The 56,406-nt window shown below is 69.8% G+C and carries 55 protein-coding genes (1 of these 55 only partly in view); 45 read left to right on the top strand and 10 right to left on the bottom strand.

Features of this window, described 5'->3' with window-relative positions:
* From AS96_RS06600 to miaA, 9 genes are all read left to right on the top strand, one after another.
* Positions 1-2,192 carry the 3' portion of an FtsK/SpoIIIE family DNA translocase gene (locus AS96_RS06600; protein WP_036287243.1) on the top strand. It extends 502 nt beyond the left edge of the window, so 2,192 of the gene's 2,694 nt are visible here — the last part of the coding sequence; its start codon lies off the left edge, out of view; it ends in the stop codon at positions 2,190-2,192.
* Positions 2,193-2,241: 49 nt separating this feature from the next.
* On the top strand, positions 2,242-2,832 hold the full coding sequence (pgsA, locus tag AS96_RS06595) for a CDP-diacylglycerol--glycerol-3-phosphate 3-phosphatidyltransferase (RefSeq protein ID WP_036287240.1): 591 nt from the start codon (positions 2,242-2,244) through the stop codon (positions 2,830-2,832).
* Positions 2,829-3,401, top strand: coding sequence for a CinA family protein (locus AS96_RS06590; RefSeq protein WP_036287237.1), 573 nt, complete (start codon positions 2,829-2,831; stop codon positions 3,399-3,401). The genes pgsA and AS96_RS06590 overlap by 4 nt, the downstream gene beginning before the upstream one ends.
* 168 nt (positions 3,402-3,569) lie before the next feature.
* Positions 3,570-3,890 (top strand): helix-turn-helix domain-containing protein, encoded by a 321-nt coding sequence (locus AS96_RS06585; protein WP_005048854.1) that lies wholly within the window; start codon positions 3,570-3,572, stop codon positions 3,888-3,890.
* Between the two features lies 1 nt (position 3,891).
* Positions 3,892-4,116 (top strand): DUF3046 domain-containing protein, encoded by a 225-nt coding sequence (locus AS96_RS06580; protein ID WP_036287224.1) that lies wholly within the window; start codon positions 3,892-3,894, stop codon positions 4,114-4,116.
* A 266-nt stretch (positions 4,117-4,382) separates the two neighbouring features.
* Positions 4,383-5,438, top strand: coding sequence for a recombinase RecA (recA, locus tag AS96_RS06575; protein WP_036287221.1), 1,056 nt, complete (start codon positions 4,383-4,385; stop codon positions 5,436-5,438).
* Positions 5,439-5,626: 188 nt separating this feature from the next.
* Positions 5,627-6,199 (top strand): regulatory protein RecX, encoded by a 573-nt coding sequence (locus AS96_RS06570; RefSeq protein ID WP_231477143.1) that lies wholly within the window; start codon positions 5,627-5,629, stop codon positions 6,197-6,199.
* 65 nt (positions 6,200-6,264) lie between these two features.
* Entirely contained in the window at positions 6,265-7,821 is a 1,557-nt protein-coding gene (gene miaB, locus AS96_RS06565; RefSeq protein WP_036287216.1) for a tRNA (N6-isopentenyl adenosine(37)-C2)-methylthiotransferase MiaB, read from the top strand.
* The gene (gene miaA, locus AS96_RS06560) at positions 7,818-8,732 is read left to right on the top strand and encodes a tRNA (adenosine(37)-N6)-dimethylallyltransferase MiaA (RefSeq protein WP_036287214.1); all 915 of its coding nucleotides are present in this window, start codon (positions 7,818-7,820) and stop codon (positions 8,730-8,732) included. Before miaB ends, miaA begins: the two co-directional genes overlap by 4 nt.
* 46 nt (positions 8,733-8,778) lie before the next feature.
* On the opposite strand, the gene AS96_RS06555 is transcribed toward miaA, so the two are convergent.
* Positions 8,779-9,234 (bottom strand): ASCH domain-containing protein, encoded by a 456-nt coding sequence (locus AS96_RS06555; RefSeq protein WP_051498778.1) that lies wholly within the window; start codon positions 9,232-9,234, stop codon positions 8,779-8,781.
* A gap of 129 nt (positions 9,235-9,363) precedes the next feature.
* On the opposite strand from AS96_RS06555, the gene dapF reads away from it, so the two are divergent.
* Complete coding sequence (gene dapF / locus AS96_RS06550) at positions 9,364-10,227, top strand: diaminopimelate epimerase (protein WP_036287208.1); 864 nt, start codon at positions 9,364-9,366, stop codon at positions 10,225-10,227.
* A 22-nt stretch (positions 10,228-10,249) separates the two neighbouring features.
* On the opposite strand, the gene AS96_RS06545 is transcribed toward dapF, so the two are convergent.
* Positions 10,250-10,891 carry a class I SAM-dependent methyltransferase gene (locus tag AS96_RS06545; RefSeq protein WP_036287205.1) on the bottom strand — a complete coding sequence of 214 codons (642 nt, stop codon included), beginning with the start codon at positions 10,889-10,891 and terminating at the stop codon, positions 10,250-10,252.
* A gap of 69 nt (positions 10,892-10,960) precedes the next feature.
* Between AS96_RS06545 and hflX the strand changes: the two genes are divergently transcribed.
* Complete coding sequence (gene hflX, locus AS96_RS06540) at positions 10,961-12,484, top strand: GTPase HflX (RefSeq protein WP_005048878.1); 1,524 nt, start codon at positions 10,961-10,963, stop codon at positions 12,482-12,484.
* Between the two features lie 7 nt (positions 12,485-12,491).
* Here the strand turns inward: hflX and AS96_RS06535 are convergent, their stop codons facing one another.
* Positions 12,492-14,408: an alpha/beta hydrolase family protein gene (locus tag AS96_RS06535; RefSeq protein ID WP_036287202.1), complete on the bottom strand. Its 1,917-nt coding sequence runs from the start codon at positions 14,406-14,408 to the stop codon at positions 12,492-12,494.
* A 149-nt stretch (positions 14,409-14,557) separates the two neighbouring features.
* Here AS96_RS06535 and AS96_RS06530 point away from each other — a divergent pair, with 149 nt between their 5' ends.
* Positions 14,558-15,532 (top strand): methylenetetrahydrofolate reductase, encoded by a 975-nt coding sequence (locus AS96_RS06530; protein ID WP_231477142.1) that lies wholly within the window; start codon positions 14,558-14,560, stop codon positions 15,530-15,532.
* On the opposite strand, the gene AS96_RS06525 is transcribed toward AS96_RS06530, so the two are convergent.
* Positions 15,457-16,551 (bottom strand): hypothetical protein, encoded by a 1,095-nt coding sequence (locus AS96_RS06525; RefSeq protein ID WP_231477141.1) that lies wholly within the window; start codon positions 16,549-16,551, stop codon positions 15,457-15,459. The genes AS96_RS06530 and AS96_RS06525 overlap by 76 nt on opposite strands.
* 2 nt (positions 16,552-16,553) lie before the next feature.
* Positions 16,554-17,219 carry a transcriptional repressor LexA gene (gene lexA / locus AS96_RS06520; RefSeq protein ID WP_005048887.1) on the bottom strand — a complete coding sequence of 222 codons (666 nt, stop codon included), beginning with the start codon at positions 17,217-17,219 and terminating at the stop codon, positions 16,554-16,556.
* A 310-nt stretch (positions 17,220-17,529) separates the two neighbouring features.
* Between lexA and AS96_RS06515 the strand changes: the two genes are divergently transcribed.
* The 6 genes from AS96_RS06515 (at position 17,530) to AS96_RS06490 (ending at position 22,004) form a co-directional block, all read left to right on the top strand.
* Positions 17,530-17,910 (top strand): LysM peptidoglycan-binding domain-containing protein, encoded by a 381-nt coding sequence (locus tag AS96_RS06515; protein ID WP_016463242.1) that lies wholly within the window; start codon positions 17,530-17,532, stop codon positions 17,908-17,910.
* Between the two features lie 34 nt (positions 17,911-17,944).
* Positions 17,945-19,051 carry a histidinol-phosphate transaminase gene (locus AS96_RS06510; RefSeq protein WP_036287195.1) on the top strand — a complete coding sequence of 369 codons (1,107 nt, stop codon included), beginning with the start codon at positions 17,945-17,947 and terminating at the stop codon, positions 19,049-19,051.
* A 58-nt stretch (positions 19,052-19,109) separates the two neighbouring features.
* On the top strand, positions 19,110-19,721 hold the full coding sequence (gene hisB, locus AS96_RS06505) for an imidazoleglycerol-phosphate dehydratase HisB (protein ID WP_036287193.1): 612 nt from the start codon (positions 19,110-19,112) through the stop codon (positions 19,719-19,721).
* Positions 19,718-20,416 (top strand): imidazole glycerol phosphate synthase subunit HisH, encoded by a 699-nt coding sequence (hisH, locus tag AS96_RS06500; RefSeq protein ID WP_005048896.1) that lies wholly within the window; start codon positions 19,718-19,720, stop codon positions 20,414-20,416. The genes hisB and hisH overlap by 4 nt, the downstream gene beginning before the upstream one ends.
* A 63-nt stretch (positions 20,417-20,479) precedes the next feature.
* Positions 20,480-21,226 (top strand): bifunctional 1-(5-phosphoribosyl)-5-((5-phosphoribosylamino)methylideneamino)imidazole-4-carboxamide isomerase/phosphoribosylanthranilate isomerase PriA, encoded by a 747-nt coding sequence (priA, locus tag AS96_RS06495; protein WP_005048898.1) that lies wholly within the window; start codon positions 20,480-20,482, stop codon positions 21,224-21,226.
* Positions 21,210-22,004, top strand: a complete 795-nt coding sequence (locus AS96_RS06490) for an SseB family protein (protein WP_036287190.1) — start codon at positions 21,210-21,212, stop codon at positions 22,002-22,004. The genes priA and AS96_RS06490 overlap by 17 nt, the downstream gene beginning before the upstream one ends.
* 15 nt (positions 22,005-22,019) lie before the next feature.
* On the opposite strand, the gene AS96_RS06485 is transcribed toward AS96_RS06490, so the two are convergent.
* Positions 22,020-22,418 (bottom strand): DUF1844 domain-containing protein, encoded by a 399-nt coding sequence (locus AS96_RS06485; protein WP_005048902.1) that lies wholly within the window; start codon positions 22,416-22,418, stop codon positions 22,020-22,022.
* Between the two features lie 234 nt (positions 22,419-22,652).
* Here AS96_RS06485 and infC point away from each other — a divergent pair, with 234 nt between their 5' ends.
* The 10 genes from infC (at position 22,653) to pheT (ending at position 32,036) form a co-directional block, all read left to right on the top strand.
* Positions 22,653-23,321, top strand: coding sequence for a translation initiation factor IF-3 (gene infC / locus AS96_RS06480; protein WP_081767986.1), 669 nt, complete (start codon positions 22,653-22,655; stop codon positions 23,319-23,321).
* Positions 23,322-23,396: 75 nt separating this feature from the next.
* Positions 23,397-23,591, top strand: a complete 195-nt coding sequence (rpmI, locus tag AS96_RS06475; RefSeq protein ID WP_005048908.1) for a 50S ribosomal protein L35 — start codon at positions 23,397-23,399, stop codon at positions 23,589-23,591.
* 30 nt (positions 23,592-23,621) lie between these two features.
* Positions 23,622-24,002 (top strand): 50S ribosomal protein L20, encoded by a 381-nt coding sequence (rplT, locus tag AS96_RS06470; RefSeq protein WP_005048911.1) that lies wholly within the window; start codon positions 23,622-23,624, stop codon positions 24,000-24,002.
* A 75-nt stretch (positions 24,003-24,077) separates the two neighbouring features.
* On the top strand, positions 24,078-24,878 hold the full coding sequence (locus AS96_RS06465) for a TrmH family RNA methyltransferase (protein WP_036287187.1): 801 nt from the start codon (positions 24,078-24,080) through the stop codon (positions 24,876-24,878).
* A gap of 88 nt (positions 24,879-24,966) precedes the next feature.
* A complete protein-coding gene (locus tag AS96_RS06460) occupies positions 24,967-25,755 on the top strand; it encodes an amino acid ABC transporter ATP-binding protein (protein WP_005048918.1) in 789 nt (262 codons plus the stop codon).
* A gap of 64 nt (positions 25,756-25,819) precedes the next feature.
* On the top strand, positions 25,820-26,734 hold the full coding sequence (locus AS96_RS06455) for a glutamate ABC transporter substrate-binding protein (protein ID WP_036287184.1): 915 nt from the start codon (positions 25,820-25,822) through the stop codon (positions 26,732-26,734).
* Between the two features lie 84 nt (positions 26,735-26,818).
* Positions 26,819-27,466 carry an amino acid ABC transporter permease gene (locus AS96_RS06450; protein WP_016463240.1) on the top strand — a complete coding sequence of 216 codons (648 nt, stop codon included), beginning with the start codon at positions 26,819-26,821 and terminating at the stop codon, positions 27,464-27,466.
* Entirely contained in the window at positions 27,463-28,413 is a 951-nt protein-coding gene (locus AS96_RS06445; RefSeq protein ID WP_231477140.1) for an amino acid ABC transporter permease, read from the top strand. The genes AS96_RS06450 and AS96_RS06445 overlap by 4 nt, the downstream gene beginning before the upstream one ends.
* Positions 28,414-28,470: 57 nt before the next feature.
* Positions 28,471-29,511, top strand: coding sequence for a phenylalanine--tRNA ligase subunit alpha (pheS, locus tag AS96_RS06440; RefSeq protein WP_005048929.1), 1,041 nt, complete (start codon positions 28,471-28,473; stop codon positions 29,509-29,511).
* Positions 29,511-32,036 (top strand): phenylalanine--tRNA ligase subunit beta, encoded by a 2,526-nt coding sequence (pheT, locus tag AS96_RS06435; RefSeq protein WP_036287177.1) that lies wholly within the window; start codon positions 29,511-29,513, stop codon positions 32,034-32,036. Before pheS ends, pheT begins: the two co-directional genes overlap by 1 nt.
* Positions 32,037-32,054: 18 nt before the next feature.
* Here pheT and AS96_RS06430 read toward each other — a convergent pair whose 3' ends face one another.
* Complete coding sequence (locus AS96_RS06430) at positions 32,055-33,185, bottom strand: AAA family ATPase (protein ID WP_036287174.1); 1,131 nt, start codon at positions 33,183-33,185, stop codon at positions 32,055-32,057.
* 59 nt (positions 33,186-33,244) lie between these two features.
* Here AS96_RS06430 and AS96_RS06425 point away from each other — a divergent pair, with 59 nt between their 5' ends.
* The 9 genes from AS96_RS06425 (at position 33,245) to AS96_RS06385 (ending at position 43,065) form a co-directional block, all read left to right on the top strand.
* Positions 33,245-34,015, top strand: coding sequence for an ABC transporter ATP-binding protein (locus AS96_RS06425; protein WP_036287171.1), 771 nt, complete (start codon positions 33,245-33,247; stop codon positions 34,013-34,015).
* Entirely contained in the window at positions 33,997-35,577 is a 1,581-nt protein-coding gene (locus AS96_RS06420) for a hypothetical protein (RefSeq protein WP_036287167.1), read from the top strand. Before AS96_RS06425 ends, AS96_RS06420 begins: the two co-directional genes overlap by 19 nt.
* Positions 35,574-36,437, top strand: a complete 864-nt coding sequence (locus AS96_RS06415) for a reductase (protein ID WP_036287166.1) — start codon at positions 35,574-35,576, stop codon at positions 36,435-36,437. The genes AS96_RS06420 and AS96_RS06415 overlap by 4 nt, the downstream gene beginning before the upstream one ends.
* Positions 36,438-36,657: 220 nt before the next feature.
* The gene (gene argC, locus AS96_RS06410; RefSeq protein WP_036287165.1) at positions 36,658-37,707 is read left to right on the top strand and encodes an N-acetyl-gamma-glutamyl-phosphate reductase; all 1,050 of its coding nucleotides are present in this window, start codon (positions 36,658-36,660) and stop codon (positions 37,705-37,707) included.
* Positions 37,704-38,861: a bifunctional glutamate N-acetyltransferase/amino-acid acetyltransferase ArgJ gene (gene argJ, locus AS96_RS06405; protein ID WP_036287164.1), complete on the top strand. Its 1,158-nt coding sequence runs from the start codon at positions 37,704-37,706 to the stop codon at positions 38,859-38,861. Before argC ends, argJ begins: the two co-directional genes overlap by 4 nt.
* Positions 38,858-39,760, top strand: coding sequence for an acetylglutamate kinase (gene argB, locus AS96_RS06400; RefSeq protein WP_036287163.1), 903 nt, complete (start codon positions 38,858-38,860; stop codon positions 39,758-39,760). The genes argJ and argB overlap by 4 nt, the downstream gene beginning before the upstream one ends.
* Complete coding sequence (locus tag AS96_RS06395; protein WP_269319600.1) at positions 39,757-41,031, top strand: acetylornithine transaminase; 1,275 nt, start codon at positions 39,757-39,759, stop codon at positions 41,029-41,031. Before argB ends, AS96_RS06395 begins: the two co-directional genes overlap by 4 nt.
* Positions 41,028-41,951, top strand: a complete 924-nt coding sequence (gene argF, locus AS96_RS06390; RefSeq protein WP_036287141.1) for an ornithine carbamoyltransferase — start codon at positions 41,028-41,030, stop codon at positions 41,949-41,951. The genes AS96_RS06395 and argF overlap by 4 nt, the downstream gene beginning before the upstream one ends.
* A gap of 25 nt (positions 41,952-41,976) precedes the next feature.
* Positions 41,977-43,065 carry a DUF418 domain-containing protein gene (locus AS96_RS06385; RefSeq protein WP_036287138.1) on the top strand — a complete coding sequence of 363 codons (1,089 nt, stop codon included), beginning with the start codon at positions 41,977-41,979 and terminating at the stop codon, positions 43,063-43,065.
* A gap of 5 nt (positions 43,066-43,070) precedes the next feature.
* Here AS96_RS06385 and AS96_RS06380 read toward each other — a convergent pair whose 3' ends face one another.
* Positions 43,071-44,135, bottom strand: a complete 1,065-nt coding sequence (locus AS96_RS06380; RefSeq protein ID WP_231477139.1) for a hypothetical protein — start codon at positions 44,133-44,135, stop codon at positions 43,071-43,073.
* Between the two features lie 233 nt (positions 44,136-44,368).
* Between AS96_RS06380 and argH the strand changes: the two genes are divergently transcribed.
* Both argH and AS96_RS06365 read left to right on the top strand, forming a co-directional pair.
* On the top strand, positions 44,369-45,805 hold the full coding sequence (gene argH, locus AS96_RS06370) for an argininosuccinate lyase (protein ID WP_036287129.1): 1,437 nt from the start codon (positions 44,369-44,371) through the stop codon (positions 45,803-45,805).
* A gap of 47 nt (positions 45,806-45,852) precedes the next feature.
* Positions 45,853-46,500, top strand: coding sequence for a SatD family protein (locus tag AS96_RS06365; RefSeq protein WP_036287278.1), 648 nt, complete (start codon positions 45,853-45,855; stop codon positions 46,498-46,500).
* Positions 46,501-46,514: 14 nt separating this feature from the next.
* On the opposite strand, the gene AS96_RS06360 is transcribed toward AS96_RS06365, so the two are convergent.
* Positions 46,515-47,108 carry a hypothetical protein gene (locus tag AS96_RS06360; RefSeq protein WP_036287126.1) on the bottom strand — a complete coding sequence of 198 codons (594 nt, stop codon included), beginning with the start codon at positions 47,106-47,108 and terminating at the stop codon, positions 46,515-46,517.
* Positions 47,109-47,211: 103 nt separating this feature from the next.
* On the opposite strand from AS96_RS06360, the gene tyrS reads away from it, so the two are divergent.
* From tyrS to AS96_RS06330, 6 genes are all read left to right on the top strand, one after another.
* Positions 47,212-48,543 carry a tyrosine--tRNA ligase gene (tyrS, locus tag AS96_RS06355; protein WP_036287124.1) on the top strand — a complete coding sequence of 444 codons (1,332 nt, stop codon included), beginning with the start codon at positions 47,212-47,214 and terminating at the stop codon, positions 48,541-48,543.
* A gap of 28 nt (positions 48,544-48,571) precedes the next feature.
* Entirely contained in the window at positions 48,572-49,342 is a 771-nt protein-coding gene (locus AS96_RS06350) for a DUF4184 family protein (protein ID WP_036287121.1), read from the top strand.
* A gap of 24 nt (positions 49,343-49,366) precedes the next feature.
* The gene (locus tag AS96_RS06345) at positions 49,367-50,434 is read left to right on the top strand and encodes a LacI family DNA-binding transcriptional regulator (RefSeq protein ID WP_051498777.1); all 1,068 of its coding nucleotides are present in this window, start codon (positions 49,367-49,369) and stop codon (positions 50,432-50,434) included.
* A 141-nt stretch (positions 50,435-50,575) separates the two neighbouring features.
* A complete protein-coding gene (gene mmsA / locus AS96_RS06340) occupies positions 50,576-52,123 on the top strand; it encodes a multiple monosaccharide ABC transporter ATP-binding protein (protein WP_005048976.1) in 1,548 nt (515 codons plus the stop codon).
* A complete protein-coding gene (gene mmsB / locus AS96_RS06335) occupies positions 52,120-53,463 on the top strand; it encodes a multiple monosaccharide ABC transporter permease (protein ID WP_005048979.1) in 1,344 nt (447 codons plus the stop codon). Before mmsA ends, mmsB begins: the two co-directional genes overlap by 4 nt.
* 47 nt (positions 53,464-53,510) lie before the next feature.
* A complete protein-coding gene (locus tag AS96_RS06330; RefSeq protein ID WP_005048981.1) occupies positions 53,511-54,632 on the top strand; it encodes a substrate-binding domain-containing protein in 1,122 nt (373 codons plus the stop codon).
* 55 nt (positions 54,633-54,687) lie between these two features.
* On the opposite strand, the gene AS96_RS06325 is transcribed toward AS96_RS06330, so the two are convergent.
* Entirely contained in the window at positions 54,688-55,956 is a 1,269-nt protein-coding gene (locus tag AS96_RS06325) for a CoA transferase (protein ID WP_036287117.1), read from the bottom strand.
* Positions 55,957-56,406 lie beyond the last annotated feature (450 nt).

The following is a 56,406-nucleotide window of genomic DNA, read 5'->3' as shown; positions in this document are numbered from 1 at the left end:
GCATGCCGGCGCTCAGCGCCGCGGGCGGTCTGTTCGGGTGGACCATCGGCGAGCCGCTGTCGCTGCTCACGCCGATCGGTGCCTACATCCTCCTGGGTGCGCTGACACTGCTGAGCATTCTCATCCTCACCAAGACCCCGCCCAACCGCATCGGCCGCCGTCTCGGAGACCTGTACGCGTGGATGTTCGGCGCCGAGCGCCCCGACGCGCCCGCGGCCGACGCACCCACGGTCGCCTTCGGCGAGACGGACGATGCCGTGGAGAAGGACCTGCCGTGGTGGCGCCGCAACAAGTCCGGCCGTGAGGAGGATGTCGACGGCCACCTCGGCTCGGACGACCTGACGGCGCTGTTGGACACCAGCGGCGACGGCGGCTTCGAGCAGGCCGTCGCGATGCCGGCCGCTGTTCCGCCGGTCCCGCCGCTTCCGGAGGCGCCGACCGAGATCATCGATCCGGCCGTGATCGCCCACGCCAAGAAGGCCGCGCGTCGCGCCGACACCGGCATCCGCGAGGACAGCGGCGAGATCATCCTCGACGACGGGATCCTCCCGGGTATCTCCGCCCTGGGGGACGACCACGACGGTCAGCCGCCGCAGGCGCCGTATCGCCTTCCGTCGGTGGCCGCACTGGCGCAGGGCGACCCGCCGAAGGCGCGATCGGAGGCGAACGACCGCGTGGTCGCGGCCATCAGAGGCGTCTTCGAGCAGTTCGGTGTCGATGCGCGCGTCACGGGCTTCTCGCGCGGGCCGACGGTGACCCAGTACGAGATCTCACTCGGCCCCGGCGTCAAGGTCGAGCGCATCACCGCGCTCACCAACAACATCGCGTACGCCGTCGCGTCGAACGAGGTGCGCATCCTTGCGCCCATCCCCGGCAAGAGCGCCATCGGTGTCGAGATTCCCAACACCGACCGTGAGATCGTCACCCTGGGCGACGTGCTGCGCTCGCAGGCGGCGACCAGTCAGACGCATCCGATGACGATCGGCGTCGGCAAGGACGTCGGCGGCGGCTACGTCGTCGCGAACCTGGCCAAGATGCCCCACCTGCTCGTGGCCGGTTCCACCGGCTCGGGCAAGTCGAGTTTCGTGAACTCGATGATCACGAGCCTGCTGATGCGCGCCAAGCCCTCCGAGGTGCGCATGGTGCTCATCGACCCCAAGCGCGTCGAGCTCACGAGCTATGCCGGCGTCCCGCACCTGATCACGCCCATCATCACGAACCCGAAGAAGGCCGCGGAGGCGCTGCAGTGGGTCGTGAAGGAGATGGACATGCGGTACGACGACCTCGCGTCGTTCGGCTTCCGTCACATCGACGACTTCAACCGCGCGGTCGTCGCGGGGGAGATCAACCTTCCCGTCGGCAGTGAGCGGGTGCTCAAGCCCTACCCCTATCTGCTCGTGGTGGTGGACGAGCTCGCCGACCTGATGATGGTCGCCCCGCGCGATGTCGAGGACTCGATCGTGCGGATCACCCAGCTCGCCCGCGCGAGCGGCATCCACCTCGTCCTCGCCACGCAGCGGCCCTCCGTCGACGTGGTCACGGGTCTGATCAAGGCGAACGTGCCCTCGCGCCTGGCGTTCGCCGTCACGAGCGTCACCGATTCGCGCGTCATCCTCGACCAGCCCGGTGCCGACCGACTCATCGGCCAGGGCGACGGCCTGTTCCTGCCGATGGGGGCGTCGAAGGCGATCCGCGTGCAGGGCGCGTGGGTGGCGGAGAGCGAGATCGAGAAGGTCGTCACGCACGTCAAGAACCAGGCTCGGCCGGAGTACCGCGCCGATGTCGCCGCGGTCGCCGAGAAGAAGGAGATCGACGCCGACATCGGCGACGACCTCGAGTTGCTGCTGGCGGCGGCCGAGCAGATCATCTCGACGCAATTCGGCTCGACCTCGATGCTGCAGCGCAAGCTCCGCGTCGGCTTCGCGAAGGCCGGTCGTCTCATGGATCTGCTGGAGTCGCGAGAGATCGTCGGCCCCTCGGAGGGGTCGAAGGCTCGCGACGTGCTCGTCACGCCGGATCAGCTGCCCGAGGTGCTCGCCCGCCTGCGCGGCGACGACCCCCCGGCTACCCACGCGGCGCCGGCGAGCGACCCGTACGGGCCGGATGCGGTCGGTGCCCAGTTCGACGGGCTTCCGGTGGTCGATGGCGACGACGGGTCCGAAGACGCGTGGAGCCTCACCGGCCGCGACTGAGCTCGCCTCGGGGCCCGTGCGGACCACCGGCCCCGAGTAGGCTCGCCTCGTGGCGATTCCCCGGCAGCTCCCCAACGCGATCACGATCGTCCGCATCCTGTGCGCGCCGGTCTTCCTCTGGATGCTCCTGGCCGATCAGGGCGGCGACGGCCCGCTGCGGTGGTGGGCAGGTGTGCTGTTCATCGTCGCGATCGCGACGGACGGCATCGACGGCTACCTGGCGCGCACGTACGAGATCGTCACCGACCTCGGCAAGCTCCTCGACCCGATCGCAGACAAGGCTCTGACCGGCTGTGCCTTCGTCGGGCTCTCCCTCCTGGGCGAGCTCCCCTGGGCCGTCACGATCGTTGTTCTCGTCCGCGAGGTCGGCATCACAGTGCATCGCCTCATCGTCGCGAGCAGTCACGTGGTCGCGGCGGCGTGGATGGGCAAGCTGAAGACCGTCGCGCAGGCGGTCGCGCTCTCCCTCGCGCTGCTGCCGCTGTGGAACGTGGTCGGTGAGTGGGTCCACGTCGTGAACACCGCGGCGATGTGGATCGCGGTGGTCCTCACGGTGGCGAGCGGCGTCGACTACGTGGTCACCGAAATCCGTGGAGCCCGAGCCGCCCGCGGCGGCACCGTGACGGGCACGCGTCGATGAGCGCCTCGTCCCGGCGTGGGGGCGCGCACGACGAACATCCGGATGCCGAGGGAGACGACCTCGAGAGCACCCTGGTCTCCGCGGGTCGTCGCAGTAGCGAGCCGGAGCGCCTCGTCGCCCGACTCGCCGACCTCGGCTGGAGCATCGCGGCGGCCGAGTCGTTGACCGGGGGACTGCTTGCCGCCTCCATCGTCTCCGTATCGGGGGCCTCGCGCGTCTTCCGCGGCGGGATCGTCGCCTACGCGACGGACGTGAAGGCGAGCCTGCTGGGCGTCGAACAGCATCTGCTCGACGCGCACGGGCCGGTGCATCCCCGGGTCGCCAGCCAGATGGCGGAGGGCGTGCGCCGCGCGCTCGGACGTGACGGCGTGCCCGCCGACGTGGGCGTGGCGACGACCGGCATCGCGGGCCCGCTGTCACCGGACGGCCAGCCCGTCGGCACGGTGCATATCGCCGTCGCCACTCCGCTGGGCTCACGGGTCGAGTCCGTGCTGATCGACGGCGACCGCGCCGCCATCCGCACCGAGACGGCGGCGCGCGCCGTCCGGCTGGTGCTGGACACGCTCTGAGCCCTCAGATGACGCGGGGAATACCGCTCGTGTCGACGCCGTTACATGACAGCGATTCCCATTCATTACCCAGCACGAGAGGGCTATCGTGACCAGCACGTGGGGTACTGTTGTCCACCCGGGCACCGATACCCGGTGGGAATCTCGAGTAGAGGAGGGGGCCCGAACATGATCCTGGTTCGTCAGGAGATCGGCGAAGTGCTTCGCGACTTCCGCCTGCAGAAGGGTCGTACCCTCCGCCAGGTCGCCGGACGCGCGAGTGTCGCCCTCGGATATCTCAGCGAGGTCGAGCGCGGTCAGAAGGAGGCCTCGAGCGAGATCCTCGCGGCGGTCGCCGAGGCGCTGGACGTTCCGATCTCGACCATCATGCGCGAGGTCGGTGACCGGCTGTCGGTGCTGGAGGGCCTGCAGGTCTTCCCCGACGTGGTTCCCGACGATCTCGCCGGGCTCGAGGACGGCCTCGTCCAGCCCGAGTTGTCGCTGCGCTGACGTGCGGCGCAGCGAGTTCACGCGAGCCGTCGCGGACGAGTTCGGCGCGCGCGCATCGAGCTTGGTCGCCGACCTCGCTCTGCCCGGTGTGGGTCACCGGACCGCCGCCGAAGCCCTCGCCGACGGCGTCGAGCCGCGCGAGATCTGGCTTGCTCTGTGCGACGAGACGGACGTCCCCGCTTCGCGGCGCCACGGCGTCGGACTGATGGAGCCGCGCCGACGCTGATCCGCGACGGACGCGCGGCGTGTCGCGTGATCGAAACTCTGTTCGATGGGCGTAGGCTCCTGCACATGAGGTGACTCGGGACGTTTGTCCACATTCGAGGCCTGTCGCCCACCGATGTCGGAGACCGTCTCTAGCGTGGACACCGTCATCACGACACCTCCGCCTTGTCGCAGCATCCTTCCCGCCGGGAGGGGGCGTGACAGCCTACAGGCGACGGAATCCCGAGGCCGGCAGCGCCGTCCACGGCAGAGCACAAGGAGCACGTCATGCCCTCACCCGCTGACCGCGAGAAGGCCCTCGAGTCGGCCCTCGCCCAGATCGACCGGCAGTTCGGAAAGGGCTCGGTCATGCGACTGGGCAGCGACGACCGTGCCCCCGTCGAAGTCATCCCCACCGGTTCGATCGCCCTCGATGTCGCTCTCGGCGTGGGAGGTCTTCCCCGCGGGCGCATCATCGAGATCTACGGTCCCGAATCCTCGGGTAAGACGACGCTCACGCTCCACGCGATCGCCAACGTGCAGCGCGCCGGCGGCATCGCCGCCTTCATCGACGCCGAACACGCGCTCGACCCCGACTATGCGCAGAAGCTCGGTGTCGACATCGATCAGCTGCTCGTGTCGCAGCCCGACACGGGGGAGCAGGCGCTGGAGATCGCCGACATGCTGGTTCGTTCGGGAGCGATCGATCTGGTCGTCATCGACTCCGTCGCTGCGCTCGTCCCCAAGGCCGAGATCGAAGGCGAGATGGGCGACTCCCACGTCGGCCTGCAGGCTCGCCTCATGTCTCAGGCGCTGCGCAAGCTGACCGGTGGTCTCAATCAGACCAACACGACCATGATCTTCATCAACCAGCTGCGCGAGAAGATCGGCGTGTTCTTCGGCTCACCCGAGACCACCGCCGGCGGAAAGGCGTTGAAGTTCTACGCCTCGGTGCGTCTCGACATCCGTCGCATCGAGACGCTGAAGGACGGCACCGACGCGGTCGGCAACCGGACGCGCGTCAAGGTCGTCAAGAACAAGATGGCGCCGCCGTTCAAGCAGGCCGAGTTCGACATCCTCTACGGCACCGGCATCTCGCGCGAAGGCTCGCTCATCGACTTCGGCGTCGAGCACGCCCTCGTGAAGAAGTCCGGCGCCTGGTACACCTACGACGGTGAGCAGCTCGGTCAGGGCAAGGAGAACGCCCGCAACTTCCTGCTGAAGAACCCCGACATCGCGGCGGAGATCGAAACCAAGATCAAGCAGAAGCTGGGAATCGGTGAGCCGCGCGGTGGGGCCGAGGTCGCGCCTGCCGATGATCTGGCCGCGCGCCGGCCGGCCTGATGACGACGTCGCGACACGGGGACGAGTCCGAGCGGCTCGCCCCCGTGATCCCGCTGTTCGGCGGGGATGCCGCCGACGCACGCGTCTCCTCCGCCTCCGCGAACCAGCCACAGGATGAGGCAGGTCCGCGCGACCCGCAACCCGCGACACCCCCCGTGTTCCCTGGTCCGTCCGGGCGTAGGGGCGGTGTGGGCGATCTCAGCTGGCATCCGACCTGGACGGAGGAGCCCGTCGACGCGGCGTGGGAGGACGACATCGCGACCGTCGTCGACGATGCGGAGGCCGCGCTGATCAAGCGCTTGCGAACGCGCTCCCTGTCCGAACGGGAGGCATCGCGATTCTTGCGCGAACGCGAGCTCGGCGACGCGGCGATCGACCACGTCATCGACCGCATGAGGAGCCTCGGATACCTCGACGACTCGGCACTGGCGGAGCAGCTCGTGCACAGTGGCGTCGAACGAAAGGGACAGGGGCGCGCGATGCTCGTGCAGACCTTGTCGGCCCGCGGCATCCCGCGCGAGGTCATCGACGAGGCACTCGATGCGCTGCCTGACGATGATGCGGACCGTGCTCTCGAGTTCGCGCGGCAGAAGGCCCGGACGATGCGCGACCTCGATCGCGATACGGCGCTGCGGCGGCTCTCGGGCCAACTCGCGCGGCGCGGGTACGGTGCGAGCGCGCTGACCGCAGCGCGGCAGGCCCTCGAAGAACTCGGGCGACCGGTTCGGCGTGCGCCGGCGGGAACCGTGCGCTTCGAGTGAGCCGTTTTCCCGGTGCGCGGGGCCTCGGGTTCGTGCATGGTGACGGATCGTAGAATGAACGCATCATGACTTCTCCGTCCGCCGCCCCCACGCTGATCGCGCCATCGGACGCCGCCGTCGCCGCCGACGGTCGTGCCCGGACCTACGAGGTGCGCACCTTCGGCTGCCAGATGAACGTGCACGATTCCGAGCGACTTTCCGGCTCGTTGGAGAGCGCCGGATACGTGCGAGCGGAGGCGGGCTCCGAGGCCGATGTCGTCGTGATCAACACGTGTGCGGTGCGCGACAACGCCGCCGGCAAGCTGTACGGCACCCTCGGGCATCTGAAGAGTCGCAAGGATCGTCACGAGGGCATGCAGATCGCCGTCGGCGGCTGTATGGCTCAGATGGACAAAGAGGCCGTGCTCGAGAAGGCGCCGTGGGTCGACGTCGTCTTCGGCACCCACAACATGGGCTCGCTGCCCAGCCTCCTCGAGCGGGCGCGCCACAACGGCGATGCAGAACTGGAGATCCTCGAGGCGCTCGAGGTCTTCCCCTCGACCCTGCCGACCAAGCGCGACGCCGTGCACAGCGGCTGGGTCTCGATCTCCGTCGGATGCAACAACACCTGCACCTTCTGCATCGTGCCGAGCCTGCGCGGCAAGGAGAAGGATCGCCGCCCCGGCGACATCCTCAACGAGATCCGGCTCCTCGTCGAGGACGGCGCCGTCGAGGTCACCCTCCTGGGTCAGAACGTCAACAGCTACGGGGTCGAGTTCGGTGACCGTCAGGCGTTCGGCAAGCTGCTGCGTGCCGCCGGGCAGATCCCGGGGCTCGAGCGCATCCGGTTCACCAGTCCGCACCCGGCCGCCTTCACCGATGACGTCATCGATGCCATGGCCGAGACTCCTCAGGTCATGCCGCAGCTGCACATGCCGCTGCAGTCCGGATCCGATCGCGTCCTACGGGCGATGCGGCGCTCCTACCGCAGTGACCGCTTCCTCGACATCCTCGAGCGGGTCCGCGACCGCATCCCGCACGCGGCGATCTCCACCGACATCATCGTCGGCTTCCCCGGTGAGACCGATGAGGATTTCGAGGACACGATGCGCGTCGTCGCGCAGGCACGGTTCGCCAGCGCCTTCACCTTCCAGTACTCGATCCGTGAGGGCACCCCCGCCGCGACGATGCCCGACCAGGTGCCGAAGGCCGTGGTGCAGGAGCGGTACGAGCGGCTCATCGCCCTGCAGGAGCGCATCAGCCTCGAAGAGAACAAGGCCCAGATCGGCCGCGAGCTGCAGGTGCTGGTCTCGACCGGCGAGGGAAAGAAGGATGCCGAGACCCACCGCCTGACCGGCCGCGCCGAAGACAATCGGCTCGTCCACTTCGAGCTGCCTCGGGGCTCGGCCGTTCCGCGCCCCGGAGACGTCGTGACGGTGACCGTGACGCACGCCGCTCCGTTCCACCTGCTCGCCGATAGCCCCGACGGGGCGCCGCTGCGCATTCGGCGCACGCGCGCGGGCGACGCCTGGGATCGCACCCAGGCGGAGTCATGCGGCGTGCCGACATCCTCGGGCGTCGCGGGCGAGACGGACGCACCCCGCACGGTGGCGCTCGGGTTGCCGACGCTCCGCCTCGGGTGACCGGGCGTCTGTGGGGCGTCGTCGGCGCCACGGGCACGGGCAAGTCCGATCTGTCCCTGCGGCTCGCGGAAGCGCTCACCGCCCGCGGTCGCCCGGCGGAGATCGTCAACGCCGACGCCATGCAGCTGTATCGCGGGATGGACATCGGCACCGCCAAGCTGTCGGTCGCCGAGCGCCGCGGCATCCCGCACCATCTCTTCGATGTGCTCGAGGTCACGGATGAGGCCGCGGTCGCCGCGTACCAGGAAGCGGCCCGTACCGTCATCTCAGAGATCTTCCACCGCGGAGCGGACGCCATCCTCGTCGGCGGCTCGGGCCTCTACGTCTCGAGTGTCGTCTACGACTTCCGCTTCCCGCCGCACGACGACATCCTGCGCGCACAGCTGGAAGCGGCTCTCGAAAAGGGCGGCCCCGGGCCGCTCCTGGAGCGTCTGCGCGCACTGGACCCGGCGACCGCCGACCGTATCGATGCGCGCAACGCTCGGCGGATCGTGCGCGCCCTCGAGGTCGCCGTGCAGGGAGACCGCGGTCACGGCGCCGTCCTGCCCGCAGATCCCGTGCTCTGGCACGTGCCGACGACCCTCATCGGTGTGGAGGTCGAGCGTGCAACCCTCGTCGCGCGCCTCGACGAGCGGGTGACCCGCATGTGGCGCGAGGGACTTCTCACCGAAGTCGCAGCCCTCCGCGACCGCGGCCTCGAGCGGGGCGTGACGGCCAGCCGGGCCATCGGCTACGCGCAGGCGTTGGCGCACGTGGCGGGTGAGCTCGATGCGTCCGAGGCCATCGCCCAGACGCAGGCGCTCACCCGACGCTACGCGCGGCGCCAGGTGTCGTGGTTTCGCCGGTATGCCGACGTGCGCTGGGTCGCGCCCGACGTCGACGCGGTCGTCCTGGCAGACTCGGTGGCGTGAGCGAAGTCCGCAAACTCACCGTGCAGCCCGAGCCGCTCCTCGTCGTTCAGTCGGCGTGCTCGGGGGGCCACACGACGCGGAAGCGTTCGAAGACGATCTCGTCCTCCTCCGACCATTCGGCTCCGCGGGCGGCGGCGACGCGCGTCCAGTAGCGGCGGTGCTCGCGCTGCCAGCTCTCCAGCGATCCGTCGTCCTCGCCCTCGTCGGCGGCGAATGCCGCGTCGCCGCTGGTGAAAGGACCCAACCTCAGTTCGGTCGTGCGCATGATGATGCGCGGTGCGCCGGAGCTGTCGCACGCGATCCAGTGCGATCCGATGCGCGGCACGAGATCGCCCCGAGCGACGAAGTCGGCCACGAGCTCTGCCGTCGCTCGTTTCCGCCCCGACAGCACGATGTCGAGGAGTTCGTCGGCGAGCCGGGCGTTGTCACCGAAGTGCTCGACGGTGTACTCGCCCCCGGCGAGCACCGCTTCGGGCCGCGCGGCGCGGTAGGCCTCCCACATCGCGGCCGCAGCATCGCTGTCGAGGGGGAGCGCGTGAGAGGAGAGAGCGGGTTCTGCCACCCTCAGATCCTGCCACGTCGCTCGCGCGCGGCCGGCCGGGCCTCGGGCTGTGGACCGTAGACTGACCGGGTGGCAGAGTCGATCGCATTCACCAAGGGTCACGGCACGGGCAACGACTTCGTGATCGTCCCGGACGACGAGGGCGTCCTCGACCTGTCGGCCGACCAGATCGCCGCGCTCTGCGACCGCCGCTTCGGCATCGGCGGCGACGGCATCCTGCGGGTCGTCCGCAGCGCCCGCATCCGTGAGGGCGAGGCGATGACGGATGCCGAGTGGTTCATGGACTACCGCAACGCCGACGGCTCCGCCGCCGAGATGTGCGGCAACGGCATCCGCGTCTTCGCGAAGTACCTCGTCGACACCGGTCGCGCCGACATCGACGCCGCACCGCTGCGCATCGGCACGCGCGCCGGCATCAAGACCCTCACCCGCAGCGACCCCGGGTTCGAGGTCGACCTCGGCGTCTTCGCCATCGACGGCGAGACCGTCGTCAAGGCGCGGGGACTCGACGTCGCCCGCCCCGGCCAAGGCGTCGACGTCGGCAACCCGCACGTCGTCGTGGCGCTCTCCAGCGCGGGTGAGCTCGAGGAGCTCGACCTCACGGTGCAGCCGTTGCTGCATCCGGAGCCGGTCGCCGGGGCGAACGTGGAGTTCGTGGTGCCGGCCGATCCGCTCGTCAAGAACGGCGTCGGCAGCATCCGTATGCGGGTCTTCGAGCGCGGGGTGGGTGAGACGCTCTCCTGCGGCACGGGTGTCGCAGCAGCGGCGCTCGCCGTCCGCCATTGGGCCGGACCCGCGGCGCCCGATCGTTGGAGTGTCGAGGTGCCCGGCGGCATCCTCGGCGTCCGCATCGTCGCCGACGCCGACGGCGACCACGTGCTGCTGTCGGGTCCGGCGACCCTCGTCTACTCGGGCGAGGTGCGCCTGGCCTGACGCGCGGTCGATCGCGGGCGACTCAGGGCAGGTCGATCGCGCCGGTCGGCACCGCGCCGTGCCGGCGCACCTTGAGCACGCGGAAGCCGCGTCCGGTCGCCGCACGCGTCACCGAGTATCCGTCGTCGAATGTCGCCGCCAGCCACCGCTGCAGGGAGTCGGACCCGAGGTTGCGCTGCACGACCAGCCACGCGTCGCTGCGTTCGTCCAAGCGCGGCAGCCACGTCTCCAGCAGACCGTGAAGCTCGTTCTTGCCGACGCGGATGGGGGGATTGGATCGGATGCCGCGGAAGCGGACGTCGCCGGGAACGTCCTCGGGGCGCACCGCGTTGATGTTGGTGAGACCCCACTCCTGCGCGTTTCGTCGCACCAGGTCGAGAGCGCGGTCGTTCACGTCCACCGCCCACACCGTGGCGTGCGGCGACTGCACGGCGAGGCTGAGCGCGATCGGCCCCCAGCCGCAGCCGAGGTCGAGCAGGTGGCCGCCCGGAGGGGGCGGCGGAGTATTCGCGAGTAGCACCGCCGTCCCGCCGTCGACGTGGTCGGGGCTGAACACCCCGCCCGCGGTCGTGACCTCGCCGGTGCGCCCGCCGAGGGACACGCGGATGCGACGGAGGTTCTCGGCGCTGGACGGGGAGGCGCTGAAGTAGTGGTCACTCCCCATCCTGCGAGCGTACCGGAGCCACCGGCCTGTGCGGGAGGCTAGACTGCAAGGCTGACCTGGAAGGAATCCATGACCCACACCACCGAGACCACCGACGCGCACGGCGAGGACACGCCGCTCGATCCGGTGGATCGCGTGCTGGCACGTGCCGAGGGCCGCTCCAGCGCGAACGTCTTCGGTGCCGCCCAGGCGCTGCAGGATGCCGCGACCGTCGCCTATGGCGACACCGACGGCGATCAGTGGGACCGTGAGGAGCGCGCGGCGCTGCGCCGCGTGCCGGGTCTGTCCACGGAACTCGAAGACGTCACGGAGGTCGAGTACCGCCAGCTGCGGCTGGAGAACGTCGTGCTCGTCGGGGTGTACCCCCAGGGCTCGCAGGAAGACGCGGAGAACTCCCTGCGCGAGCTCGCCGCGCTCGCCGAGACCGCCGGCGCGGTCGTGCTCGACGGGGTGCTGCAGCGACGTCCGCACCCCGACCCGGCGACCTACATCGGCCGCGGCAAGGCGGCGGAGTTGCGCGACCTCGTCGCCGCGGTCGGCGCCGACACCGTCATCGCCGACACCGAGCTCGCTCCGAGCCAGCGTCGCGCGCTGGAGGACGTCGTCAAGGTCAAGGTCATCGACCGCACCACCGTCATCCTCGACATCTTCAGCCAGCACGCCAAGAGCCGCGAGGGCAAGGCGCAGGTCGAGCTCGCCCAGCTCGAGTACTTGCTTCCGCGACTGCGCGGATGGGGTGAATCGATGAGCCGTCAGGCCGGTGGCCAGGTCGGCGCCGGAGGCGCCGGCATGGGTTCACGCGGACCGGGCGAGACCAAGATCGAGCTCGACCGCCGGCGCATCCGCACGAAGATGGCGCAGCTGCGCAGGCAGCTGCGCGACTTCGCGCCCGCCCGCGAGGCCAAGCGCAGCGAACGCAAGCGCAACACGATCCCGTCCGTCGCGATCGCCGGCTACACCAACGCCGGCAAGTCGAGCCTGCTCAACCGGCTCACGAGCGCCGGCGTGCTCGTGGAGAACGCGCTGTTCGCGACGCTGGACGCGACGGTGCGCCGTGCCCAAGCGGCCGACGGGCGCGTCTACACCCTGACCGACACGGTCGGCTTCGTGCGGAACCTGCCGCACCAGCTCGTCGAGGCGTTCCGCTCCACGCTGGAAGAGGTGGGCGACGCCGACGTGCTGGTACACGTCGTGGACGGCTCCCATCCCGACCCCGCGGCGCAGCTCGCGACCGTACGCGATGTGATGGGCGACGTGGGTGCGCGCTCGACGCGCGAGATCGTCGTCTTCAACAAGGCGGACCTCGTCGACGACGACGCGCGGCTGGTGCTGCGCGGTCTCGAGCCGAGCGCGCTGTTCGTGTCGTCGCGGACGGGGGAGGGCATCGATCAGCTGCGCACCGTCATCGAGGACGCCCTGCCGCTGCCGGCGGTCGAGGTGCGCGCACTCGTGCCGTATGAGCGTGGAGACCTCATCAACGCGGTGCACGAGTCGGGGCACATCGTCTCGACGGCCCACGAGGAGGGCGGTACCGCCGTGCACGCGCACGTCTCGGAGCGGCTCGCGGCGGAGCTCGCGCCCTACGCGCTCTGACGCACGCCTAGCCTGCCGTCAGCTCTATCGCCGGCACGCCGGGCGTCGGAAAGCCGAACACCTGGCCGAGGAAAGCGAGCTCGCTCTCCAGCGCGTGCACGACTGCCTCAGCGCCGCGGAACCCGTGTCCCTCGCCCTCGTAGAGCACGTAGGCGTGCGGGATGCCGCGCGCGGCGAGAGCGTCGCGGATCGCTTCGGCCTGCGACGGAGGCACGACCGCGTCATCCGCACCCTGCAGCAGCAGCACGGGCACGCGGAACCCGTCGATATGCGTCAACGGGGAGCGCTCGATATAGAGCTCCTCGGCCTCCGGCAGGGGCCCGATGAGTCCGTCGAGATACCGTGACTCGAAATCGTGCGTATCGGCGGCCAGGGTTCGGGCGTCGCCGACGCCGTAGCGGGAGATGCCCGCGCGGAACACATCGGTGCGCGCGAGCGCCGCGAGCACCGTCCAGCCGCCTGCCGATCCGCCCTTGATCGCCAGGCGGCCGCCATCGGCGGCGCCGGTGGCGGCAAGGCCGGAGGCGGCTGCCGCGACGTCCGCCACGTCGACGACGCCCCATTGTCCGCGCAGACGCTCCCGGTACGCGCGGCCGTATCCGGTCGAGCCGCCGTAGTTCACCTCCAGTACTCCGATGCCGCGACTCGTGAAGAACAGCGTCTTCGCATCGGCGACGCCGCCCTCGTGGCCGGTCGGTCCGCCGTGCACCAGCACGAGATAGGGCGGGCGCTCTGCATCGGATGCCGCGACACGCGGATGGTGAGGGGGGTGCACGAATGCGTGCACCGTCCCCGTCGGACCCTCCAAGGAGAACGGGCGCGTCTCGGGAAGCCACGCATCGAGATCCTCACCCGCGATCTCCGCACGGTGTCCGACGATGAGGTCGACGTGCACCGTCGCCCCCTCCGCATCGAACTCCACCAGCCAGATGCCGCTCACGCCCGGTGCCATGCCGGAGACCAGCGCCCGGCGGCCGACGACCGCCTCGACGGCGAGGGATGCGGTGGCGGGGATGTCGATCACGGTCTCGGTGCCCGCGGCATCCCGCCAGACGAGCTCATCCGAGCCGTTGGTGCGGACAGCGATCACCCCGCCGTCGGACGTCACACCGAACCAGCGGCTGCCGAGTGACCACAGCGGGCCCCCCGTGTCCGCATCGGCCGGGGCGAGAGGCGCCCGCGGCAGGTCGGCATCCAGGCGTAGGCTCCAGAGGTTCCACCGACCCGTCGCATCGTCCAGGTACAGCAGGTCGTCCTCGTCGGTCCATTCGGGCTGGAGCGCTGCCGTGCTGCCGTCGGTCACGTCGGTCCACTCGACCACGGCGCCGTCCTCGAGACGACCGATACGCAGGGTCGTGCGGTCCCACGGCATGTCGGGATGATTCCAGGCCACCCACGCGAGCCGGTCCCCGCGCGGGGACAGCGCGGGCTGAGCCACGAAATCGCTGCCCGCGACGAGGTCGTTTGCTCCCGCACCGTCGAGGTCGATGCGCACGATCGCTCGCTCGCGGCCGCCGCGCTCGCGGATGCCGAGCAGCATCCCGCCGGTCGCGCGAAGTCCGCCGTAGCGGACATCCGCATCGTCCGTCAGGGGACGAGGGTCCGAGCCGGGCTCCTGCACCCACACCTGCTGGTCGCGGCGTTCGACGAAGAACAGCCGACCGGCATCGTCGACCGCCCACGACCCGCCGCCGTACTCGTGGACGCCGGATCGGGCGTTCCACGGCGCCGGCAGGACGAGGTGCACCGTGCCGGTCGCATCGCGCCGGAACACGGCCGTGCGGCCGGCCTCTTCGGCCACCGACTGCGCCCACCACACCTCGTCGCCCACGAGCGCAGCGCCGTCGACCCGGGGAGAAGCCGAAGAAGCCCACGCGGCGGTGAACGGGGAGGGCCAGGATCCATAAGGGTGCACATCGACCATGGCTGCCACGCTACGCGTGTGCGACCTGCCACGTCGGCAGGCACGTGCCGTCACACGCGGGTGAGGGCACCGCAGTGGCTCTAAAGTGGGGCATCGAGGCCGGGGCCGACCGGCCGCACGACCCCGACCCGAGAGGGAACCGAGCGAAGATGGCCCACGAACCTCGCGTCGGCGCTCCGGCGGCCGCCGTCACGGCCTCGCCGCGGGTACCGTTCTCGTTCGAGATCTACCCTCCGCGCACCCCCGAGCAGCTGCCTGCTCTCTACGAGACCATTCGCGTGCTCGCCGCCGCCGGTCCGCGCTTCATCTCCGTGACGTTCGGAGCGGGCGGCTCGACGACCGACCGCTCGCTCACCGTGCTGACGCACATCCTCCGCGAGACGACCGTTCCGCCCGTCGCGCACGTGACCTGTGTCGGCAGCAGCTACGCCGAAGCCACGACGGTCATCCGCGACTTCCTCGATGCCGGCATCACCCGCTTCCTGGCGCTGCGGGGCGACCCGCCCGTCGGCATCGGCGAGGACGACATCGTGTTCGGCGATCTGGAGTCGGCCGCTCAGCTCGTGCAGCTGATCGGCCGGGTGCAGGCGGAGCGCTCGCCGTATCGGGAGCGGGAGATCCCGGGCGTTCCGGGAGCGGTTCGGGTCATCGACGGCGACCGCGTCCAGATCGCCGTCGCGGCGTTCCCGAACGGTCACCCGCGTTCGCGTCACCGCTACGAGGACATCGACGCACTTCTCGCCAAGCAGGCCGCCGGGGCGACGTCCGCCCTGACACAGCTCTTCTTCCACGCCGACGAGTACCTCGACTTCGTCGAGCGCGCCCGTGCGGCCGGGGTCGTCATCCCGATCGTGCCCGGGATCATGCCCATCACCTCTCCGGGGCGACTGCGCCGAGTGCTCGAGCTCACCGGAGATGCGCGCCCCGACGCTCTCGCCGCGGCGCTCGAGTCGGCTCCGGATGCCGCCGCGCAGCGCGCCGTCGGCCTCGCCCATGCCGCCGACCTCGCGCGGTCCGTTGTCGCCGGCGGCGCCGACGGCATCCACCTCTACGCCTTCAACAACCACGACACCGTTCTGGGCGTGCTGCGCGCCGCAGAGCTGATCTCCGAAGCGAGCCCCTGACGCCGTCCGCTCAGTCGGAGGACTCGTCCGCCGCCGCGCGGCGAAGACCCCAACGACTCCACGCGCGGCGAAGAGCCGCCGCGCGCACGGACTGACCGGCGAGCCACGCGCCGGCGGCGACGGCGAGAGCGATCGCCAGAGCTGCGCCGGTCGCGCCGACCGCCGCCGCCAGCAGCTGGTCGAAGACGGCGGCGGCCGCGGCCGGCGTCAGCGCCGTCCCGGCTGCGGCGGACGACACCGCCGCCCGCCCCGCGGCAGCCGCGATCAGCAGCGCCCCGAGGCACGCCGCCGCCGCGAGTGCGGCCCGCCGCGAGTGCGTTCAGGCGTCGCCGCGCGAGCGCGATCCCGCTGAGGAACAGGATGACGGTAGCGACCGGCATCCACCATCCCACCGTCACGCCGAGCGCATATCCCGTTCGAACGGCGGCGAGGGTGTCTCCGGAGCCGATGACCACGACGTGATCGACGGAGGGGATGAGCGTCGCCCACGCCACGCCCTGCGCGCTCAGACGTTCCTTCACGCCCGCCACCACGGCGCCGACCTGGATGCCGAGTCCGGCCTCGGTCTGCACCACGACGCCGGCGCCATCGGAGGTCGCGGCGAGCGTGAGCGCGCGATGAGACTGCCGGAGAAGCTGTTCCCACAGCGACCCGAAGCCGTCTGAGCGGATCGCGTCGGCGATCGTGTCGTGCACGAGAGTCTGCACGGCGGCGGCGGCAGGCGCTTGCAGTCGCCGCAATGCGTCCGCGGCCCGGTCGCCGACGCCCAGCCCGATGATGCCGTCGACGATCGAGCCGGTGAGGGCGTCGGCGTCGAGCCTCGCGTCCACCGCGTCGGCGGATGCCGCGATCAGCGCGTCCTGCACGGTGGTCGAACGGGCCAGCGGCACAAGCGTCGCGGTGAACGCGTCTTCGTCGACCAGCTGCACCCGCGCCCAGACGCTCAGGATGGACAACGGGAGGCAGACGACGGCCAGGACGATCGCGACGGCCGATGCGAGGGCGCGCGCCCGCGACATGATCAGATCGCGCGCAGGACGGCCACGACGCGACCGAGGACCACCGCGTCGTCGCCGAGGATGGGCTCGAAGGAGGAGTTGCGGGGGAGCAGCCACGTGTGGCCGTCCCGCTGCCGGAAGGTCTTCACCGTCGCTTCGCCGTCGAGCATCGCCGCGACGATGTCGCCGTTGTCCGCGGTCGGCTGCGATCTCACGACGACCCAGTCGCCATCGCAGATGGCGGCGTCGATCATCGACTCGCCGCTGACCTTGAGCATGAACAGGTCGCCCTTGCCGACGAGCTGGCGGGGGAGGGGGAAGATCTCCTCGACCTGCTGGTCTGCCGTGATCGGCACGCCCGCCGCGATGCGCCCCACCAGAGGGACCAGCGCCGCATCGCCCACGGCCGGAGCGAGGTCGGCGGGATTCTCGGCGGCGGCACCCGGCAGGTCGATGAGAACCTCCATCGCGCGCGTCTTGCCGGCGTCGCGGCGGAGGTAGCCGCTCAGCTCCAGCTGGTTGAGCTGATGGGTGACGCTGGACAGCGACTTCAGGCCCACGGCGTCGCCGATCTCGCGCATGCTCGGCGGGTAGCCGTGGCGCGCGATGGAGGTCTGGATCACCTCGAGGATCTTCAGCTGCTTGTCGCTGAGGCTCTTCCGCCTGCGTGTCTGAGGCTTCTCGGCCATGTCGCGCGCTCCTTCGATCGCGTCCCCGGAAGGCAGAGCCTTCGAATGTCGGAGGTTGGTGATGGGGTCGTCTTGTCGAAACCGTATCCGGTTTTCGCACGGTCGGACGGCACGCGTGCGCGTGTCGGATTCGATTCATCTGCGAGAACCGTATCGCTTGACACTCGAACACTATCGAAGATAGATTCGGAACAGAGATTCGCATCCGGCTCTCCCGGCCGAGAGGCGGATGCGAATCTCGACTCGAATCTTCGAGGTGACGCTCTCACCCCCGACGCCGCGGCGCGGGACACGTCTCAAGGAGGAACCCATGACCACGATCGACATCCTCGGCGCCTCGCCCCGCGGCCGTGTCATCGCGGCGGCCCCCGCCACCCGTCTGCGCCTGACGGTTCGTGGTCGCCGGGTGCTCGCCTTCCTCGCCTCGATCCCCGTCATCGTCGCGCTCGGTATCGGCATCGTGTCCGGCGGCGGCGCGCTGGCCTCCAATGAGGGATCCTCGGGAGTCACGTTCACCCACGTCACGGTTCAGCCGGGCGACACGCTCTGGTCGATCGCACGCGCGGTCGCACCTGACGTCGACCCGCGCGACGCCGTCGACGCGATCGTTCGACTCAACGCCTTGGACTCGGGCAGCCTCGATGCCGGACAGAGCATCGCGATCCCGGCCGAGTACTCCGCCGGCCACTGATCAGCCTCGTCCGCTCAACACGGCGACCTCTACGATGGTGAGGGTGAGCGTTCGACTCGATGACCTTCCCCTCAGAGACGACCTGCGCGGCCTGACGCCCTACGGCGCTCCCCAGGCTCCGCTGCCCGTCGCGCTGAACGTCAACGAAAACACGCATCCGGTGCCCGAAGCGGTCGCGGACGACATCCTCGACAGCATCGCCCGTGCGCTCCGGGAGGTGAACCGCTATCCGGATCGCGAGTTCACCGCCGTGCGGGAGGGCTTCGCGGAGTACCTGGGTCATGGCCTGTCGGCCGCGCAGATCTGGGCGGCGAACGGATCGAATGAGGTTTTGCAGCACCTTCTGCAAGCGTTCGCCGGCCCCGGTCGGACGGCCTTCGGTTTCGCACCGACTTACTCGATGTACCCGCTGCTCACTCGTGCCACTGGCGCGACGTACGTGAGCGGGACGCGCGGCGTCGACTACACACTCGCCCCCGAAGACGCGGCCGCTCAGGTCGACCGGGGGCAGCCGGATGTCGTCTTCCTGTGCGCGCCGAACAACCCGACCGGAACGCCACTCGGACTCGATGTGATCGAGGCCGTCTATGACGCCGCACCCGGCATCGTGATCGTCGACGAGGCCTACCAGGAGTTCGCGCCCCGCGATTCCCGGTCGGCGCTGACGCTGCTGCCCGATCGGCCGCGGCTGGTCGTTTCTCGCACGATGAGCAAGGCCTTCGCGTTCGCCGGCGCTCGCGTCGGCTACCTCGCGGCCGACCCCGCCGTCATCGATGCCCTGCGTCTGGTGCGGCTGCCCTACCACCTCAGTGCGCTGACGCAGGCGGCGGCATCGGCCGCGCTGCGTCACGCACCGGCGATGCTCGCGATGGTCGACGAGATCGTCGCTCAGCGCGACCGTATCTCCGCGACACTCGACGCGCTGGGCTACCGCCCCTTCGAGAGCTGGACGAACTTCGTGCTCTTCTCCGGTGTGGAAGATCCTGCGGCGACGTGGCAGGGGCTCTACGAACGCGGCGTTCTGATCCGCGACGTCGGCATCGCCCACAGTCTGCGTGTCACGGCGGGCACCGCGGAGGAGTCGACGGTGTTCCTCGATGCGCTCGCCTCCCTCGGTCCGGGCGGTGCCGGCGCGCACTGACGGTGATCGCGGGGGTAACACGCCGGGCCGGCGCGCGCGCTCTCGGTAGACTCGGCTCATGAGCACCCCGGCCCTCCGCACGGCATCCCTGCGACGCGCGACCAGCGAGTCCACGGTCGAACTCGACCTCGACCTCGACGGCACCGGGCGCAGCAGCATCGACACCACGGTGCCGTTCTTCGACCACCTGCTCACGGCCTTCGCAAAGCACTCGCTCACCGATCTCACCGTGCGCGCCTCGGGAGACACCGACATCGATGCACACCACACCGTCGAAGACACCGCGATCGTCCTGGGGCAGGCGATCCGCCAGGCGCTCGGCGACAAGAGCGGCATCTCGCGCTACGGAGACGCGCTCGTTCCCCTGGACGAGGCGCTGGCCCAGGCTGTGGTCGACATCAGTGGGCGCCCCTATCTCGTCCACACCGGGGAGCCGGTCGGGTTCGAGCACCACCTCATCGGCGGCCACTTCACCGGTTCACTCGTCCGCCACACCTTCGAAGCGCTCGCTTTCAATGCTGGTCTGACGATGCACGTCACGGTGCTCGGCGGACGGGACCCGCATCACGTCGCCGAGGCCGAGTACAAAGCGTTCGCGCGGGCCCTCCGACAGGCGAAGGCGCTCGACCCCCTGGTCCACGGCATCCCCAGTACGAAGGGCGCCCTATGACCGACGCCACCGCAGGGCTCGAGGCCGGTACCCGCATCGAGGAGCGGCCTCTCGTGGCTGTGCTCGACTACGGGTCGGGCAATGTCCACTCCGCGGTGAAGGCTCTCGTCGCCGCGGGTGCCGATGCGCGGCTCACGGCCGATCGTGGTCTGATCCACGACGCCGCAGGTCTGGTCGTCCCCGGCGTCGGAGCCTTCCGGGCCGTGATGGAGTCCCTGCGCGCCACGCGCGGCGACGAGATCATCGAACGTCGTCTCGCCGGAGGTCTGCCGGTGCTGGGCATCTGTGTCGGCATGCAGGTGATGTTCGAGCACGGTGTGGAACGCGGTGACGACACCGAGGGGCTCGGCGAGTGGCCCGGGGCGGTCACCGAACTCGACGCGCCGGTGCTCCCGCACATGGGCTGGAACACGGTGCGGGTGGGCGAAGGCTCGACTCTTTTTCGTGGCCTGGAGCACGAACGGTTCTACTTCGTGCACTCCTACGCCGCGCAGCACTGGTCGCTCGAGGTCACGCGGCCGTTCCGCCAACCCGCCCTCACCTGGTGCGACTACGGCACGCCGTTCCTCGCCGCCGTCGAGAACGGGCCGCTGTCGGCGACGCAGTTCCATCCCGAGAAGAGCGGCGAGGCCGGCATCCGGCTTCTCGCGAACTGGATCTCCTCGCTGCCGCAGGACCTCACCCGCACCCGGTAGTAGTCTCTCTGCTTGTGTGTCCTCGTGTCCGCGCATGGCGGGCACTGAACCCTTCCTGGAGCCATGAACGATTTCGCGTCGACCCCCGAACTGATCCTCCTGCCCGCCGTCGACGTCGCCGACGGCAAGGCGGTACGTCTGACGCAGGGTGAGGCCGGCACCGAGACCAGCTACGGCGATCCCGTCGACGCGGCGTTGGCCTGGGCGCGCGACGGCGCCCAGTGGATCCACCTCGTGGATCTGGATGCCGCCTTCGGGCGCGGCAACAACTCCGCCGTGCTGCGCAAGGTCATCAAGCAGCTCAAGGGCGTGCAGGTGGAGCTGTCCGGAGGAATCCGCGACGATGCGACCTTGGAGGCCGCCCTCGAGTCGGGGGCGAGCCGCATCAACCTGGGCACCGCGGCGCTGGAGAACCCCGAGTGGGCGGCGGATGTGATCGGCCGCTACGGCGACGCGATCGCGGTCGGACTCGATGTGCGTGGAACCACGCTCGCTGCGCGCGGGTGGACGCGCGACGGCGGCGACCTCTGGCAGGTGCTCCAGCGCCTCGAAGACGCCGGGTGCAGCCGTTACGTCGTCACCGACGTCACCAAGGACGGCACGCTGAAGGGCCCGAACCTCGAGCTGCTGCGCGAGGTCACCACCCGCACCGTCAAGCCGGTCGTCGCCTCGGGGGGCATCTCGAACCTCGACGACATCGCGGCCCTGCGCGAGCTCGTTCCGCTCGGCGTCGAAGGCGCGATCGTGGGCAAGGCCCTCTATGCGGGGGCCTTCACCCTCGCCGAGGCGCTGGATGTCGCCGCAGGCTGAGAGTCCCGACGACGCCGCCGCCCACGCCTGCGCCGCGGATTCCGCAGGCGTCCCCTGGGAGGGGCGCTCTTTCGAGCCCAATCCGCACGCCGGCGACGACGGCTCTGCAGACCCTGCGCTGCTGTCGGCGCTGCTGAGCTTCCGCCGGGGCGAGGGTGATGCTCGTGCGGTCGTCGACGCCTACCGGACGGCACGCCTGTTGATCCCGCTGGTCGCCGAGGCCGGCGATGTGGGCGTCGCGCCGTCCGGCCACACCGTCGACAAGACGCAGGAGCTGTCCATCGTGACGGTCGCCGCGCCCGACGGGCGGCGTGTGCTGCCGGTGTTCACCTCGGTGGGCACGATGGCGGCGTGGGATCCGAAAGCGCGACCGGTGCCGGCCGACGGCATCCGTACCGCCTTGGCCGCCGCTGCCGACGATACGGACCTGATCGTGATCGACCCGGCATCCGAGACCGAGTTCGTTCTGCGTCGCCCCGCGGTGTGGGCCCTCGGTCAAGGGCTGGCCTGGGAACCCGCGCACACCTCGCCGGAGGTCTATGCCGGGCTGCAGGACTCGATCGGCTCCGAGCTGGGCGTGCTCGACCTGTCGGTGGCGCCGGGGGATCCGCAGGCGCGTCTGCGCGGCCCGGAACTGATCGTCCGTCTGCAGCTCGTGGATGGGCGCGACCAGTCTCAGCTCGACGCCACCCTGCAGCGGCTGGCGGCGCGGTGGGCCGCCGATGATCGCATTGCGGTGCTGGTCGACTCGCTCACGGTCAAGCTCGTCCGCGGCTGAGCGCCGCGCCGGGTCTCACGTGACGGGTCCGGTCCACTTCTCGCCCGGGCCCTTGCCGATCGGGTCGGGGATGACCGAGGCCTCGCGGAACGCGAGCTGCAGCGAGCGCAGTCCATCGCGCAGTGACCGCGCGTGCATGTCGCTGATCTCCGGCGCTCCGGCCGTGATCAGCCCCGCCAGGGCGTTGATCAGCTTGCGTGCCTCGTCGAGATCCCGCTGCGTCTCGGGATCGTCCGCGAGACCGGTCTTGACGGCGGCCGCGCTCATGAGATGCACTGCGGCCGTCGTGATGACCTCCACCGCCGGCACGTCGGCGATGTCGCGGGTGGCGGCGGCGGAGGCACGCTCCTGTTCCTCCCATCGGGCGAGCCGTTCGGCCTCGTGACGGTCGGGGGAGGAAGGAATCGTGTCCACGTGCTGCTCTCTGCTAGACTGTGCGGGCGCCGGAGTGTTCTGCTCCGGAACGAAAGAGGATCACATCCCACCCGCGCTTGCCGCTCCAGGCTACCGGGTCACGCGCTCCGCCTCGTCCGTCGAGGTTGTCGCACCGAGCAATCGGTGCGGGTGAGGGTGCAGGAACGAAGCCGACGTGCGCGTCGTGCGGGGTGGACGTGACGATCTTCCGCCCGAGACACATCCCTGTGTCCGGTGGCACCCACCCGTACGACTAAGGAGTTCCGCATCAGCGATCCCCGCACCAATGACCGCATTCGCGTTCCCGAGGTCCGCCTCGTCGGACCCGCGGGTGAGCAGGTCGGCGTCGTCCGCATCGAGGTCGCTCTGCGCCTCGCTCAGGAAGCAGATCTCGACCTCGTCGAGGTCGCCCCCAACTCGAAGCCGCCCGTGGTCAAGATCATGGACTACGGCAAGTTCAAGTACGAGGCGGCGCAGAAGGCGAAGGAAGCGCGTCGCAATCAGGCGAACACGGTTCTCAAAGAGGTCCGTTTCCGACTGAAGATCGAAGCGCACGACTACACGACCAAGCTCAAGCGTGCCGAAGGCTTCCTGCAGGCCGGTGACAAGGTCAAGGCCATGATCCTCTTCCGAGGCCGCGAGCAGTCGCGTCCGGAGCAGGGTGTGCGGCTGCTGCGCAAGTTCGCCGAGGACGTCGCCGAGTACGGAACCGTCGAGTCGAACCCCACGATCGACGGACGCAACATGGTCATGGTCATCGCCCCGCACAAGAACAAGTCCGAGGTGAAGACCGAGCAGAACGCCCAGCGTGCTGCGAACAAGGAGGCGGCGCGCCAGGCGCGCGGCACCACGGGCGCCGAGACCGAGGCCGCCCCCGCCGCCGAGCCCGCTCCCGCGGAGTAAGGCCGCCGGCCGGAGGCACAGCCTCCCGGCCCCCAGAGCTCCCGCCCCGCGGGAACCACAACGAAGGATAGAGACATGCCGAAGCAGAAGACCCACTCGGGTGCCAAGAAGCGCTTCAAGGTCACCGGTAGCGGGAAGATCAAGAAGCAGCAGGCGAACCTCCGCCACAACTTCGAAGGCAAGCCCACCAAGCGCACGCGCCGCCTGTCGGCCGACAAGATCCTGGCTCCGGGCGACGCGAAGGTCGCCAAGAAGCTCCTCGGCATCTGAGCGCTGACGCAGACGAGAAAGTAGAAGAAAATGGCTAGAGTCAAGCGGGCCGTCAACGCCCACAAGAAGCGTCGCGTCATCCTCGAGCGCGCATCCGGTTACCGCGGGCAGCGTTCGCGCCTGTACCGCAAGGCCAAGGAGCAGGTCACCCACTCGCTGGTCTACGCGTACCGTGACCGCCGCAAGCGCAAGGGCGACTTCCGCCGCCTGTGGATCCAGCGCATCAACGCCGCGGCCCGTCAGAACGGCATCACCTACAACCGCTTCATCCAGGGCCTCGGCCTGGCGGGCGTGCAGGTCGACCGTCGCATGCTGGCCGAGCTGGCCGTCAACGAGCCGGCCACCTTCGCCTCGCTCGTCGAGACCGCGAAGAAGGCGCTGCCGGCGGACGTGAACGCGCCCAAGGCGTAATCACTGCCCACACAGCACGAGAAGGGGTGTCCTCCGAACGGGGGACGCCCCTTCTTCATTCCCTAGGATGAGATCGTGCTCGAAAATCCTCGTTCTCCCCGTGTGCGCGCCGTCGCCAAGCTGACCAAGCGCAGCGCCCGACAGGAGACCGGGCTGTTCCTGCTGGAGGGACCCCAGGCGGCCCGCGAGGCTCTCGCCTTCCGCCCCGACACCCTCGTCGAGCTCTTCGCCACGCCCACGGCGATGGAGCGACATCAAGACATCCGGGATGCGGCCGCGGACGCAGGCCTGGACATCGTCTTCACGACCGAGGCGGTGCTGGATGCGATGGCCGACACGGTGACCCCGCAGGGGATCGTCGCCGTCGCGCGACAGTCGCCGACGTCACTCAAAGACATCTTCGCCGCATCGCCGACCCTCATCGCGATCTGCGAAGAGGTACGCGATCCGGGCAACCTCGGCACCATCATCCGCGCCGCCGACGCCGCCGGTGCCGATGCCGTCGTGCTGACCGGACGCACGGTCGATCCCTACAACCCCAAGGTCGTGCGCGCCACGACCGGCTCGCTGTTCCACGTGCCCGTCGCCGTCGCCGCGGAGCTGGCGGCCACCGTCGAACGGGCACATGCGGCGGGCCTGCGCATCGTCGCCGCGGACGTCGGGGGAGAGGACTTCCTCGCCCGCCGAGACGCGCTCGCCGCACCCACGGCCTGGCTGTTCGGCAACGAGGCACGGGGCCTGGACGACGATGCGCTGGCGCTCGCCGACCTCTCCCTGCGACTGCCGATCTACGGTCGCGCCGAGTCGCTGAATCTCGCCACCGCGGCGAGCGTCTGCCTGTACGAGACGGCCTTCGCACAGCGCGGCGATCGCTGACGCGAATTGTTCCGGGTCGGTTACGACTCGGTCAAGATCCTGTGCATAAGTTGGTCGTCTTCCACAGGATCTGCCTAGGCTGGCCCGCATGTCGATTCCGAATGCGACCCCGGCGACGTCCAACATCACCGTGCGCCGCGGGGATCCCCTCGTCGTGGTCAGCAACGTCGAGAAGCACTACGGCGACTTCCACGCGCTGAAGAACATCGATATGACGGTCAACCGCGGTGAGGTCGTCGTGGTGATCGGCCCCTCCGGCTCGGGCAAGTCGACGCTCTGCCGCACGATCAACCGCCTCGAAACGATCACGAGCGGCACGATCACCATCGACGGCAAAGAGTTGCCGAAGGAGGGAAAGGCGCTCGCGGCTCTGCGTGCAGACGTGGGCATGGTGTTCCAGTCCTTCAACCTCTTCTCCCACCTCACGATCCTCGAGAACGTCACGCTCGGCCCCATCAAGGTCAAGAAGATGAAGAAGGCGGATGCCGAAGCCGAAGCCAAGGTGCTGCTGGAGCGCGTGGGCGTCGGGCATCAGGCATCCAAGCTGCCGGGACAGCTTTCCGGCGGTCAGCAGCAGCGTGTCGCGATCGCCCGGGCGCTGGCGATGAAGCCCAAGGTCATGCTGTTCGACGAGCCCACCAGTGCGCTCGACCCGGAGATGATCAACGAGGTGCTCGACGTCATGGTCGGTCTCGCCCAGGACGGCATGACGATGATCGTCGTCACGCACGAGATGGGGTTCGCGCGTAAAGCGGCCGATCGAGTGGTCTTCATGGCCGACGGCCAGATCATCGAGCAGGCACGCCCCGACCAGTTCTTCACGGCCCCCACGAGCGACCGGGCGAAGGACTTCCTCTCCAAGCTGATCACGCACTGACCGAGACGTCCGCGCCTGGCACCGGCGCGGTCAACGAGAGATGGATACGAAACAGGAGGATCACATGCTGAAGAAGAACAGAATCGCCGGCAGCATCGCGGGGATCGCCCTCGCCGCGCTCGCCCTCACCGCGTGCAACAGCGGTACGCCCGGCGCGGAGCCGGGCTCCACCGGCGGTGCCTCGGGTGCCGCCGAGAATCCCTGGACGGTCGCCACCGACGTGACGATCGAGGGCAGCCCCACCTTCGACAAGATCAAGAGCTCCGGCACCGTCACCGTCGGCGTCAAGGAGGACCAGCCGGGCCTGGGTTACCTGGACCCGGTGACCAACACGCGCAGCGGCTTCGACGTCGACATCGCGCGCTGGATCGCCGCCTCGCTCGGCGTCGCCGAGGACAAGATCCAGTTCCAGCCGATCGCCTCGGCCAACCGCGAGCAGGCGATCGTGAACGGCGACATCGACTACTACGTCGGGACCTACTCGATCACCGACAAGCGCAAGCAGCAGATCTCGTTCGCCGGGCCGTACTTCATCACCGGACAGGGCCTGCTCGTCGCGGCGGACAACGACAAGATCACGGGCAAGGACTCGCTGACGGCCGACGAGACCGTCTGCTCGGCGACGGGTTCGACCTCGATCCAGCGGATCAAGGAGCAGACCCCCGCCAAGACCAAGGAGTACGACCAGTACTCGGCTTGCGTCGAGGACCTCAAGAACGGTCAGGTGGATGCCGTCACGACCGATGAAGCGATCCTCATCGGGTACGCGGCCCAGGCTCCCGACAAGCTCAAGGTCGTTGGCGAACCGTTCAGCGAGGAGCGCTACGGCGTCGGCATCGCCAAGGGCGACACCGCGCTGCAGACGTTCATCAACACGATGTTCACCGACGGCGGGTCGACCTGGCAGGCGATCTTCGACAAGAACCTCGGCGCCTCCGGTGTGAAGGCGACGCAGCCCCCGGTCGACGCCGCGAGCTGAGCGGGGCCGGCGGCAGCGACGAGTGCGCTGCCGCCGGCATCCGGCACCGAGACGACGACAACGAGAACGACGGAAGGCGGGGCGGTGGAGATCATCACCAACAACCTCGATCTCTGGGGTGAGGCGCTCAGAGGAACGATGGTGCTGTTCATCGGCGGGGGCATTCTCGCGCTGGTGCTCGGTTTCGTCGTCGGTGCCATGCGGGTCTCGCCGATCCCCGCGGCGCGGGCGGTGGGCACGGTCTACGTCAACTGGATCCGCAACACACCTCTGACCCTCGTCATGTTCTTCTTCGCGTTCTGCCTGCCGATCCTGCTGCGTGAGCGCATCGATGCGATCCTGCTGGCGACGATCGCCCTCGGCGTCTACACGGCGACCTACGTCGCCGAAACGCTGCGCTCGGGGATCAATACGGTCCCGGTGGGGCAGGCTGAGGCCGCGCGCGCACTCGGGCTCACGTTCGGTCAGGTGATGACGCTCGTCGTCCTGCCGCAGGCGACGCGCTCGGTCATCCCGCCCATGATGAGCGTGCTCATCGCGCTGTTGAAGAACACGACGGTCGCCGCCGGCTTCTCGGTGCTCAATCTCGGCTCCGTGCGCAGCAACCTCAGCGAGCGCGGCGAGAACCAGCTCGTGACACTTCTGTGGGTCATGGTCATCTTCGTCGCCCTCGTGCTGCTGCTCGCGTGGCTGCAGCGGGCGATGGAGCGCAGATGGAAGGTCGCCCGATGAGTTCCGTCCTCTATGACGTCCCCGGGCCGAAGGCGATCGCCCGCAACCGCGTGCTCGGTGCGGTGACGATCGTCGTGATCGCGGCGGCGGCGGGATGGGTGATCTGGCGCTTCGCCGCCACCGGTCAGTTCGCCGCCGACAAGTGGGAGATCTTCACCTACGGGACGATCTGGCAGCGTCTGCTCGACGGTGCCCTCGCGACGCTCGCCGCCTTCGCGGCGGCGGCGGCGGGTGCGCTCGCGCTGGGGTTGGTCCTCGCAATCGGGCGTCTGTCGGATCGTGCCTGGATACGCACGCCCGTCGGGTGGGTGACCGAGGTTCTCCGCGCGGTTCCGGTGCTCGTGTTCATGATGCTCCTCTATTACGGACTTCCCGTTGTCGGCATCCGCATGGAGCCCTACTGGGCGGTCGTGATCGCGCTCGTCGCCTACAACGGCTCCGTCCTCGCCGAGGTGATCCGTGCCGGCGTCGAGTCGCTGCCGCGCGGCCAGAGCGAGGCCGGCTACGCGATCGGTCTGCGCAAGGCCGGGGTGCTCCGCCTCATCCTGCTGCCCCAAGCGATCCGCGCCATGATGCCCGTGATCGTCGCCCAGCTGGTCGTCACGCTCAAGGACACCGCGCTCGGCTTCATCATCACCTACCCCGAGCTGCTGTACGTCATCAAGCTGCTCGGCTCGAACGCGGTGTACAGCTCACCGCTGATACAGACGGCCATCGTCGGCGGCACGATCTACGTCGCCATGTGCCTGGCGTTGAGCTACGTCGCGTACCGCATCGAGCAGCGCACGAAGCGTCGTCAGCAGCAGCAGGCCGCGGAAGGAGGCGCGCTGCACCACCCGGTGGGCGCAACGACCGACACCCAGTTGATCGGTCTGCAGCAGGCGACCGATCGCGCCACGGGCAACGAGGGCGGCGGAGCGGTCCGCCTGCCCCGCCGACCGCACTGATCGGCGGGGATCAGCGCGGCGGGGATGGTTGCCCGCCCCCCGGTAGACTCCTCTCTTGTGTCTGACGCACCCGAGATCACTCCAGAGAACGTCGATGCCGCTGTCGCGGACGCGCTGTCAGCGGTCGCCGCGGCAGGCTCCACGCTCGAGCTGAAGACCGCTCGTGCCGCTCACGCCGGCGAGGGCTCGCCACTCGCCCAGCTGAACGCCCAGCTACGCCATGTGCCGAACGATCAGAAGGCGGCGTTCGGCAAGCTCGTCGGCCAGGCTCGCGGCCGCCTCGCGCAGGCGCTCGCCGCCCGCGAGGAGGAGCTCGCAGCCGCGGAGTCCGCTGCCCGGCTCGAAGCCGAGCGCGTCGACATCACCGCGATCTCACCGCGAGCGCGTGTCGGGGCCCGGCATCCCGTGTCGCTTCTGCAGGAGGAGATCGCCGACCTGTTCGTCGGCATGGGATGGGAGATCGCCGAGGGGCCCGAGCTCGAGCACGAGTGGTACAACTTCGACGGCCTGAACTTCGACATCGACCACCCGGCGCGCCAGCTGCAGGACACCTTCTTCGTCGATCCGATCGCGCGGCACCTCGTGCTGCGCACGCAGACCAGCCCGGTGCAGATGCGATCGATGCTCGAGCGCGACCTTCCCATCTACGTGCTCTCGCCCGGACGTGTTTACCGCACCGACGAGTTCGATGCGACGCACCTGCCGGCCTTCCACCAGTTCGAGGGCCTCGTCGTCGACAAGGGCATCACGATGGCGAACCTCAAGGGCACGCTGGATCACGCGGCGAAGGTGCTCTTCGGCGCCGAGGCGAAAACGCGTTTTCGCACCAACTACTTCCCCTTCACCGAGCCGTCCGCGGAGCTCGATCTCTGGCATCCCACGTTCAAGGGCGGGCCGCGCTGGATCGAGTGGGGCGGCTGCGGAATGGTCAACCCGAACGTGCTGCGCGCGGCCGGGATCGACCCCGAGGTCTACTCGGGGTTCGCGTTCGGAATGGGCATCGAGCGCACGCTCATGTTCCGCTCGGACGTGCAGGACATGCGTGACATGGCCGAGGGCGATGTCCGCTTCAGCGAGCAGTTCGGAATGGTGGTCTGATGCGCGTCCCTCTGTCGTGGCTGCGTGAGTACGTCGAGCTTCCCCAGGGCGCCACGACCGACGACGTCTTCGCGGCGCTCGTGTCGGTGGGCTTCGAGGAGGAAGAGGCGATCGGCTTCGAGATCAGCGGACCGGTCGTGGTCGGCCAGGTGCTCTCCTTCGAAGCGGAGCCGCAGTCCAACGGCAAGACGATCCGCTGGTGCCAGGTGGACGTCGGCGCGGCGAACGGTGGTGTCCGCGGCATCGTCTGCGGCGCGTCCAACTTCGTCGAAGGGGACAAGGTCGTCGTCTCCCTGCCCGGTGCCACCCTTCCGGGGCCCTTCCCGATCTCCGCGCGCAAGACCTACGGTCACGTCTCGGACGGCATGATCGCCTCGGCCCGCGAGCTCGGGCTGGGTGACGAGCACAACGGCATCCTGCGGCTCGTCGAGCTGGGCCTCGATCCGGAGGTCGGCACCGACGCGATCGCCCTGCTGGGCCTCGACGACGTCGCCGTCGACGTCAACGTCACCCCTGACCGTGGCTACGCCCTGTCGATCCGTGGCATCGCCCGTGAGTACTCGCACGCGACCGGTGCCGCCTTCTCCGACCCCGCCGCCCACGCGTGGGACGACGTCCAGCCCGGCTCCGGATTCGCGATCGTCGTGGACGACCGGGCGCCGGTTCGCGGCCGGGTGGGTGCGAGCGAGTTCGTCGCGCGCGTCGTGCGCGGCGTCGATCCGTCCCGGCCCACGCCGCCGTGGATGGTCGCGAGGCTGGCCCTCGCCGGCATCCGCTCCCTCGGCATCCTGATCGACATCACGAACTACGTCATGCTCGAGCTCGGCAACCCCATCCACGGCTACGACCTCGACCGCCTCCAGGGCGGCATCACGGTGCGTCGCGCCGCCGAGGGCGAGAAGCTCACGACGCTCGACGGCAAGGAGCGCACGCTCAGCGCCGAGGACCTGCTCATCACCGACGATTCCGGCCCGATCGGCCTCGCCGGCGTGATGGGCGGCGGCACGACGGAGATGACGGACGCCACGCGCAACGTCCTCGTCGAGGCGGCGATCTTCGATCCCACCACGATCGCCCGGACGGCCCGTCGCCACAAGCTGCCCTCGGAGGCCTCCCGCCGCTTCGAGCGCGGCGTCGACCCGCTGCTGCCGTTCGTGGCAGCCCGCCGCGTCGCCGACCTCATGGTCGAGCTCGCCGGCGGCACTCTCGATCCGGAGTTCGGCGGTGCGGTGTTCGGCGAGGTCGTCGTCGACGGCATCGAGCTGCCTCACGGGTTCGTCTCGGAGCTGATCGGTGTCGACTACACGGATGCCGAGATCACGAGCGCCCTCGAGATGGTGGGCTGCGAGGTGCTGCCGGGCGAGGAGCTCGACGGCGTGACCGACGGCTGGCACGTCATTCCGCCGACGTGGCGCCCCGACCTCACCGACAAGTGGACGCTCGCCGAGGAAGTGGCCCGCATCCACGGTCTGGAGCGCATCCCGTCGGTGCTGCCCACGCCCCCGTCCGGGCGCGGACTGACACCGGTGCAGAAGGGTCGCCGTCGCGTGGCCAACGCGCTCGCCGCCGCCGGATTCGTGGAGACGCCCTCGTTCCCGTTCTCGACCGCTGAGGCGAACGCTCTGCACGGGTCGGCGTCGGGCGAGCCGATCGCATCGGTCAAGCTCGCGAACCCGCTCGACGGTCAGGCGCCCTACCTGCGCCGTTCACTGATCCCGGGCCTGTTGCAGGTCGCACACCGCAACCAGGCCCGCGGCTTCGGCGATCTCGCCCTGTTCGAGACGGGCCTCGTGTTCACGCCGGAAGAGGGCGTCGCGTACGGCACCGACACCGTGCCGCCGCTGGCGATTCGTCCCGACGACGACACGCTCGCCGCGCTCAACGCCGCGTTGCCGCCGCAGCCGCGCCACGTTGCCGTCCTGCTCACGGGTGACATCGTTGCCAAGCAGCCCGGGAAGCCCCCGATCCCGGTGGATCTGTCGGATGTCCTCGGCGCCGTCCAGACCATCGCCGCAGGGGCGGGCGTGCGTATCGATGTCGCGCAGGGGCAGCGTGCGGCGCTCCACCCCGGCCGCGCCGGAATCCTGACGGTCGACGGCGAGGAGGTGGGCTACGTCGGACAGGTGCTGCCGCAGGTGGCCGCCGACGCCGACCTGCACGGAGCCGTCTACGTCGCCGAGCTCGACCTCGACCTCATCCTGCGCCTCGCGGGTGCGCCCGACGTGGCGCCGTCGCTGTCGGGGTACCCGGCCGCGACGCAGGACGTCTCCCTCGTGGTCGCAGACGACGTCGTCGCGGGAGATGTCGAGTCGGCACTGCGCGAGGGTGCGGGCGCGTTGCTGGAGGCCGTTCGCCTTGTCGACGACTACCGGGGCAGCGGGCTCGTCGAGGGCACCAAGAGCCTCACGTTCGCGCTGCGGTTCCGGGCACCGGACCGCACGCTCACCGCTGCCGAAGCCACGGAGGCCAAGCTGGCCGGCGTGGCGGTGGCCGCCGAGCGTTTCGGGGCGAGCATCCGGGAGTAGTGCGGCATCGGGGTCCGTTCACCGCGACCCCCAATGCCAGGCGGGAACGTCCATGAACCCTTGGCCGACGACGGCCGTGCCGTTCTGATCCTTGCGCAACTCGACGCGAGCCGTCGCCGGGAGTGCCTCGACCAGCTCCCGCGCGTGCGAGACGACGAGCACCTGCGTGTGCTGGGCGGCATGCTGGATCAGCCGGGCGAGGGGTGCGAGCAGCGACACATGCAGGCTCGCCTCCGGCTCGTTGAGCACCAGCAGCGGCGCGGGCCGCGCCGGCAGGAGGGCCGCGCACAACAGGAGATAGCGCAGCGTTCCGTCCGACAGTTCCGCCGCCTCCAGCGGGCGGAGCAGGCCGCTCTGGTGCAGGACCAGACGGAACAGGCCCTCGTTCGCCTGGACCTCCACGCGGGACCCCGGGAAGGCGTCGCGGACGGCCCGGTCCAGGGCGTCGCCGTGGCCGGCATCCACGATCGTCGCCCACGTGGCCGCCAGCGTCGCCCCGTCGTGCGACAGCGTCTGGGTGCGCGTCCCGACCTGCGGCCGGCGCGCGGGAGCCTCGGCATCCACGCGGAAATGGTCGTAGAACCGCCACCCGCCCATCGTGCGCCGCAGCGCCAGTAGCTCGGGCGCGGTATCGCCGTCGGCCAGGTCGGTCACGATGCTCTCGTAGGGCGCGAGACGCTGGTCGAGCTCGGTCCATCCGCCCTCGCGCACACGTGTGCTCTGTCGCCGCCGATCGATCAGCAGCGCCGCGGGTTTGGCCACCGGACCGGCGAAGACCTGCTCGCGCTTGATCTCCGGGTCGCGGGCGAACGGGTTGGCGACGGAAGGGTCGGACTGCGGGATGCCGAGGTCGATGAGGTAGCCGAGCTCGTCGGAGGAGAACCCCAGCCTGAGGGCGATCGGGCCACGGCGCACCGTGCCCTGAGTGCCGCCGTTCTCCGGACCCGCCCACAGGACGGACGGCAGTCCTCCCTCGCGCGCCACGGCACCGATCACCTCGCCGCGCGCTGCGGCGGCGAGAAGGCGCAGTGCGCGGTAGAGGTTGGACTTGCCCGACCCGTTGGGGCCGGTGACCACGGTGAGCCCGCCCAGGGGCACCACGACATCCCGGAGGGAGCGGTAACCGGCGACGGCGAGGGTCTGCAGCATGCGGTCATCGTGCCAGAGCCTTCCGACACCCCGCAGAGGTCGGGCTAGGCTCGGCGGGGATGACTGATACGCAGATGGTGCCCGCCCTGCAGCTTGCAGGCCTCGTGAAGCGCTTCGGCGACAAGACCGCGGTGGGCGGCGTCGACCTGGTCGTTCCCGCCGGATCGTTCTACGGGCTGGTCGGGCCCAACGGGGCCGGAAAGACGACGACACTGTCGATGGCCACCGGCCTGTTGCGACCCGACGCCGGCGGCGCCTGGGTGCACGGCGTCGACGTGTGGGCCGACCCCGTGCGCGCCAAAGCCCTCATCGGCAACCTCGCTGACGGCGTTCGTCTGTTCGATCGACTCACGGGCGAGCAGCTCATCACCTACACGGCGATGATGTTCTCGGTGCCGCGCGATCAGATCGCGCCTCGCGTGGCCGACCTGATCGCTCTGATGGACCTCGGCGAGGCCGTCGGAACGATCGTCGCCGACTACTCCGCCGGCATGACCAAGAAGGTGGCTCTGGCCTGCGCCCTGGTGCACGCGCCGCGTCTGCTCGTGCTCGACGAGCCGTTCGAATCGGTCGACCCCGTCTCCGCCGCCAACATCGAGGACGTCCTGCGCTCCTACACGTCATCGGGCGGCACGATCATCATCTCCAGCCACTCGATGGACCTCGTGCAGCGCATGTGCGACCACGTCGCCGTCATCGCGGCCGGTCGTGTCCTGGCCGCCGGCACCGTCGATGAGGTGCGCGCGGGCGAGAGCCTGCAGGACCGGTTCCTCTCCCTCGTGGGAGGCCGCCACACCTCGGAGGGACCGCAGTGGTTGCGACAGTCCTGAGGCTGAGATACCGCATCCTCGGCAACACCCTCGCGCGTCGTCCCTGGCAGCTGGTCGGCTTCTGCTTCGGCATCCTGTGGGCGCTCGGCATCCTCACCTCCGTGATCGCGGGGCTCGTCGCCGTCGCGGTGTTCCAGGGCCTGGACGGTGCGCGCGCCGTCGCGATCATCGGCGGATCCGCCCTCCTGCTGGGCTGGGTCCTGGGCCCCGTGCTCGTGACAGGCATGGACACGACGGTGGATGCCGACAAGCTCGCCCCGTTCCCGCTCAGCACGCGGCAGATCATGCTGGCCCTCACCGCCACCGGTCTCACCGGCATCCCCGGCATCGCCACCGCGATCGCGGCACTCGCGACGATCGCCCTCTGGGTCCGGTGGCCGCTCGCCGCGGCCATCGCTCTCGTGTGCGTCGCCCTGGCGGTGTTGACGTGCGTCGTCGCGTCCCGGCTCGTGTCCGCGCTCTCGGGCGGCATGGGGGCAAACCGACGCGGGCGGGAGTTCATCGGCACGATCGTGCTCATCCTGCTGATCATGGCCGGCCCGATCGTGACCGGGACCCTCGCCCTCACCTCCACCGCCGACGTCCGCGACCGGATACCGCGGATCGCGGACGTGCTCGGGTGGACGCCCATCGGCGCGGTGTGGGCCGTCCCCGCCGACGTCGCGGCCGGACAGGGGGTGAGCGCCGTGGCCCGTCTGCTCATCGCCGCGGCGACGCTCGCCGCGCTCTGGCTGCTGTGGGCGCGCGCTCTTCGCGGCGCCGTCACGACGCCGCGGCAGCGCGCGGCGAAGGTGGCCCGCTCGGGGGCGCTGGGGCTGTTCGGCCGCATGCCCACCGGCGGCGTCGGCGCGACCTGGGCGCGATCGCTCACGGCGTGGCTGCGCGATCCGCGATACCTCCGCCAACTGCTGATCGTGCCGCTGTTCCCGCTGCTGTTCGCGTTCACGAGCGGTATCGACGGGTTCATGTTCTCGAGCTCGGCGGTGCTCGTCGCTCTCGTGCTGTGCCTCTCCGGCTACACCGACGTCTCCTACGACGGCACCGCTTTCGCCTCGGTGCTCGCGACCGGCATCCGCGGCCGCGACGACCGCCTGGGACGCCTTCTCGGCGCCGCGAGCATCGGCATCCCGCTGATCGTGCTGCTCGCCGTCGTGACCACGGCCGTCGGCGGCCGGCTCGAACACCTGCCCGGCATCCTCGGCGCCTCGCTGGGGCTGGTGCTCGGCGGCTACGGCGTCTCGGCCGTGTCCTCCGCTCTGCTCGTGACGCCGGTCGCCGCCCCCGGCGACAGCCCGTTCAAGAGCGTGCCGGGCCAGACGTTCCTGACCGGTCTGCTCGTGTTCGTCGTGATGGGCGCCTGCCTCGTCATCGGAGCGCCGGCCATCGCGTTCGCCGTCGCCGGGTTCATCACCGGCGCGGCCGTCTGGGGGTGGGTGGCGCTCGTCGTCGGCATCGTCGTCGGCGGGGGCGCCGCGGTCCTGGGGGTGTGGCTCGGCGGCCGGACGCTGGATCGCACCGGTCCTGACCTGCTCCAGCGCATCAGGGCTTTCCCGACGACATGACCGATGTTCTGATCCTCGGCGGGACCGGATGGCTGTCCCGGCGCATCGCGGAGCGCTGGCGGGATGCCGGTGCCGCCGTGACGGTACTCGCCCGCGGCGGCCGCGACGCGCCGGCCGGCACCCGGCTGGTCGTCGCCGATCGGGAGCGCGACGATGCCTACACCGCCGTCGCGGATCGCGAGTGGGACGTGGCGGGCGCCGACGAGTCCGCCGCCCTCGCCGTCGCCGCCGAACCCGGCGACCCGTACGACTACCGGCGCGAGAAGGCCGCCGCCGAGCAGGCCGTGACAGCCGCCCTCGGCCGCCGTGCGGCCGTGGTGCGCCCGGGACTGATCGTCGGCCAGGGTGACCCCACCGATCGCTTCGGCTACGGGGTCGCCCGCCTCGCCGCCGCGGCGGCCGAGCCCGTGCTGATTCCCGACGCACCCGGCGCGCGGGTGCAGGTGATCGACGTCGACGACCTGACCGACTTCGTGGTCGAGGTGGGCGCGGCGCGCTTCACCGGTGCCGTCAATGCCGTCGGCGACAGTCTTCCGCTGGAGGCGGTGCTCGCCATCGCTCGCAGCGTCGCCGGTCACACCGGTGCGCTCGTCCCGGCATCCGCGCCGTGGCTCGTCGCGCACGGCGTGGGGTACTGGGCGGGGGAGCGATCGCTGCCGCTGTGGCTGCCCGACGATGTGCCCGGCTTCGCGACTCGCGCCAATGGCACCTATCGCATTCTCGGCGGACGCCACAGGCCGCTGGAGGACGTGCTGCAGCGCGTGCTCGCCGATGAGCGCGAACGGGGACTGGACCGTCCCCGCTCCGCCGGGCTCACGCGCGCCGACGAGCGCGAGCTCCTCGATGCCCTTGCGCAGTGACGGCATCGATTTGCGGCGACGACGCGCCGCGCGATAGCGTCTCCGCATGCACGCCGCCGCTCCCGTCACCGTTGCCACGGTGCTGCGCGCGCGCCGACGTCAGGACGGCCGCCGACTCTAGGCGACCCCGCGAGCTCCCTGTCGTCGTGACGGGTCGAGTCGCCGGTGTCGCCGCTTCGAGCCCACCGTTTGCCGACTCACGTCACAATAAGGTTGAACAATGACCCTTTCGGTCGCCGTCTCCGGCGCTTCCGGCTATGCCGGCGGCGAGATCCTGCGCCTCCTCGCCGCTCATCCCGACGTCCACATCCGCACCGTCACCGCGCACAGCAACGCCGGCGATGCGCTCATCCAGCATCAGCCCCACCTGCGTTCGCTGGCCGACCTCACCCTGCAGCCGACGACGCCCGAGGTGCTCGCGGGCCACGACGTGGTCTTCCTCGCGCTCCCGCACGGCCAGTCCGGTCAGTACACCGACGCGCTCGCCGACACGCCCCTGGTCATCGACGCCGGTGCCGACCACCGCCTGATCTCGCCGGCGGCGTGGGACGCGTTCTACGGCGGCGCCTTCCACGAGCCGTGGACCTACGGCGTGCCGGAGCTGATCGTCGGCGCGGGCGGGCAGAAGCAGCGTGAGTACCTCGTCGGCGCCTCCCGCATCGCCGCCCCGGGCTGCAACGCCTCCACGGTGGCGCTGAGCCTCGTCCCCGGCGTCGCGGCCGGCGTCATCGACGCCCGCGACATCGTCAGCGTGCTGGCCGTGGGGCCCTCCGGGGCGGGTAAGAGCCTGAAGACGAACCTTCTCGCATCCGAGATCCTCGGCACCGCGAACCCGTATGCCGTCGGCGGAACGCACCGCCACATTCCCGAGATCCAGCAGGCGCTCACGGCGGCCGGCGCTTCCGAGGCCCGCATCTCCTTCACGCCCGTGCTGGTGCCGATGGCTCGCGGCATCCTGGCCACGTCCACCGCGCCGATCGCGGACGGCGTGACGGATGCCGAGATCCGTTCGGCCTGGGAGAGTGCGTACGGCGGCGAGACGTTCGTTCACCTGCTGCCCGAGGGGCAGTTCCCCCGCACGGCGGACGTTCTGGGCGCCAACACCGCCCTCGTCGGACTCGCGGTCGACCGCGCCGCGAACCGCGTCGTCGTCGTGACGGCCGTCGACAACCTCGTCAAGGGCACCGCCGGTGCCGCCATCCAGTCGATGAACATCGCCCTGGGCCTTCCGGAGGCCACGGGCCTGACCGTGAACGGAGTGGCACCGTGAGCGTCACCGCCCCTGCAGGATTCGCCGCCGCCGGCGTCGTGGCCGGTCTCAAATCGACCGGCAGGCCCGACGTCGCCGTCGTCGTCAACCGCGGCCCGCTGAAGGTCGGAGCCGCCGTGTTCACCAGCAATCGTGCCAAGGCCAACCCGATCCTGTGGTCGCAGCAGGCCATTCAGGACGGCACTGTCGAGGCGATCGTGCTCAACTCGGGCGGCGCCAACTGCTTCACCGGGGCGTTCGGCTTCCAGACCACTCATCAGACGGCGGAGAAGGCCGCCGAGCTGCTGAGCATCAGCCCCGGCGACGTGCTCGTGTGCTCCACCGGGCTCATCGGCACGGGCGACGAGGTCTTCCGCGGCAAGGTCCTTGCCGGTACCGAGGCGGCGATCTCCGCCCTCTCGGACGACGGCGGCGACCACGCGGCGCGCGCCATCATGACGACCGACACCGTACCCAAGACCGCTGTCTTCGCCGGTGACGGGTGGACCATCGGGGCGATGGCGAAGGGTGCGGGGATGCTCGCTCCGGGCCTTGCCACGATGCTCGTGGTCATCACGACCGACGCGGTGCTGTCGGCCGACGAGGCGGATGCGCATCTGCGCGCCGCCACCCGGGTGAGCTTCGACCGGCTCGACTCCGACGGCTGCATGTCGACCAACGATCAGGTGACGCTGATGGTCAGTGGCGCGAGCGGCGTGACGCCCGACGCGGACGCGTTCCGTGCGGCTCTCGTCGAGGTGTGCACGAGTCTCGCTCGGCAGCTGCAGGCCGACGCCGAGGGCGCCAGTCACGACATCACCATCCGCGTCGTGGGCGCGGCATCCGAGGACGACGCCGTCGAGGTGGGCCGCTCGGTCGCACGCAACAACCTCTTCAAGGCCGCGATCTTCGGAAACGACCCCAACTGGGGCCGCGTGCTGGCCGCGATCGGCACGACGCAGGCGGCCTTCGACCCGTACGCCGTGGACGTGAGCTTCAACGGGGTGCGGCTGTGCAGCGCCGGCGCCCCCGACCGTCCCCGCGAGGAGGTCGACCTCACGCCGCGCGCGACCGACGTGCTCATCGACCTCAAGGAGGGCGACGCGGCGGCGACGATCTTCACGAACGACCTGACGCACGACTACGTCCACGAGAACAGCGCGTACAGCTCATGACCGAGAAGATCCAGCACACCACCCCTGAAGAGGCCGCCGAGAAGGCCGCCGTCCTCATCGAGTCCCTGCCGTGGCTGCAGCGCTTCCGCGACCAGATCATCGTCATCAAGTACGGCGGCAACGCGATGGTGTCCGAAGAGCTGCAGGACGCGTTCGCGCAGGACATCGCCTACCTGCGGTTCGTCGGTGTCAAGCCGGTCGTCGTGCACGGCGGAGGCCCGCAGATCTCGCAGATGCTCGATCGGCTCGCCATCCCCAGCGAGTTCAAGGGCGGATACCGGGTGACCTCCACCGAGGCGATCAGCGTCGTGCGGATGGTGCTCACCGGCCAGGTGAATCCGCAGCTGGTCGGGCGCATCAACGCGTTCGGCCCCTTCGCCGTCGGGGTGTCGGGGGAGGATGCGGGGCTCTTCCAGGGCCGGCGGCGCGGTGTGGTGATCGACGGCACCGAGCACGACCTCGGCGCCGTCGGCGATGTCGTCCGCGTCGACCCGCAGCCGGTGCTCGACCAGCTCGCCGCCGGTCGCATCCCGGTGGTCTCCTCGATCGCACCCGACCTCGACAACCCCGGGCAGTCGCTGAACGTCAACGCGGATGCCGCGGCAGCCGCTCTGGCCGTCGCGCTGGGCGCGGCGAAGCTCGTCGTGCTCACCGATGTCGCGGGCCTCTACGCCGACTGGCCGAACCGCGACTCGTTGGTCTCGCATCTGACCGCCGACGAGCTGCGCGCGATGCTGCCGCGGCTGGAGTCGGGCATGATCCCGAAGATGCAGGCGTGCCTCGACGCCGTCGACGGCGGCGTCGACACGGCGGCGATCATCGACGGACGCCAGCCCCATTCGGTGCTGGTCGAGGTCTTCACGGAACAGGGAATCGGAACAGAGGTGGTGGCGCAGTGAGCGGCGTACAGGAGCAGACGACAGCAGCGACGATGTGGCAGGAGGACGCCGGGCGCGACCTCGTCCGCAACGCCGGCGACCGGATGGCTCTGTTCGTCCGCGGCGAGGGCTCGTCGCTGTGGGACGCGGACGGGCGCCGCCACCTCGACTTCCTCGGGGGCATCGCCGTCACCTCGCTCGGTCACGCACACCCCGTCTTCGTGGAGGCCGTGTCGCGCCAGGCCGCCACGCTGTCGCACGTGTCGAACTTCTTCGCGACACCGCCGCAGCTGGCACTGGCAGCCGAGCTCAAGCGCCTCACGGGCGCGGGCGACGCCGGACGCGTCTACTTCGCCAACTCGGGCGCCGAAGCGAACGAGGCCGCGTTCAAGCTCGCCCGCCTGCACGGCGCGGCGACGGACGCGCGCGCCGCGCGCCCCCGCATCCTGGCGCTGAAGGATGCGTTCCACGGCCGCACGATGGGAACGCTCGCCCTCACCGGAAAGCCGTACATGCAGGCACCGTTCCTGCCGATGGTCCCCGGGGTCGAGTTCCTCGACTCGACGGTGGAAGCCCTCGAGGCGGCCATGGACGACGACGTGGCGGCCCTGTTCGTCGAGCCCATCAAGGGTGAGGCGGGTGTCGTCCCACTGCCGGAGGGATACCTCACCGCGGCACGCGAGATCACCGCGCGTCACGGTGCGCTGCTGATCGTCGATGAGATCCAGACGGGCGCGGGTCGAACCGGCGCCTGGTTCGCCTTCCAGCACGAGGACATCGTGCCCGACGCGATCACCGTCGCCAAGGGCATCGGCGGCGGCTTCCCGATCGGCGCGCTCATCACCTTCGGCGCCGCCAGCGACCTCTTCTACCCGGGCACGCACGGCTCGACCTTCGGCGGCAATCCGCTCGCGACGGCGACCTCCCTGGCCGTGCTCGGCGAGATCGATCGCGCGGGACTCGTCGCCAACGCCGCCGTCCGCGGCGAGCAGCTGCGCGCCGCGATCGCTCAGATCGACTCCGCACTGATCGAAGGATGCCGCGGACGCGGTCTGCTGCTGGGCGTCGCGCTGCGGCATCCCGTGGCCGGCGCGCTCGTCGCCGCCGCGCAGCAGCACGGCCTCATCGTCAACGCCGCCAACGACAGCACGATCCGCATCGCGCCCGCGCTGACCATCGGCGACGTCGAGATCGACGAGTTCATCGACCTGTTCACCCGCTCCCTCGCGGCCGTCGCCGACGCCCTCGTGCTCGACGCGTCCGACCCCTCGACCCCGGAGGCCTCCGCATGACCCGCCACCTGCTCCGCGATGACGATCTCACCCCGGCCGAGCAGGCCGAGATCCTCGATCTGGCCGTCGCCCTGAAGAAGGATCGCTGGAAGCTCAAGCCCCTCGAAGGCCCCCAGACCGTGGCGGTCATCTTCGACAAGAGCTCGACGCGCACGCGCGTGTCGTTCGCGGTGGGCATCGCCGATCTCGGCGGATCGCCGCTGATCATCTCGACCGCCAACAGCCAGCTCGGGGGCAAGGAGACGCCGTCCGACACCGCGCGGGTGCTGGAGCGCCAGGTCGCGGCCATCGTGTGGCGCACCTACGCGCAGGCGGGCCTGGAGGAGATGGCGCGCGGCACGACCGTTCCGGTGATCAACGCCCTCAGCGATGACTTCCACCCGTGCCAGCTGCTCGCCGACCTGCTCACCATCCGCGAGCACAAGGGCGAGCTGAAGGGGCTGACCCTCACGTTCTTCGGCGACGGCACCTCCAACATGGGCCACTCCTACGTGCTGGCCGGCGTCACAGCCGGCATGCACGTGCGCGTCGCCTCGCCCGCCGCGTATGCCCCCCGCGCCGACGTCATCGCCGATGCCGATCGCATCGCGGCGACGACCGGCGGCTCGGTCACGCTCTTCACCGATCCGGCCGAGGCGGCCGCCGGCTCCGACGTCATCGTCACCGACACCTGGGTGTCGATGGGCAAGGAGGAGGAGAAGATCCAGCGCGTCCACGACCTCGGCGGATACAAGGTCACGCAGGCGACGATGGAGCTCGCCGATCCCGACGCGATCTTCATCCACTGCCTGCCCGCCGACCGGGGCTACGAGGTGGATGCCGAGGTCATCGACGGACCGCAGAGCGTGGTCTGGGATGAGGCGGAGAACCGACTCCACGCCCAGAAGGCACTTCTGGTCTGGCTGCTGCGTCAGCAGTGACCCGGATGCGGACGGCGGGACGACGATGGCGGCCCCCCGTCCGATCCGAGCGCGGACGCTGGATGACGCGGGCCGGCTCGCCGGCGTCGATCTCGCGCGGGGCCTGGCCGTCTTCGGGATGTTCGCCGCGCACCTGCTGGTGACCCCGCACTTCGATGCGGCGCAGCCTGCGACCTGGGTCGATCTCGTCAACGGGCGGTCCTCGATCCTGTTCGCGACGCTCGCGGGGGTCTCGATCGCTCTGATGAGCGGCGCGCGGGCGAGCGCGGGCAGCAGCCCCGCGTCGGGCCGGACGCTCGTCGTCGCACGGCGCCGACTGGTCGTGCGGGCGGTGATCCTCTGGGGCATCGGGATGCTACTGAACGCGACGGGCGTGCCGGTCTACGTGATCCTGCCGGCGTACGGCATCCTCTTCCTCCTCGCGGTGCCGCTGCTGCGCCTGTCGGCATCGACCCTCTGGGTGCTCGCCGCCGTCGTCGGTGTCGGCGCGCCGTGGCTGCTGCCGCTCGCAGATCGGGTTCTCGTGGCCGCCGGGCCGGTCGGCGGCGATCTCGTTCTGCTGCTGGGCTGGCACTATCCCTTCCTCGTGTGGGCGGCCTTCCTGATCGCGGGGCTGGCCGCCGCACGCTCCGACTTGCGATCGGCGCGCACCCTCGTCGCGCTGGTCGTCGGTGGCGCGGCGTGCGCGATGGCCGCCGCCGCGGCATCCACGGTCATCGACCTGCCCGAGGACTCCTACCTCGCACGGGTGCTGGCCGACGGTGCCCACTCCGGCGGTGTGCTCGAGACGGTCGGGTCGGGCGGCTTCGCCCTGGCGGTCGTGGGCTTGTGCCTGCTGATCTGCCGCACGCCCGCGCGCATCGTGCTGCTGCCCGCGCGCGCCGTGGGATCGATGCCGCTCACCGCGTACGTCGGCCAGATCGTCGCGTGGGCCGTGTGGGCCTCCCTTGCCCTGGGCGACGTCGGCGACTTGTCGGGCTTTCGCGCCCTGCAGCCGTTCTGGCCGTTCGTCGGCGCGACGCTCGTGTTCTGCACCGCGTGGGCCCTCGTCGTCGGTCGGGGCCCCCTGGAACGCGCCCTGGCATACGCCACCCGCGCGGTCATCCGCGGTTGAGCCGTTCATCCGTCCCCTCCCGCCGCATCTGCAGCGGCGACACGACCCCACGGGACGGATGAACGGCGAAGCTCGCCGCGAGCCAACGCTGCGGCGATCTTCGCGGCAGCGGGCGCAGCGTCCCGATGCAGGTCTGCGGCCGTCAGGCGCACGACCTCCCATCCCGCGGCCACGCAGGCCGCGTGCTTCTCGATGTCGCGCTGCCATTGCTTCGGCGATCGGCGGTGGTGATCGCCCTCGTACTCCACGAGGACGCCGTGGTCCGGGAAAGCCAGTTCGGTGAAGCCGATGGGTCTGCCGTCCACGCCGAACACGTCGACGTCGAGGAGAGGCTCGGGTAGCTGCCGCCGCACGCACGCGAGACGTATCCGCGTCTCCGGTGGCGAGGCCGCCCCGACCCGGATCAGCCCCAGCGCCGCGCGCAGTCGCGCAGCACCGACGCGGCGGCCGGCCTCCATCGCCTCCACCAGGTCGTCACGCGCCGCCAAGGCGTCAGCGGGCGTACCGCGATGCATCCCCCGTCGCCGCGGGATGTGCACGACGGCGTCGCCCAGCTCGACGAGCTCGCCCACCGACAGCAGCGGAGCCAGCTGCACCCACACCGATGCCGGCGCGGCCACGCGCAACCCGCGCCGCACGCCGGTCCTCGTGAGCTCGGCGCGCAGCTGATGACCCCGCACCCCCACGCCCTTCGGTGCTCGCCGCTCGCCGAGCACGGCGACGTCGATCGCTTCGGCGCCGCGACGCAGCAGCCGCAGCGGAAGCGGCAGATCCCAGATCACCGCCGCCGTGACGTGGGTGTACAGGATGCCGGGGACCGCCCGGGCCGCATACGCGCGCGCCGCCCGCTGGATCGTCAGCCGCAGCCGCGCATTCTCGTTCGCACCGGGCGACGCGTCGTCGTCCACCGCAGCCGCGGACTCCGCCGGAGGCCGCGATCGCACGCCCCGGAACGGCGAGGCCAGATCGCGCGCGCGGAGCCGGCGCGGCGATACCCCGGCATCCTGCGTCTGCGCGACGGAGAACGACTCCGGAAGGCTGTCGGGCAGCGGCGACGGGCGACGACTCATCATCGCAGCGTGGCGCGCCTCCTCGCGCGCGACGGGTCGGGCGGCGGCATCTGTGCATACGTGAGCAGCGGGGCGGTGTGGGGAGGGGTCCGCGGCTCGCTCATCCGTCTCGTCTGGTCGCATCGGATGCCGCGATGCGACGCGTCGGGACGGATGAACGTGCTGCGGCGGGCTCTGCGCCGTGCGGAGCGCACCGGGCGGAGCGTCGGCGCGGTGCTCGCTAGGCTGGTGCGGTGAGCGAAACGACACCGCACGGCACGAACGACGGCGCACTCTGGGGGGCGCGCTTCGCGTCGGGGCCCTCACCGGAGCTTGCGACCCTCAGCCGTTCCACGCACTTCGATTGGGTGCTCGCGCTCTACGACATCGCCGGTTCGCACGCGCACGCCGCGGCGCTCGCCGCCGCCGGGTACCTCACCGCCGACGAAGAGGCGCGGATGCACGCGGGGCTCGATGCCCTCGCGGCGGCGGTCGCCGACGGCTCACTGGTCGCCCAGCCGACGGATGAGGACGTGCACGGCGCGCTGGAAGCCGCCCTCATCGCCGAGATCGGTCCGGCGCTCGGCGGCAAGCTCCGCGCGGGTCGGAGCCGCAACGATCAGATCGCCACCCTCGTGCGGCTGTACCTGCTCGACCACGCCCGCGTGATCGCCCGCGATCTCCTGCGTGTCGTCGATGCCATCGTGTCGCAGGCCGAGGCGCACGCCGAGGCGATCATGCCGGGGCGCACCCACCTGCAGCACGCGCAGCCGATCCTGCTGGCCCACCACCTGCAGGCCCACGGCTGGCCCCTCGTTCGTGATCTCGAGCGGCTCCGTGACTGGGCGGCGCGGGCGTCGGTCTCGCCCTACGGCGGGGGAGCGCTCGCCGGTGCGACCCTCGGCCTCGACCCCCAGCTGGTCGCCGACCGGCTCGGACTCGCCCGTCCGGCGGAGAACTCCCTCGACGGCACGAGTTCGCGTGACGTGGTCGCCGAGTTCGCCTTCATCGCGGCCATGATCGGTGTGGATCTCTCGCGTTTCGCGGAAGACATCATCATCTGGAACACCCGCGAGTTCGGCTTCGTCACGCTCGACGACGGCTACTCCACGGGCTCCAGCATCATGCCGCAGAAGAAGAACCCCGACATCGCCGAGCTCGCTCGCGGCAAGGCGGGACGCCTGATCGGCAACCTGTCTGGTCTTCTGGCGACGCTGAAGGCGCTGCCGCTGGCCTACAACCGCGATCTGCAGGAGGACAAGGAGCCGGTCTTCGACTCGGTCCTCACGCTCGAGACGGTGCTGCCCGCGTTCGCCGGCATGGTGGCGACGATGCGTTTCGACACGGCGCGCATGGCCGCCCTCGCCCCGGCCGGATTCTCGCTGGCCACCGACGTGGCCGAGTGGCTCGTGAAGCAGGGCGTGCCGTTCCGTGACGCACACGAGATCTCCGGGTCGCTCGTGCGCGCGTGCGAGGAGCGCGGAATCGGACTCGAGGATGCCGATGACGCTCTGCTCGCGGAGGTGTCGACGCATCTGACCCCGAACGTCCGCGAGGTGCTGACGATCGAGGGGTCGGTCGCGAGCCGCACCGGCGCCGGAGGCACGGCGGGTGTCCGCGTGGCGGAGCAGCGCGCCGAGCTCATCGCCCGCTCGCAGAGTGCCGCACGCGCACTGATCGATCTGGAATAGCAGTAATATACTGATATTTCCTGGATATCAGCGATATGCTTCTTTTCATGAGTGTCGCTGTGATCGCCGACATCGTCGGATCGCGTGGTCTTCCCGATCGGGCTGCCGCCCAACGTGCTCTGGAAGAGGCGATCGCCCGCGTCGAGCGGGACGTGCCCCTGGCGGAGCGACAGCTCACCGCGACGGTGGGTGACGAGCTGCAGGGCGTTTACCCCTCTCTGGATGCCGCCATGGCGGCCCTGCTGCTGATTCGGCTCGCGCTGCCCGACGACCTCGACTGTCGTTTCGGCATCGGGATCGGAGCGCACAGCGACGTCCCCTCCCGCGTAGGGACGCTCGCCGAGGGGCCGGGGTGGTGGGCTGCGCGGGAAGCGATCGATGCCATCCACGCCGCGCAGGCGCGCACGATCCCGGGCGCGCGCACCTGGGTCGTCGCCGATGCTGGAACCGTCGTCGACGTCCGGGTGGCCAACGCCTACCTCCTCGCGCGGGACCAGCTGGTGACCGCCATGACGCCGCGCACCCGCCGGCTTGCCTATGGGCGGATCCTCGGGGCGACGCAGGCGGAGCTCGCGGCCGCGGAGGGCATCACCCAGTCGGCGGTCTCTCAAGCCCTCGGGGTCGCGGGGGTCGCCGCCCTCGTCGAGGGGTACACGCAACTGCGCGCCGACCCGGCACCGTCATCCGACGTGTGAGCCCCCGGCTCACGTCACCAGACCGCGAGCCAGACGACTCCCGCGACGGCGCACGCCCACAGCAGGCTCGCCATCGTGCCGACGATGAATCTCTCGCGTGCGGCCGGTGTGGCCAGCTCCGTGAATCGTCCGACGCCCTTGAGCGCCACGACGATGGCGACCGCTCCGGGAAAGCCGGCGAGGATGCCGAGGGCCGCGCACGCCCGCTCGAGGTAGCCGATCGTCGTGCCGCCGCGCAGGATCTCCTCCTCGTGGACGGCATCGGTATCGCGGCCGGACATCATCTCGACGAGGATGCCGCCGCGCGGGCCCTCTGTCGTCCGGCCGCCATCGGCGACCGACAGCACCCAGCGCGTGAACGGGTTGCCGCCGACGATCGCCAGCGCGGTGCCGAGGATCGCCAGCGCAGCGGCGGCCAGGACGGGCAGGTGCGCCGGCAGGATGCTGAGCGTGACGAGTGCGAGCACGACGATCGCCGCTGCGGCGATCAGCACCGGGCCTCGCGGACGCCGAAGCGAGATCACGACGAGGATCAGGGCCGCGCACAGCGCGATGAACAGCACGATCACGCCGATCAGCGTGACGATCGCCGGGGTGTCGGGATCCATGCCGTCAGTCTCGCACGGGGCCCTGACGTCGCCGCGGCGGCGCGGACGCGAGCCCCATCGGTGCGATCGGGGCGCGGCATCCGTCGCTGATAACCTGGGGCGCGTGTCTGAAACCGTCTCCGTGAGTGCTTCCGCGCCCGCGCGTGCGCTGGCCCCTGCCAACGACCCTTCGTTCGAGAACGTCTGGGACGAGATCGTCTGGCGGGGCCTGGTTCACGTGTCCACCGACCAGACCGCTCTGCGCGATCTGCTGGCCGGCGAGCCCATCACGTATTACTGCGGCTTCGACCCGACGGCACCGAGCCTGCACCTGGGAAACCTCGTGCAGCTGCTGCTGATGCGCCGTCTGCAGCTGGCCGGTCACCGTCCCCTCGGTCTCGTCGGCGGATCGACGGGCCTGATCGGCGACCCCCGGCCGACGGCGGAGCGCACGCTCAACACGAAGGACACGGTCGCCGAGTGGGTGGGCAACCTCCGCGCCCAGGTCGAGCGGTACCTGAGCTTCGAGGGCGACAACGCCGCGCGCATGGTGAACAACCTCGACTGGACGGCGCCGATGAGCGCCATCGACTTCCTGCGCGAGATCGGCAAATACTACCGCGTCGGCACGATGCTGAAGAAGGATGCCGTCGCCGCGCGGTTGAACTCCGAAGCGGGCATCAGCTACACCGAGTTCAGCTACCAGATCCTGCAGGGGATGGACTACCTCGAGCTGCATCGCCAGTACGGCTGCGTGCTGCAGACCGGCGGGTCCGACCAGTGGGGAAACCTCACCAGCGGCACCGACCTCATCCACCGCGTCGAAGGTGTGTCGGTGCACGCGATCGGCACGCCCCTGATCACCAACAGCGACGGCACGAAGTTCGGCAAGAGCGAGGGCAATGCCATCTGGCTGGATGCCGAGATGTGCAGCCCCTACCGGATGTACCAGTTCTGGTTGAACACCGACGACGCCGACGTCGTCGAGCGACTGAAGATCTTCACCTTCCTGACGCGCGCAGAGATCGAGCAGTACGAGGAGACGGTCGCCGCGGAGCCGTTCCGTCGTGCCGCGCAGAAGCGTCTCGCGCTCGAGGTGACGACGACCGTGCACGGGCCGGAGGCTACGGCCGCGGTGATCGCGGCATCCGAGGCCCTCTTCGGTGCCGGCGATCTCGGTGCCCTGGATGCCGCCACGCTGCGCACCGCGTTGGAGGAGCTGCCGCACGCGACGATCCCGGCCGGCACCACGGTCGCGCAGGCACTGGTGGAGACGGGACTGTGCGCGAGTCTCGGCGAGGCGCGCCGCTCGATCGCGCAGGGCGGGGTCAGCCTCGACGGGGTCAAGGTCGATGACGAGTCCACCGCGATCGCGGGTGCGCTGCCCGGCGGGGTGGCCGTGCTCCGCCGCGGCAAGAAGACCCTCGCGGGGCTCTTCGTCGCTCCTGCGGCCTGACCGGGCCCGACACCGCGCCGGAGGTCGCATGCCGTTCACTGTCTCGCACGCCGTGGTGGCGCTGCCGTTCGTGCGGTCGCCGCTGCTTCCGGCGGCGATTGCGATCGGCGCGATGACGCCCGACCTGCCGCTCTTCGTGCGTGGCACGCTGGTGTCGTACCAGCTCACCCATACGAACCTCGTGGTCTCGACCCTGATCGCCGCCGCTCTGACGGCGCTGTGGTACCTGCTGCTGCGTCCCGCGGTGCGTGCACTGTCGCCGTCGTGGCTCGCGGCGCGGTTGCCGGTGGAGTGGGATCGCGTCGGCGTGCCGCCCTGGTGGGGCCGCCGAGCGCCCGCGGTCTCCGTTCTTCTCGCAGCGCTCTCGCTGCTACTGGGGGTGGCAACGCACATCGCGTGGGACGCGTTCACGCACGAGGGGCGGTGGGGCACCCAGCTGTTCCCCGCGCTCGACGAGCAGTGGGGGCCGCTCCTGGGGCTCAAGTGGCTGCAGTACGGCTCCACCGCGTTCGGGTTGATCGTGCTCGCTCTCGCCGCCGCGCTGTGGCTGCGTCGACGCCGTGCGGAGCCGGCGACGACCGGCATCCCGCCGATCGTTCGGTATCTGTGGTGGCTCTCGCTGCCGCTCGTGCTGCTGGCGGCGTGGATCCTCGGCCTCGCCGTCTATGGTCCCCTCACGCCCGAATGGACGGTGCGCCACCTGGCGTACCGTGTGCTTCCGCCCGCCTGCGCCCTCTGGGGTGCGGCCACCCTCGTTCTCTGCGCCGTCATCACGGTTCGCCGCCGTCGCGCGGCGTGACGCGTTGCGCGTCACCGCGGTAATGTGAACGTGCACATCGAAGGCGAGGGCACCGTGTCGGCTGGCGAGGAGAAAGCGCGCAGCGCGAGCATCCGCGACGTCGCGCGCGCCGCCGACGTCTCGTATCAGACCGTCTCGCGCGTGCTGAACGGCCACGCGTCGATCCGGCCCGAGACCAAGCAGCGGGTGCTCGACGCCATGGCCGACCTGCGATATCGGCCGAACCAGGCGGCGCGTGCCCTCGTGACCAGCAGGTCGCAGACTCTCGGGGTCGTGCTGGGCTCGCGGGGCGAGTACGGTCCGTCATCCAGCCTCGCGGCTCTCGAGGATGCCGCGCGCGAACGTGGCTACTGGGTGAACTCCGCCTATCTGCGCGATACGCGCCCCGAGACGATCGCCGCCGCCGTCGAGCATCTGCGTCGGCAGTCGGTCGAGGGCATCATCGTGCACGCTCCGCAGGTGCGGGTGTTCGACGTGCTCGCCGAACTCGATGTCGACATCCCCTACCTCGGGCTCCACAGCGCCGAGCGGGGGATCGCGGAACTCGCCGAGGATCAGGTGCGCGGCGGCATGCTCGCCACCGAGCATCTGATCTCGCTGGGACACACCGAGATCGTGCACGTGGCGGGTCCGCAGGATTGGATCGAGGCGGAGAGCCGCATGCAGGGCTACCTGCGGGCTCTGTCGGACGCTGATCTGCCGACCCGCCCCCCGATCCTCGGCGATTGGACCGCCGACTTCGGCTACCGCGCCGCCGTGGAGCTGTCGCGCCGTCTGGACTTCACCGCGGTGTTCGCCGCCAATGACGCCATGGCGCTCGGGATGATCCACGGTTTCCGTGATCTCGGCATCGATGTCCCGCGCCAGGTGAGTATCGTCGGCTTCGACGACATCCCCCTCGCCGCGCATGCGTGGCCGCCCCTGACGACCGTCCATCAGCAGTTCGCCGGGCTGGGCGAGCGCGCGATGGCGGCGCTGCTGCGTGCCATCGGAGAGCCGGACGTGCCGACGGATGCCGTGAGCGGCATGAATCTGGAGCCCTCGCTCGTGGTGCGGGAGTCGTGTGCCGTCGCCCTCACGGCGAAAAGATGACGCTTCGATAACGGCGCCCTTCCGCGATTGACAACCCCGGTCGGAGGGTGCACGATGTTCAAGCGATGTGAACGGTCACATTGGGCTTCGGAACGAAGCCCGCTCAACGAAGACAAGCTGACGACGAGGAGGTCGCGCACCATGCCGGATGCAGTGCCGATCCTGGAGATGCGCTCCATCACCAAGGAGTTCCCGGGTGTGAAAGCGCTCAGCGACGTGTCGATCACCGTCGCCGCGGGCGAAGTCCACGCCATCTGCGGCGAGAACGGTGCCGGGAAGTCCACGCTCATGAAGGTGCTCTCCGGGGTCTACCCGTACGGCACCTACAGCGGCGACATCTGGTACCGCGGCGAGGTCGTCCAGTTCAAGGACATCCGCGCGAGCGAGAACGCCGGCATCGCGATCATCCACCAGGAGCTCGCGCTGATCCCCGAGCTCTCGATCACGGAGAACCTCTTCCTCGGCAACGAGATCCAGCGCGGCGGCGTCATCGACTGGAGCACCGCGCGTCTGCGCGCCGTCGACCTGCTGGCGCGGGTGGGGCTGCGCGACGACCCCGACACGCAGGTCAAGCATCTCGGCGTCGGCAAGCAGCAGCTCGTCGAGATCGCGAAGGCTCTCGCGAAGGACGTCAAGCTCCTCATCCTCGACGAGCCCACCGCAGCGCTGAACGAGGACGACTCGCAGCACCTGCTCGATCTGATCCTGTCCCTCAAGGGCAAGGGAATCTCCTCGATCATCATCAGTCACAAGCTCAACGAGATCGAGCAGATCGCCGATTCCATCACGATCATCCGCGACGGCCGCACGGTCGAGACGCTCAATGTCGCGACGGGCGCGGTGGACGAGGACCGCATCATCCGCGGCATGGTGGGTCGCTCTCTGGAGAGCCGCTTCCCCGACCGGACGCCGCACATCGGCGAGGTCTTCTTCGAGGTGCGCGACTGGACGGTGCGCCACCCCCAGATCCCCGAGCGCCTCGTCGCCAAGCATTCCAACCTCTACGTCCGTCGGGGTGAGATCGTCGGCATCGCCGGACTCATGGGTGCGGGACGCACCGAGCTGGCGATGAGCCTGTTCGGCCGTTCCTACGGCACGTACGAGTCGGGACAGATCCTCATCGACGGCAAGGAAGTCTCGATCAAGGACGTCCAGTCCGCGATCGACCACGGCATGGCCTACGTGAGTGAGGACCGCAAGGTGCTCGGGCTGAACCTCCTCGACACGATCAAGCGCTCGATCGTCGCCGCGAAGCTGAAGAAGATCGCGCGCAACGGCGTCATCGACCCCTACGCCGAGAACGACATCGCCGACGACTACCGCAAGAAGCTGCGCATCAAGACGCCCAGCGTCGACGTCGGCGTCTCGAAGCTGTCGGGCGGCAACCAGCAGAAGGTCGTGTTGGCGAAGTGGATGTTCACCGACCCCGAACTGCTGATCCTCGACGAGCCGACGCGCGGGATCGACGTCGGCGCGAAGTACGAGATCTACGCGATCATCCAGCAGCTGGCGGCGCAGGGCAAGGGCGTGATCCTCATCTCGAGCGAGCTGCCGGAACTGCTCGGCATCTCCGACCGCATCTACACGATCTTCGAGGGGCAGATCACCGATGACCTGCCCGTCGCCGACGCAACCCCCGAGAACCTCATGCGCAGCATGACCTCCGCACGACAGAAGGCACAACGATGAGCACCGAGACGGTACCCACCAAGCGTTCAGGCGGCATCTCCGACCTGAAGAAGATGTTCGGCGGGGGCACATCGTCCCTGCGACAGTTCGGCATCCTGGCGTCGCTGATCGCCATCATCCTGATCTTCCAGATCTGGACCGGCGGCACGACGCTCTCTCCCCAGAACCTCATCAACGTCGTCAGCCAGCAGTCCTACATCCTGATCCTCGCGATCGGCATGGTGATGGTCATCATCATGGGACACATCGACCTGTCCGTCGGGTCGGTCGCCGCCTTCGTCGGCATCATCGTGGCGCAGTCGATGAGCGAGTGGAACATGCCCTGGCCCGTGGCGATCCTCATCGGGCTCGTCGTCGGCGCGCTCGTGGGCGCGTGGCAGGGGTTCTGGGTCGCGTATGTCGGAGTGCCGGCGTTCATCGTGACGCTCGCGGGCATGCTGATCTTCCGCGGTGGCAACCAGTGGATCGGGCAGTCGACCACCACGCCGGTGCCGCCGGAGTACAGCTACATCGGTTCGGGCTACCTGCCCGAACTTCCGATCGCCGTCGATTTCAACGTGCTCACGATGCTCCTCGGCCTCGTCGGCGTGGCGTGGATCGTCTACAACGAGTGGCGTCTGCGGCGTCAGCAGGCCAAGATCGGTGCGGACTCCGCTCCGGTCTGGGTGTCGGGCGTGAAGGTCGTCATCCTCTCGGCCGCGATCCTCTGGGCGGCGTGGCTGTTCGCCACGGGACGCCCGGGCACGAGCTTCCCGATCTCCGGCGTGATCCTGCTGGTGCTGGTCGTGATCTACTCGTTCGTCACCAACCGCACGGTGTTCGGCCGTCACATCTACGCGGTCGGCGGCAACCGCCTCGCGGCGGCGCTGTCGGGCATCAAGGACCGCCGCGTCGACTTCTTCGTCATGATGAACATGTCGGTGCTCGCCGCCGTCGCCGGAATGATCTACGTCGGGCGTGCCACGGCATCCGGCCCGCAGGACGGCAACGGCTGGGAGCTCGACGCGATCGCGGCCGTGTTCATCGGTGGCGCCGCGGTCTCCGGCGGCATCGGCACGGTCATCGGCTCGATCATCGGCGGGCTCGTCATGGCCTTCCTCAACAACGGTCTGCAGTTGATCGGCGCCCAGGCCGACGCGATCCAGATCACCAAGGGCCTCGTGCTCCTGTTCGCCGTCGCCATCGACGTCATCAGCAAGCGTCGCGGCGGTCCTTCCATCATCGGTCTGCTCCTGCGCCGTCGCGACAAGAGTGCAGCCGTGATCACAGACGTCCCCGCCGTCATCCCGACGTCGGGCACGAACGAGTCGAGCCAGCCGGCCGACCTCCCCAAGGTGTAGGTCCGGGAACGACTCGCCTCACCCTCACCAGAGAAAGTGATGAATCAATGAAGAGAATCGCTCTTGCGGCAGCCTCACTGGCCGCCGTCACGGCACTCGCGCTCACGGGCTGCTCGAGCTCCGGGCGCGGCGGCGACGCGACCGCATCGGCGGGGGCCGCCGCCGGCTTCGCCGCGGACGCCTCGATCGGCATTGCACTTCCCGACAAGACGTCGGAGAACTGGGTGCTCGCCGGTGACCTGTTCAAGAACGGCCTCGAGCAGGCCGGGTTCAAGGCCGACGTGCAGTACGCGCCGGCATCCAACACGGTCGCCGAGCAGCAGAACCAGATCTCCTCGATGATCACCAACGGCGCCAAGGTCATCGTCATCGGTGCCAAGGACGGCAAGCAGCTCGGCACGCAGCTGCAGCAGGCGGCGGATGCCGGTGTCACGGTGATCGCCTACGACCGCCTCATCGAGAACACGCCGAACGTGAACTACTACGTCGCGTTCGACAACTTCAAGGTCGGCGAGCTGCAGGGTCAGGCCCTCCTCGACGGTCTGCAGAAGCGTTCGGGCCACGGCGCGCCGTGGAACATCGAGCTGTTCTCCGGCTCGCCCGACGACGCCAACTCGGCGGTCTTCTTCAACGGCGCCATGAAGGTGCTGCAGCCGAAGATCGACGACGGCACGCTGAAGGTCGTGTCGGGCCAGACCGCCATCCAGCAGACGGCGACGCAGGGCTGGAAGGCCGAGAACGCGCAGAGCCGGATGGACTCGCTGCTCACGGCCAACTACACCTCGGCGACCATCGACGGCGTGCTCTCGCCGAACGACACGCTGGCTCGCGCCATCATCACCTCGGTGAAGCAGGCCGGCAAGAACATCTCGCAGTTCACCGTCACCGGTCAGGACTCCGAGGCCGAGTCGGTCAAGTCGATCATGGCGGGGGAGCAGTACTCCACCATCAACAAGGACACCTCGCTCCTCGTCGCCCAGACGATCAAGATGATCCAGTCGCTCCAGAAGGGTGAGACGCCCGAGGTCAACGACACCACGCAGTACAACAACGGTGTCAAGGTCGTCCCGGCCTACCTGCTGCCGCCGGTCATCGTCACCAAGGAGAACGCGGCCGAGGCCTACGCCAACAGCCCCAAGCTCCTGGACATCGTGAAGGCCGCCCAGTAAGCGACCCGCACGCCCACGACGGCCCCCGTTCTTCGGAGCGGGGGCCGTCGCTGTCTCAGCGGGGGAGCCAGACCGGGGCGCTGGAGCCCCACGGCTGCGGTGGCCGGAACCCCGTCGGTGCCCCCGCGTAGGCCACGGCCGGCCCCGCGGTGACGACATCGTGGCCGCCGACGGTGAAGTGCTGCAGGAACCGATCGGGGTCGACCGGTTCGGCGAGGTCCCCGCCCGCATCGCGCGGCATCCCGAGCAACTCCGCTGCGACGCGTCGGAGGGACGTCTCGACGAGCCAGCTTCCTCCGACCTCGCCGCGACGGCGCAGTGCCGTGAGCACTGCGGCGGCCAGCGCATAGCCTGCCGTGTGATCCAGCGCCTGGGCGGGGAGCGCGCCCGGGGTGCGGCCGTCGGCGGACTCGATCCAGGCGATGCCGGACGCCGCCTGCACGAGGCTGTCGAAGCCGCGTCCGCCCGCGGCACCCCACGCACTGAGTCGGGCCACGATCATGCCGGGATGCCGCGCGCACAGCGCACGGGGTTCCAGGCCCAGTCGCGAGAGCGCATCTGGGCGGTAGCCGAGAACCACGATGTCGGCGGTGGCGAGAAGGCCGTCAAAGCGTCGGCGATCGGCGTCGGCATCGAGATCGAGCAGGGTGCTGCGCTTGCCGTGACCGGTGTCCAGATGCTGAACGGCGATCTCGGGTATCCGAGGGGAATCGACGCGGAGCACGTCGGCACCGAGAAGAGCCAGTGTCCGCGTCGCCACCGGCCCGGCGATGACGCGCGTGAGATCGAGGACGCGCACGCCGCGAAGGGGAGCCGAGGCATCGGCGACCGTCGCCTCGAGCGGGCTGTCCGCCATGCGGCGCACGGTGGCCAGCGGCGACGCGCGCAGCCGCTCGTCCGTCTCGGGATCCTCGCGTCGCACCTCGACGCACAGGCCGCCTTCCCGCGTGATGATCTCGACGGCCTCCCGGGTGGGCAACGCACGCAATCGCGCTCCCACGCGATTCGGGTCGTCGCCGTCCTGCGGCGCATCGAGCAGGCCGAGCGCGCGGCGCAGAGCACGCTCGTGGTGCGGGTAGTTCGCATGCGTGCGCACCCACCCGTCCCTGGTGCGGAAGAACCCCGACAACGGGGCGAAGCCGATGCCCGGCTGCCCCTCCCATCGGAACCACCGCTCGCTCGTGTACGCGACGGTGACCGCTTCGGCATCGACCGCCGCGGGAGGAGTACCAGCAAGAGCCGCCGTCTCCGCGCCGACCCAGCCGACGGCGCGTGTGGCAAGCGTGCCGACGGGCAACCGTGCGCGCAGCGAGCGAGGTTCCATGAGGGGAGCCTACGACCGGATACAGCGCGCGACACGCCCGGGATGTGGGTGTGATTTGCTGGTTGGTGGTGTGCCGCGTAAGTTATTACTTGTTCGCCCCACAGGGAAGAGCGAAGGGCCGGAAGGCCTCGCCCCCTCAAGCGGAGAACCGAACCCCATCCCAAACCTCTCGGTAGAGAGAACAGGACTTATGGTCTAGGATGGAAACCTCCCTCCTGCACTCCGTTTCATACGGACGACGGCGGTGGGTGTCGGCAGTCGCGAGAGCGATACTGCCTGCGTGACGAGTCTGTCACTCCTGTCATGTTCCTCCGGGTCCATGACGGGCGAGACATCTTGTCCGCGAAGAGAAGTCGCCCCGCGATGAAGGCTGAGAGGCCGGAGCACGGGAGCGTCCGATCCTTGAGAACTCAACAGCGTGCACTTGTCAAATGCCAAATTACCTCGTCC

It is taken from the genome of Microbacterium sp. MRS-1, from assembly GCF_000585455.1.
Lineage (GTDB): Bacteria > Actinomycetota > Actinomycetes > Actinomycetales > Microbacteriaceae > Microbacterium > Microbacterium laevaniformans.
Note: the sequence above shows the minus strand (reverse complement) of the source record. Positions and strands in the feature narration are given on the sequence as shown.

Excerpts from the sequence above, each read along its gene's own strand:
- AS96_RS06590 (WP_036287237.1), top strand. The coding sequence starts at position 2,829 with ATGAGCGCCTCGTCCCGGCGTGGGGGCGCGCACGACGAACATCCGGAT.
- AS96_RS06585 (WP_005048854.1), top strand. The coding sequence starts at position 3,570 with ATGATCCTGGTTCGTCAGGAGATCGGCGAAGTGCTTCGCGACTTCCGC.
- recA (WP_036287221.1), top strand. The coding sequence starts at position 4,383 with ATGCCCTCACCCGCTGACCGCGAGAAGGCCCTCGAGTCGGCCCTCGCC.
- miaB (WP_036287216.1), top strand. The coding sequence starts at position 6,265 with ATGACTTCTCCGTCCGCCGCCCCCACGCTGATCGCGCCATCGGACGCC.
- AS96_RS06555 (WP_051498778.1), bottom strand. The coding sequence starts at position 9,234 with ATGTGGGAGGCCTACCGCGCCGCGCGGCCCGAAGCGGTGCTCGCCGGG.
- AS96_RS06545 (WP_036287205.1), bottom strand. The coding sequence starts at position 10,891 with ATGGGGAGTGACCACTACTTCAGCGCCTCCCCGTCCAGCGCCGAGAAC.
- hflX (WP_005048878.1), top strand. The coding sequence starts at position 10,961 with ATGACCCACACCACCGAGACCACCGACGCGCACGGCGAGGACACGCCG.
- AS96_RS06535 (WP_036287202.1), bottom strand. The coding sequence starts at position 14,408 with ATGGTCGATGTGCACCCTTATGGATCCTGGCCCTCCCCGTTCACCGCC.
- AS96_RS06530 (WP_231477142.1), top strand. The coding sequence starts at position 14,558 with ATGGCCCACGAACCTCGCGTCGGCGCTCCGGCGGCCGCCGTCACGGCC.
- AS96_RS06525 (WP_231477141.1), bottom strand. The coding sequence starts at position 16,551 with ATGTCGCGGGCGCGCGCCCTCGCATCGGCCGTCGCGATCGTCCTGGCC.
- lexA (WP_005048887.1), bottom strand. The coding sequence starts at position 17,219 with ATGGCCGAGAAGCCTCAGACACGCAGGCGGAAGAGCCTCAGCGACAAG.
- AS96_RS06515 (WP_016463242.1), top strand. The coding sequence starts at position 17,530 with ATGACCACGATCGACATCCTCGGCGCCTCGCCCCGCGGCCGTGTCATC.
- AS96_RS06510 (WP_036287195.1), top strand. The coding sequence starts at position 17,945 with ATGGTGAGGGTGAGCGTTCGACTCGATGACCTTCCCCTCAGAGACGAC.
- hisB (WP_036287193.1), top strand. The coding sequence starts at position 19,110 with ATGAGCACCCCGGCCCTCCGCACGGCATCCCTGCGACGCGCGACCAGC.
- hisH (WP_005048896.1), top strand. The coding sequence starts at position 19,718 with ATGACCGACGCCACCGCAGGGCTCGAGGCCGGTACCCGCATCGAGGAG.
- priA (WP_005048898.1), top strand. The coding sequence starts at position 20,480 with ATGAACGATTTCGCGTCGACCCCCGAACTGATCCTCCTGCCCGCCGTC.
- AS96_RS06490 (WP_036287190.1), top strand. The coding sequence starts at position 21,210 with ATGTCGCCGCAGGCTGAGAGTCCCGACGACGCCGCCGCCCACGCCTGC.
- rpmI (WP_005048908.1), top strand. The coding sequence starts at position 23,397 with ATGCCGAAGCAGAAGACCCACTCGGGTGCCAAGAAGCGCTTCAAGGTC.
- rplT (WP_005048911.1), top strand. The coding sequence starts at position 23,622 with ATGGCTAGAGTCAAGCGGGCCGTCAACGCCCACAAGAAGCGTCGCGTC.
- AS96_RS06460 (WP_005048918.1), top strand. The coding sequence starts at position 24,967 with ATGTCGATTCCGAATGCGACCCCGGCGACGTCCAACATCACCGTGCGC.
- AS96_RS06455 (WP_036287184.1), top strand. The coding sequence starts at position 25,820 with ATGCTGAAGAAGAACAGAATCGCCGGCAGCATCGCGGGGATCGCCCTC.
- AS96_RS06445 (WP_231477140.1), top strand. The coding sequence starts at position 27,463 with ATGAGTTCCGTCCTCTATGACGTCCCCGGGCCGAAGGCGATCGCCCGC.
- pheT (WP_036287177.1), top strand. The coding sequence starts at position 29,511 with ATGCGCGTCCCTCTGTCGTGGCTGCGTGAGTACGTCGAGCTTCCCCAG.
- AS96_RS06430 (WP_036287174.1), bottom strand. The coding sequence starts at position 33,185 with ATGCTGCAGACCCTCGCCGTCGCCGGTTACCGCTCCCTCCGGGATGTC.
- AS96_RS06425 (WP_036287171.1), top strand. The coding sequence starts at position 33,245 with ATGACTGATACGCAGATGGTGCCCGCCCTGCAGCTTGCAGGCCTCGTG.
- AS96_RS06415 (WP_036287166.1), top strand. The coding sequence starts at position 35,574 with ATGACCGATGTTCTGATCCTCGGCGGGACCGGATGGCTGTCCCGGCGC.
- argC (WP_036287165.1), top strand. The coding sequence starts at position 36,658 with ATGACCCTTTCGGTCGCCGTCTCCGGCGCTTCCGGCTATGCCGGCGGC.
- argB (WP_036287163.1), top strand. The coding sequence starts at position 38,858 with ATGACCGAGAAGATCCAGCACACCACCCCTGAAGAGGCCGCCGAGAAG.
- argF (WP_036287141.1), top strand. The coding sequence starts at position 41,028 with ATGACCCGCCACCTGCTCCGCGATGACGATCTCACCCCGGCCGAGCAG.
- AS96_RS06385 (WP_036287138.1), top strand. The coding sequence starts at position 41,977 with ATGGCGGCCCCCCGTCCGATCCGAGCGCGGACGCTGGATGACGCGGGC.
- AS96_RS06380 (WP_231477139.1), bottom strand. The coding sequence starts at position 44,135 with ATGAGTCGTCGCCCGTCGCCGCTGCCCGACAGCCTTCCGGAGTCGTTC.
- AS96_RS06365 (WP_036287278.1), top strand. The coding sequence starts at position 45,853 with ATGAGTGTCGCTGTGATCGCCGACATCGTCGGATCGCGTGGTCTTCCC.
- AS96_RS06360 (WP_036287126.1), bottom strand. The coding sequence starts at position 47,108 with ATGGATCCCGACACCCCGGCGATCGTCACGCTGATCGGCGTGATCGTG.
- AS96_RS06350 (WP_036287121.1), top strand. The coding sequence starts at position 48,572 with ATGCCGTTCACTGTCTCGCACGCCGTGGTGGCGCTGCCGTTCGTGCGG.
- mmsA (WP_005048976.1), top strand. The coding sequence starts at position 50,576 with ATGCCGGATGCAGTGCCGATCCTGGAGATGCGCTCCATCACCAAGGAG.
- mmsB (WP_005048979.1), top strand. The coding sequence starts at position 52,120 with ATGAGCACCGAGACGGTACCCACCAAGCGTTCAGGCGGCATCTCCGAC.
- AS96_RS06330 (WP_005048981.1), top strand. The coding sequence starts at position 53,511 with ATGAAGAGAATCGCTCTTGCGGCAGCCTCACTGGCCGCCGTCACGGCA.
- AS96_RS06325 (WP_036287117.1), bottom strand. The coding sequence starts at position 55,956 with ATGGAACCTCGCTCGCTGCGCGCACGGTTGCCCGTCGGCACGCTTGCC.